The organism is Streptomyces sp. NPDC012935 (assembly GCF_042900345.1).
Taxonomy (GTDB): Bacteria; Actinomycetota; Actinomycetes; order Streptomycetales; family Streptomycetaceae; genus Streptomyces.
The window spans coordinates 113,988-169,774 of the sequence record NZ_JBIBBC010000009.1 but is presented as its reverse complement, the minus strand read 5'-3'; the positions used below and the strand labels follow the sequence as shown (position 1 = coordinate 169,774).

Sequence of the window (55,787 nt, the reverse complement as noted above, 5' to 3'; positions counted from 1 at the left end):
CGGCACCGGCACCGGACCACGCGCCCGCCCCCGCGCCCCCGTCGGCCTCCCCCAGCACCCGGCTCATGTCCCGCACCGCCTGCCAGGTCCCCCGCCAGGTCCCCGTCACCTTCGACGCACCCGTGCGGGGCAGGTACGGCACGTCGTACTCGGCGATGCGCCAGTCCGCGTCGGCGGCGCGGACGACCATCTGGAGGGGGTAGCCGCTGCGGCGGTCGGTGAGGGCGAGGGTGAGCAGGCGGTCGCGGCGGGCGGCGCGGAGGGGGCCCAGATCGTGCAGGCGCAGGCCGGTACGGCGGTGGAGGAGGCGGGTGAGGGCGAGGTTGCCGACGCGGGCGTGCAGCGGCCAGGTGCCACGGGATGCGGGACGGCGTCGGCCCAGGACCAGGTCTGCCTCGTCGGCCGCGACACGGCGCACGAAGGGCATCAGGTCACCCGGGTCCAGCGAGGCGTCGCAGTCGCAGAAGCAGACGATGTCGGCCGTGGCGGCGGTCAGCCCCGCGTGGCACGCGGCGCCGAAACCACGCCGCTCCTCGTGCACGACCGTCGCGCCGAGCTCGCGGGCGACAGCCGCCGAACCGTCCGTGGAACCGTTGTCCACGACGAGCGCCCGCCAGCCCGGCGGGATCCGCTCCAGGACCCAGGGCAGGGCCTCGGCCTCGTCGAGACAGGGAAGCACGACGTCGACGGAGGCCGTGCGGGGTTCATTCGCTGCTGCGGATGGGGTCGTCACGGCTTTCACCCTACGAGCCAGAAACGGGCATATCGGGCTAGGGCTCCTTACGAAACAAGGACGTCAGCCCCCGACGGCGGCACACATGCGCCGGGGGTGCGAGGCTGGCGGCATGGAGCAGCAACTGCCGTACCCGCAGGCCGGGGCCGGGCAAGGGGCCAGGGTTCTCGTCGTCGACGACGACCCCACCGTCGCCGAAGTCGTCTCGGGCTACCTCGACCGCGCCGGTTACGTCGTGGACCGCGCCGGGGACGGCCCCGACGCCCTCGCCCGGGCCGCCGCGCACTGGCCGGACCTCGTGGTCCTGGACCTGATGCTGCCCGGCATGGACGGGTTGGAGGTGTGCCGCCGGATGCGCGGCCAGGGGCCCGTGCCGGTCATCATGCTCACCGCCCGCGGCGACGAGGACGACCGCATCCTCGGCCTGGAGGTCGGCGCCGACGACTACGTCACCAAGCCCTTCAGCCCCCGCGAACTCGTCCTGCGCGTCGAGTCGGTGCTCCGCCGCACCCGCCCGGGCCCGGTCCGGCCGGAGGGCAGCTTGCGCGCGGCCGGCCTCTCGGTCGATCCGGCGGCCCGCCGGGCCACCAAGAACAACGCCGAACTCGCCCTCACCATCCGTGAGTTCGACCTTCTCGCATTCTTCCTGCGGCACCCCGGCCGGGTCTTCAGCCGCGAGGATCTGATGCGCGAGGTGTGGGGCTGGGACTTCGGCGACCTGTCGACCGTCACCGTCCATGTCCGCCGGCTGCGCGGCAAGGTGGAGGACGATCCGGCCAGGCCGCAGCTCATCCAGACCGTGTGGGGTGTCGGCTACCGCTTCGACGCGACCGGCACCGCCGCCCCGGGTCCCGCCCCCGCTCCCTCTCCGTCTCCCGCCGGGGAGGTGTGATCATGCGCGACACCCTTCTGATCGCCCTCTTCGCCTTCCTCGGCGCCGCCGCGGCCGGCGTGCTCGGCGCGTGCGTGCTCATGCTGGTCCGGCGCCGCTCGCTCATCGTGCACCTCGCCGTGGTCGCCGGCGTCGGCATCACCGCGATGCTCGCGGGCACGCTCGCCGTCGCCCAGGCGATGTTCCTGAACGGGCACGACCTGTCCGTCGTCACGACCGTGGTCGCCATGGCCGCCGTGGTCTCCCTGGCCACCGCCCTGCTGCTCGGCCGCTGGGTCGCCGCCCGCAGCCACGCCCTCGCGCTCGCCGCCCGGTCCTTCGGCGACGGCGGCGACTTCACCTCGCCCGACGGTGTCGCCACCGCCGAACTCGCCGAGCTGAGCCGCGAGTTGGAGGCCACCAGCGCCAAGCTCGCCGAGTCCCGAGAGCGGGAGCGGGCGCTGGAGTCCTCCCGGCGTGAGCTCGTGGCCTGGATCTCGCACGATCTGCGTACCCCGCTGGCCGGCCTGCGTGCGATGGCGGAGGCACTGGAGGACGGGGTCGCCGTCGATCCCGACCGCTATCTCAAACAGATCCGGATGGAGGTCGAGCGGCTCAACGGCATGGTGGGCGACCTCTTCGAACTGTCCCGTATCCACGCGGGGACGCTGGCGCTGAGCACGAGCCGGATCTCCCTGTACGACTTGGTGGGCGACGCGCTCGCGGGCGCCGACCCGCTGGCCCGCGAGTGCGGCGTACGGCTGGTCGGTGAGCGGATCGAACCGGTGCCGGTCGAGGTGGACGGCAAGGAGATGAGCCGGGTGCTGGGCAATCTGCTGGTGAACGCCATCCGCCGGACGCCGGCCGACGGCACCGTGGCCCTCGCGGCCGTGCGCTCGGCAGAGGGTGTGGTCCTGTCCGTCACGGACGGCTGCGGCGGCATTCCCGACGAGGACCTGCCGCGCGTCTTCGACACCGGGTGGCGCGGCACCCATGCGCGTACCCCGCCGGCGGGGGCGGGGCTGGGCCTCGCCATCGTGCGGGGCATCGTGGAGGCGCACGCCGGACGGGCCTCGGTGCGGAACGTCCCCGGGGGGTGCCGCTTCGAGGTGGTGCTGCCCGCTGCCGCTTCTTGAGAGGCGGGCAGCACCACCAGTCCGAGGGAGCCTACGCCCCTCGCATTCCGGCCACCGCGAACTCCCGCATCCCGTCGGCGAACCCCACCTCGGCCTTCCAGTCCAACTCCGCGCGCAGCCGCGCCGAGTCGGCGGTGATGTGCCGTACGTCGCCCAGCCGGTACTCCCCGGTCACGACCGGCTCGGGGCCGCCGTACGCCTGTGCGAGCACGTGGGCCATCTCGCCGACGGTGTGCGGGTCGCCGCTGCCGGTGTTGTACGCCGTGAGCGCACCCGGGAGAGCTGCCGAACCCGCCTCCAGCGCGGCCAGGTTGGCGGCTGCCACGTCCCGGACGTGGACGAAGTCCCGCCGCTGGCGGCCGTCCTCGAAGACGCGGGGCGCCTCGTCGCGGGCGAGCGCCGAGCGGAAGAAGGAGGCGACCCCGGCGTAGGGGGTGTCGCGGGGCATGCCCGGTCCGTAGACGTTGTGGTAGCGCAGGGACACCGCCGTGCCGCCCGTCGCGCGGGCCCATGCCGCGGCCAGGTGTTCCTGGGCGAGCTTCGTCGTCGCGTACACGTTGCGCGGGTCGACCGGGGCGTCCTCCGCGACCAGCCCGGGGGCGAGGTCGGCGCCGCACTGCGGGCAGGACGGCTCGAACCGGCCCGCGTCGAGATCGGCCACGGCACGCGGGCCCGGACGTACGACGCCGTGCCGCTCGCACTCGTAGCGTCCCTCGCCGTACACCACCATCGAACCGGCCAGCACCAGTCGGCGTACGCCCGCGTCGGCCATGGCGGTCAGCAGTACGGCCGTGCCCAGGTCGTTGCGGGAGACGTACTCCGTGGCGTCGGCGAAGCCGGCCCCGAGGCCGACCATCGCGGCCTGGTGGCACACGGCGTCGACGCCGGTCAGGGCGTGGCGGACGGCGTAGGGGTTGCGCACGTCCGACTCGGGGTCGAGGCGGACGTCGTACACGACGGGTTCGTGCCCGTGCGCCTTGAGTGCATCGACGACGTGGGACCCGATGAAACCGGCACCGCCGGTGACCAGTACGCGCATGCGCTCACGCTAGGGCCGAGGGGGCCGTTTCGGCCGTCCGGCGCCGGTCATGTCACGGGTCCGTAAGACCTGCCTCCGGCCTCCCGTCCACCACGAGCGGAACCGTCACCGTGAACACCGTCTGCCCGGGCTCGCCGCTCAGCTCGATGCGCCCGCCGTGGGCCTGGACCAGGGACTGCGCCACCGCCAGTCCGAGCCCGCTGCCGCCCCGGTCGCGGCTGCGGGCCTTGTCGACCCGGTAGAAGCGGTCGAAGACGCGTATCCGGTCGGCGGGCGGGATGCCGGGGCCGGCGTCGGTGATCCGGACGACGGCGGTGGTCTGCGTCACCGAGACCGCGACGGACACAGGCGTCCCGGCCGGCGTGTGGATCGCCGCGTTGGCGAGGAGGTTGTCCAGGACCTGGCGGATGCGCTGGGGGTCGAGGCGGAGTTTCAGGGAGCCGGGGCCGGGGGCGACCGTGAGGGGGTGGTCGGCGTGGGTGACGCGGAAGGCGTCCGCCGCCTGTTCGACCAGGTCCACCAGGTCCGCGTCCTGCATCCGCAGCGGCGTCTCCACCTCGGCGGCGTCCAGGCGGGCGAGCAGCAGCAGGTCGTCGAGGAGGAAGCCCATGCGGGCGGCCTCGGCGCGCAGCCGGGCCAGGTGCCGCTCCCGCTCCTCGGGGGCGTTGGCCGCGGCGTACTGGAAGAGGTCGGCGTAGCCCCGTACCGACATCAGAGGCGTCCGGAGTTCGTGCGAGGCATCAGCCACGAAGCGGCGCAGGCGCTGCTCCGCCTCCGCGCGCACCGCGAGGGAGTCGTCGATGTGCTCCAGCATGGTGTTGAACGCGGTGCGCAGCTCCTCCACCTCGGGCCCTCCGCCCCGCCGGTCGTGCCGTACGGGCAGCTGGGCCGAGTCGGTGAGGTCGTGCGAGGTGATGTCGCGGGCGGTGTGCGCCATGTCGCTCAGTGGCTTCAGACCGCGCCGCAGCATCCCGCGCCCGAACACCACGAGGGCCAGCAGCGCGAGCCCGAACGTGACCGCCTGGATGGTGATCAGCTGGCCCACGGTGTCCTCGATGTCCTCCATGGGCGCGGCGCTGACCAGTACCACGCCGGGCTCGACCTCGCAGGCCCGCAGCCGGTACTCGCCCTTGCCCTTCAGGTGCTCGGTGCGCAGGATCTCCGTGTGCGCGCCGGTCTGCGCCTCGGCCAGCGAGGTGAAGTCGTCGACGTCCTGCGGCAGGTCGGCGGGGTCCTCGGGCCTGCGCAGCACGGGCTTGCCGTCCGACACGTCGTACACGGCGTAGAACCAGCTGTAGTACTTCTTGCCCGAGAGCGTGCCGTAGTCCGCGATGCTCTTGGACTGGGCGATCTGGCCCTGCGCGAGCTGGGTGTCGAGCTGGGCCGACAGGTAGTCCCGCATGTATGTCGTCAGGGCCGTGCCCACGACGCCGAACACGAACAGCGCCAGCACCCCGAGCCCCAGCGCCAGCCGGGTGCCGAGCCGCATCCCGCGATACGCCCGCCGCAGCCGCCCCGTCACTCGGCCGCCTGCCGGATCACGTAGCCGAAGCCGCGGACGGTGTGGATCAGCGGCCCCCTGCCGTCGTCGGACTCGTCGAGCTTGCGGCGCAGCCGGCTGACGACCAGCTCGACGACGTTCGAGCGGCCGCCGAAGCCGTACTCCCACACGTGGTCGAGGATCTGCGCCTTGGTGAGCACGGTCGGCGACTTGCGCATGAGGTAGCGCAGCACCTCGTACTCGGTCGGCGTGAGTGTGAGCTGTTTGTCGCCGCGGCGGACCTCGCGGGTGTCCTCGTCCATCGTCAGGTCCGCCACCCGAAGGACGGAACGCTGGAAGCCGGGGCCGGCGCTGCGCCGCAGGACGGTGCGCAGCCGGGCCATGAGCTCCTCCACGGCGAACGGTTTGACCAGGTAGTCGTCGCCGCCGCGGGTCAGGCCGGCCACCCGGTCGGCCACCCCGTCGCGGGCCGTCAGGAACACCACGGGCACCATTTTCCCGGCGCCGCGCAGCCGGTCCAGGACGCCGAAGCCGTCCACGTCGGGCAGCATCAGGTCCAGGACCACGATGTCCGGGTGGAACTCGGCGGCCAGTCGCAGCGCCTCCTCGCCGGAGTTCGCGGTGACCGCGTCCCAGCCCTCGTAGCGGGCGACCGTCGCGACGAGGTCGGCGATGGGCGGGTCGTCGTCCACGACCAGCAGGCGTACTTTCTCCACCCGTTCATACTGCGGCACCCGGCACCGTTCCCATGAGCCGGGTGTGGGCCCGGGACCACATCGATAACCAGTTGAAAGAAGTACGACAGCTTTTCGACAGCACTCGCCGGACAAGCTCGGTATCCACAGACGAGATCAAGGAGCTGTCGCACGTGACGACCGTCCAATCGCCCCCTGCGCCCCCCACGGCGATACGCCCCAGGGTCGTCGCCCGCACGGGTCTGTACGCCGTGCTGGCCGCGAACGTGGCCGTGGTGCTCTACTTCTTCTCCGCCGCCGGCTTCGCCTCCAACGCGCTCATCGTGCTCGGCCGCCTCACCGGCCTGTGCGGTGCGCTGCTCATGGCCTTCCAGCTGCTGCTGGTGGCCCGGCTGCCGTGGCTCGACCGCCGCATCGGCATGGACCGGCTGACCTCCTGGCACCGCTGGACCGGCTTCAGCGTCCTGTGGGCCCTCCTGGCGCACGCGGTGTTCATCACCTTCGGCTACGCCGAGTCGTCCTCCCTGGACCCGGTGAACCAGCTGATCGACCTCGCCGAGACGGTCGAGGGCGTGCTGCGCGCCGTCGTCGCGCTGGGGATCATCATCGTGATCGGTGCCGTCTCGGCCCGGTTCGCACGGCGCCGGCTGGCGTACGAGACGTGGCACTTCATCCACCTGTACACCTACGTCGCGGTGGTCCTGGCCTTCACGCACCAGGTCGCGGTCGGTACGTCCTTCACCTCCTCGTCCGCCGCCACGGCGTACTGGTACGCGGTGTGGGGCGTGGCGCTCGGCGCGGTGTTCGTCGGCCGGCTGGTGCTGCCGCTGTGGCGGAACTGGCGCCACCAGTTCCGGGTGTCGGCCGTGGTCCCCGAGTCCGACAACGTCGTCTCCGTCTACATCACCGGCCGTGACCTGGACCGGCTGCCCGCGCGGGCCGGCCAGTTCTTCCTGTGGCGGTTCCTGACGAAGGACCGCTGGTGGCAGGCGAACCCGTTCTCCCTGTCGGCCGCTCCCGACGGCAACCAGTTGCGGCTCACGGCCAAGGCGGCCGGCGACGGCTCGGCGTCCCTGAGGCACCTCAAGGTCGGCACGCGCGTGTTCGCCGAGGGCCCGTACGGCGCGTTCACCGCGATGCACCGCACCCGGCCGGAGGCGGTGCTGGTCGCGGGCGGCGTCGGTGTCACCCCGATCCGGGCGCTGCTGGAGGAGCTGCACGGCCACGCGGTCGTGATCTACCGGGTCGGCTCGGACCGGGACGCGGTCCTGTACGGCGAGCTGGCTGAACTCGCCCACGCCAAGGGCGCCGAACTGCACCTGGTCACCGGCCCGGTCACGCCGGACCGGCTGGCCCCTGCGGAGCTGGAGCGGCTGGTCCCCGACATCGCGGACAGGGACGTCTTCCTGTGCGGCCCGCCGCCCATGATGAACGCGGTGATCGGGAGCCTGCGCGAGCTGGGCGTGCCCAAGGAGCAGGTCCACTTCGAGCGATTCAGCCTGGCCGGCTGAGGGACGGGAAGACATCGTGAAGCGAGCAATACCTGTCCTGGTCCTCAGCATCGCGGGCCTGATCCCGGTCTGGCGTTACGAGCCGTCGCTCGGCGCGGCCAGCACGGAGGCCGCCGCGCCGGCCGCCACGCCCTCGGATTCGTCCTCCGCCGCGTCGGGCTCGGATTCGGGTTCCGGCAGCACGGTCGTCAGGGGCACGACGGTTCAGACCGAGAAGGGCCCCGTGCAGGTCCAGGTGACCTTCCAGGGCACCAGGATCACGGCTGTGAAGATGCTCCAGCAGCCCAATCACCCGCAGACGACGGCCGCGGTGCCGAAGCTCATCTCCGAGACCCTCGAAGCCCAGAGCACGGACATCGACACCGTCTCCGGGGCGACCATCACCAGCGACGGCTACAAGGAATCCCTCCAGGCCGCCATCGACGCGAACGCGAAGTCGGCGTCCACCTCCTCCCCGTCGGCGTCCGCGTCCGCCGCCTCGCGGTCCCAGACGGTCGACGGCTCGACGGTGAACACCGACAAGGGTCCCGTGCAGGTCCAGGTGACCTTCGACGGCGACAGGATCGCGTCGGTGAAGATGCTCCAGCAGCCGAACCACCCGCAGACGACGGCCGCGGTGCCGAAGCTCATCTCCGAGACCCTCGAAGCCCAGAGCACGGACATCGACACCGTCTCCGGGGCCACCATCACCAGCGACGGCTACAAGGAATCCCTCCAGGCCGCCATCGACGCGAAGGGCTGATCGTGCAGCGAGTCGAACACGTCATGGGGTTCCCCGTCTCACTGCGGGTCGACGACGAGCACGTCGGTGAGGAGGCGGCCGATGCCGTGTTCGCGTGGCTGCGTGAGGTCGACGCCCGGTTCAGTCCGTTCAGGGCCGACAGCGAGGTCTGCCGGCTGGACCGGGGGGAGGTCGCCCGGGGTGAGATCAGCGCGGACCTCGCCGAGGTGCTGGGGCTGTGCGAGGAGTACCGGGTCGCCACCGGCGGCGCCTTCGACGTACGGCTGCCCGGGCGCGGGCTCGATCCGTGCGCGGTCGTGAAGGGCTGGTCCGTGCAGCGGGCCGCCGAGCTGCTGAAGGCGGCGGGGGCTCGGCGCTTCGTGCTCAACGCCGGTGGTGACGTGGTCGCCGCGGGCGGACCCTGGCGGGTGGGGATACGGCACCCCGAGCAGGCCGACAAGGTGTGCACGGTCGCCGAGCTGACGGACGGTGCCGTCGCGACGTCCGCTCGCTACGAGCGCGGCGACCACATCATCGACGGGCGTACCGGGCGCGCGGCGACGGGTCTGCTGTCTCTCTCCGTCGTGGCTGCCTCCCTGACCGTGGCGGACACCGTGGCGACCGCCGCGTTCGCGATGGGCGCCGACGGTGTCGCGTGGGCCGCCGCCCGGCCGGGCTGCGAGGTGTTCGCGGTGGACGCCGGGCGGCAGGTCTTCCGCACGGAGGGCTTTCCGGTGGCACCGGCGGCGGCCCAGGCGGCCTAGGGCCTGTTGCGAACGGGACCGCCCCTGCGCCGCCGGAGCACCAGCAGCACCGCCGAGCTGCCGAAGAGGACGGCGGTGATCAGCAGCCAGCGGGCCAGGAAGGTGTCCGTGGACATGCCCGTGACGCCGGCGTAGCGGTCCGCCACCCGGCTGGTGATCAGCGGGAACCACACCAGCAGGAGCAGCAGGGACAACGCGGCCGGGACGCGGACGTACGGCATCCAGCTCCGGCGGTCGGCAGCCTCGAAACCCCGTAGCAGCGCCCGGTCCGCCGCCCCGTACAGCGGCACCAGCACCAGGTCGTGCAGGATCGCCGCGCCGACGAACCACAGCACGATCTCGAACCACTCCCCGTCCAGCAGTCGCAAGCCCGCGTATCCGGCGAGCGCGAACGAGCAGGCGAGCAGCAGGATCTGGAGGGGGCTGCCCAGGGCGGGCCTCGGCAGGCGCACAAGCCGGCCCGTCGGTCGACGCGTCAGTCGGTGCATCACAGGTCTCCGAACGTCATCCGCGCCACCCACTTGGTGTTCAGCACACCGGGCGCGGCGGGCACGATGATCCGTGCCGGGTAGCCGTGGTCGGGGGTCAGGTCCTCGCCGTTGACGAAGAGGGCGAGCAGGGAGCGGGAGTCGGCGACCTGGTTGGCCCGCAGGGCGGCCCGGCGGAAGGCGCCGCGCTGCTGGAGCGACTCCACCAGGACGTCTGGCGGGTCCTGGTCGTGGCCGACCAGCGCCGCGAGGTCCCGCAGCCGTACGCCGCGCCACCACTGGTCGGACGTCGACCAGCCCTCCACGCAGGCGATCGGCAACGCCGCGCTGTACAGCGGCATGTCGAGCAGGTCGGCACGGCTGAGGCGGACCGTCCGGCCGGCCCGGCCCTCGACGACCAGCCGCCACGCCTCGTCGCTCGTGTCGGCCTCGCGGATCCCCGCGTAGGCGGCGGTCTTGTTGATCTGGAAGCCACCCGGGCCGCTGCCCGGCTCGGCACCGCCGTGCGGGGCGAGGAGGGCGGTCCGGCGCAGGAAACCGTCGAAGTTCTGTCCGACGGTCGTGGCGAACAGCAGCAGCGAACCCCCGCCGACGAACCAGAGGGCACCGCGCCGCGAGACGGTCGGCTCGGCGGGACTCGGCGCGATCAGCTCCCTGTCCTCCTCCCCCGTCCCCTCCTCAGGCCCCTCGTCCTTCTTCTCCCGCATGCGGCGCAGGTTCCGCAGCGCGGTCGGGGTCTTCAGCACGGCGTGCACGACGAACGCGCCGATGAACACCCACGCCCCGTAGAAGTGCAGGGTGTAGAAGGAGCCGGGGAAGAGGTAGTCGAGCTGGACGTTGAGCACGCCCGTCACGAACTCGAACAGCGCGCCCCCGACCAGGAGCAGCAGCGAGATCCGCTCCAGCGCGTGCGCGAGTGACCGTGCCGGCGGCAGTGTGAAGAGCTTCGGCAGGACCGACCACAGCTTGGCCAGGAGCACGGGGATCAGGGTGATGCCGAGTGTGACGTGGACGCCCTGGTTGAGGCGGTACAGCCAGTGCGGGCTGGTCGGCCAGGAGAAGAGGTAGAAGCCGAGGATCCCCTTGTCCGGGGTCTTGTCGTTCACCGGCGACAGGTTCGGGTTGTAGGCGGCGTAGGACACCAGCCCCGTCACGAACAGCACCGTGATCCCGCCGAGCAGCACGATGCCCAGCACCGAGGTGAGCCCCGGGCCGCGCAGCGGGCTGCGCCAGAAGGCGGGAGAGAAGGGAGACAGGGGGGAGTTCGGAGACCGTGCCATGTCCCGACCGTAGGCCTGACCAGGGCCTCTAAGGCCGTCGCGAACCATGACGAAACTCTGACGTCCGCGCCTGTCACGCGTCCGGTGGACCCGGTGCGTCCTAGCGTGCAGAGGTGACCAGCGATCTCCTGTCCGACACCCGCCTCGACGCGCTCCCCGACGCCCGTAGGGACCTGCGCCGTGATCTGTACGCGGCCGGGGCCGCGGCGCTCCTGTTCGGCCTCGCCGCCCTGGTCGGCACCGCGATCGAGCACCGCGACGGCACCCTGTTCGTCAACTGGCCACCGCTCCTGGCGGACTGGGGTCCGCACGTCGGTCCGGGCACCCCGGCCGCGATCGCCGTCGCGGCCGCCGTGGTAGCGTACGGCCCTGTCCTGGCCGCCCGACTGTCGTGGCGCCGCCTGCTGCTCGCCGTCTGGGGCGCGGGCCTGGCCTGGACCTTCTCGCTCGCGCTCGTCGACGGCTGGCAGCGCGGCATCGCCCGCCGGCTGACGACCCGCTACGAGTATCTCCAGGTCATCGACCGCTTCCAGGACATCCCCGCGGCACTGCGGGACTTCACCCGGCACATCCTGCTCGGCTCACCGGAGCACTGGCCCGCGCACGTCGCCGGGCATCCCCCGGCAGCCACCCTCACCTTCGTCCAGCTGGACCGGATCGGCCTGGGCGGCGGCGCGTGGGCCGGGGTCTGGTGCATCACCGTCGGCGCCACGGCCGCCCTCGGCATCCTCGTCACCGTGCGCGCACTCGCCGACGAGAAGCTCGCCCGCCGTGCCGCGCCCTTCCTGGTGCTGGCGCCGGGCGCGGTGTGGATGGGCACCTCCGCCGACGGCTACTTCGCGGCTGTCGCGGCCTGGGCGGTGGCGTTGCTCGCGCTGGCGGTGACGGGACATCGGCCGCGCCGGACCGGCCTGGCCTCGGGTCTGCTGTTCGGCCTGACGGTCTGTTTGTCGTACGGCCTGACGCTACTCGTCGTGATCGCGGCGGCCGTGCTGTTCCTGGGCTCGGAGCGCGTCCGCCCGCTGCCCTTCGCGCTCGCGGGGTTCGCGGTGGTCCCGGTGGTGTTCACCGCGCTGGGCTTCTACTGGTGGGAGGCCTACGACCTGCTGGTCACCCGCTACAACCAGGGCGCCGGCGGCACCCGGCCGCAGGCCTACTGGGTGTGGGCGAACCTCGCCTGCCAGGTGCTGGTGGTGGGCCTGGCGACGGCGGCGGGGCTGCGGCGGACCGCGGTGGTGATCGTCCGTCAGAGAGGTACGGCCGCATTCCGCCTCGGCTTGCTGGTGCTCGGCGCGCTCGTCGCGATGCTGGCGGCCGATCTGTCCGGGATGAGCAAGGCGGAGACGGAGCGGATCTGGCTGCCGTTCGCGCTGTGGCTGCTGCCGGCCTGCGCCTTCCTGAGGGGGCCGCGGGCCTGGCTCGCGGGACAGGCGGTGCTGGCCCTGCTCGTCAACCACCTGCTGCTGACGGGTTGGTGACCACGCGAAGTCAAGGTAGGTTAGGCTTACCTAAGTACAGGCCACCGGCTCGAAAGGTTCCCATGCCTGCTGCCACCTGCCCTGAGCCGACGCCCGCCGAGCGTGCCCGCTCGGTGCTGGCGGCGGCCGGCTCGCTGACCGTCACCACGCAGGGCCACCGCATCGAACTGATCGGCCTGCACACCGTCGACGCCGCCGCGCGGCTGCTCCTGCACAACCCGCCGGACGGCCACCTCGCCGCCGAACTGGCCGTGGCGCCGCACGGCGATCTCGCCGCGCTCGTGGAGTTCACCGACGTCGCCGCCGTCGCCGTACGCGAACGGGTGCGCTCCCGCCTGACGCTGGGCGGCTGGCTCAGCGCGCTCGGGCCGAAGGCCCTGGTGTTCCATCCGGCCCGTGCCGTGCTCACCGAGGACGACGGCACGACCATCATCGGCCTCGACGAGCTGACCCTCGCCTCCCCCGACCCCCTGGCCACGCACGAGGCGGAGATGCTGGGCCGGCTGGACGCGGCCCACGCCGACACCGTCGCCCCGCTCGCCCGGCTGCTGCCGGCCCGGGAGCAGCTCGGCGCGACCGGTCTGCGGCCGCTGCGGCTGGACCGGCACGGCCTGGTCCTCCGGCTGGAGACAGCGGGCTCCCACCGCGACGTCCGCCTGTCCTTCACGACCCCGGCCACCCACCCCGGCGATGCGGTGCGCCAGATCCACACGCTGCTCGCCCGGGCCACCGCCCGCCCGCGCCGCCGGCACCTGCCGACCAGGTCGTAGGCGCGGGCGCCACCCCATGCTGCCGATCTCCGGGCCCCTCGCAGAGGCCTTCCCGTCACCTCCGCGACGGTGCCCGGAGGTCGGCTCTCACAGCCGGCTCCCCGACTCCAGCCGCTCCGTCGTCCGCATGAGCGAGCGTGTGAACGGATGCCGGGGCTCCGTCAGAATCCGCTGCGTCGAACCCTGTTCGACCAGTTCACCCGCGTCCAGCACGGCGATGCGGTGAGCCAGCCGTGCCGTCTCCAGGTCGTGGGTGATGAGGACGAGGGACAGTTCGTCGCCCTCGGCCACCAGGCCGGCCAGGACATCGAGGATGCCCCGCCGGGTGACCGTGTCCAGGCCGGAGGTGACCTCGTCGCAGATCAGTACCCGGGGGCGGGCGAGCAGGGCCCGGGCCAGGGCGGCGCGCTGGAGTTCGCCGCCGGAGAGTTCGCCGGGGCGGCGGCGGGCCAGGATCTCCGGCAGGCCGAGGCGGTTCAGGGTGGCGGATGCCTCCTGCACCGCCGTCCGTTCGTCGGCGCCGCGCAGCCGCACCGCCGTGCGCGCCACCTGGTGCAGCACGGGCCGGTACTCGTCGAAGGCGGCGCGGGCGTCCTGGAAGACGTACTGCACGGCGGCGAGTTGGGCGCGGCTGCGGTGCCGCAGGCTGCGCGGGAGCCGGGTGCCGTCGAGCAGGATCTGTCCGTCCTGGTCCCGGTGCAGGCCTGCCAGGCAGCGGGCGAGCGTGGTCTTGCCGCTGCCGGAACGGCCGACCACCGCGAGGCACTCGCCGGGGTGGAGGGCGAGGTGCGGGGTGCGCAGCACGACGGTCCTGCGGTCGTGTGCGGCCGTCAAGTCCCTTACTTCCAAGACCGGTTGAGCCGCATCCGCGCTCGTGCCGTCCTGCCGGATCGCACGCTGTCCGTCCAGCAGCCGGCGGGTCCACTCGTGCCGCGGTGCCGCCCACAGCCGCTCCGCCGGCCCCGACTCGACGACCCGGCCCGCACGCATGACGAGGACCTCGTCGGCGAGGGCACGCACCACGTCGAGGTCGTGGCTGAGCAGGACGACCGCGATGCCCCGTGCCGCGACCGCCGCCAGCTGCTCGACGATACGGCTCTTGGTCAACGCGTCCTGGCCGGTGGTGGGTTCGTCGGCGACGACGACGCGGGAGCCGAGCAGCAGGGCCTGGGCGAGGACGACGCGTTGCTGCTGGCCGCCGGAGAGCTGGTGCGGGTAGCGCGACAACAGCTCTTCCGCGTCCGGGAGTTGGGCGTCGGAGAGGGCTTGCAGCACCAGTTCCCGGGCCGTCTCGCGGCGTTCGGCGCGGGGCAGGTGGCGGACCTGGGGGCGGGCCAGGTCGTCGAGGAGGGCGCTGACGCGACGGGCCGGGTTGAGGACGGCGGCGGGGTGCTGGGGGACGTAACCCACCGGGCCGTCCCCGGGCCGCCGCACCTCACCCGTGACCATCGCGCCGGGCGGGTACTCGCCCAGCAACGCCAGCCCGGTCGTGGTCTTCCCGCTGCCCGAGGCGCCGACCAGCGCGGTCACTTTCCCGGGCAGCACGGCCAGGTGTACGCCGTCGACGATCGCGCGGCCGTCTATCTCGACGCGGAGATCGCGGATCTCGGCGACCGCCGCATGCTCTGCCCGACTCACCGGCGTGGTCCCTTCTGCTCGGGTGCGGTCGTCTCAGGCACGGCTTTGTCCGGCGCGGTCTTCTTCGGCGCGGTCTTCTCCAGCGCGGCGTCGAAGAGCAGGTTGGTGCCCATCGTCAGGGCCACGATCAGCAGCGCGGGCACCACCACGGCCCAGGGCTGGACCAGCAGTCCGGTGCGGTTGCGGTCCACCATGACGGCCCAGTCGGCGGCATCCGGGGCGACGCCGACCCCGAGGAACGCGGCCGTCGACACCAGGTACAGGACACCGGTCAGGCGGATCCCGGCGTCGGCGGCGAGGGTGCGCAGCGCCGAACGGCCGACATAGCCGACGGCGATCCGCCACCAGGTCTCCCCCTGCATGCGCAGCGCCTCGACGGCGGGGCGCGCGGCCGCCTCCCCTGCCGCCGACCGCACGATCCTGGCCGCGTCGGGCACGTTCACCAGCGCCACGAGCAGCGCGAGTCCGGTCGTTCCCGGCGACAGCACGGAGGCCACGAGCAGGATCAGCAGCAGCGACGGCACGGCGAGCAGCACGTCCAGCGGCCGCATCAGCAGTTCCTCCAGCCCGCGCAGGCGGGTGAGGGCGCTGATGAGCGCGACCGGGACGGCGACGAGATAGGCGAGCGCGGTCGCGGCCAGGGCGGTGAGGACGACGGTACGGCCACCCAGCAGGACCTGTCGCCAGACGTCACGGCCCACGAAGTCGGTGCCGAGCCAGTGGTTGTCGCCGAGGGTGAAGGAGGTGGCGCGGGGGCCGGGGTCACCGGTGAACAGCGGCCCGAGGAGGGCGAGGACCAGAGGGACGGTGACGATGGCGAGGCCGAACGCGAAACGGCGACGGCGACCGACGGGCGGCGTCACGCGGCCACCCCCGCGCGGGGCGTGAGCCGGTGGGCCACCAGGTCGGCACCGAGGTTGAGCAAGACCGTCAGCACTCCGAACACCACGGCCAGCCCCTGCACCACAGGCACGTCCCGTTCGGCCACGGCATTGAGCAGGACCGTGCCCAGACCCGGGATGACGAAGAGGGCCTCCACCACGATCACCCCGCACAGCAACCAGTCGATGGTGCGGGCGAGTTGCTGCGCGGCCGGGGCGAGGGCGTTCGGTAGGGCGTGGGCGTAGCGGACGCGGGCGCCGGGGACGCCGTAGCGGCGGGCGTGGACGGCGTAGGGGGAGGCGAGGGCGTCGACCATGCCGGCCCGGACCAGGCGGGACAGGGAGCACACCGGGCGGGACAGCAGGACCAGCACCGGCAGCACGAGCGCCGCCGGATGGGCGAGCAGGTCGGTGCCGTAGCCGACAGCCGTCGGCGGCAACCAGGCCAGCTTGAGCGCGAGGACCGTCACCAGCAGGACCCCGAGGGCGAACTCGGGTACCGCGTACACGGCCAGCGTCACCGAGCTGACCAGCCGGTCGACGAGCCGTCCCTCGTGGCGGGCGGCGAGCACGCCGAGACCGAAACCGAGAGGGAGGAGGAGGGTCAGCGTGAGCGCGGCCAGCAGCAGCGTCGGGCCGAAGCCGTCGGCGAGGTACTCGGTGACCGGGCGGCCGGAGGTCAGGGACGTGCCGAGGTCACCGTGCACCAGGCCCGTCGCCCAGTCGGCCAGCCGCTCGTACGCCGGCCGGTCCAGGTCCAGCGCCTCGCGGATCGCGGCGATGCGCGCGGGGTCCGGCTGGTCGCCCGCCAGGGCCACGGCCGCGTCGCCCGGCAGCGCCTCGGTGAGCGCGAAGACCAGCAGCACGACGGCCACGGTCTGGACTCCGCCGAGCAGGAGGCGCCGGGCGACGAAAGTGCCGCGACGGGTTGTCGTGCCGCTGCTGCGCCGTCGTGGCTGGTCGCGCAGTTCCCCGCGCCCCTTGGCGGCGCCGCCGAACCGTGTCCGGCTTGGCTCGGCCCGCTTGGTCCTCACGCCAGCCACACCTTGTCGAAGCGCGCCCAGTCGAGCGTGTTGGCGGGGGCCTTGGTCTCAACTCCCTTCACCGTGCGAGCGGTTGCGATGATCCAGTCGGCGAAGCCCCAGATGAGGAAGCCGCCCTCGGCGTACAGACGGCGCTGCATGCGCTCGTAGACGGCGGCCCGCTCAGCCTTGTCCCGGATGGACTGGGCCTGCTGGTAGAGGCCGTCGAAGTCCTTGTGCTGCCACTTGGTGGCGTTGGTGGTGGAGTCGGTGAGCAGCCGCTGGGAGATGTGGGACTCGATGGGCATGGGGCCGGAGCGGTAGCAGCACAGGGTGCCGCCGTCGAGGATGTCGCTCCAGTACGAGTCCTTGCTGCCCATCCTGACGTCGATCGTGACGCCCGCCTTCGCGGCCTGGTCGCGGAAGATGCCGGCCGCCTCGGTGAACCCGGCGGCGACGGCCGAGGTGTCCAGGGTGACCTTGAGCTTGTCGGCGCCGGCCTGCTTGAGCAGGGCCCGGGCCTTGTCGAGGTCCTGGGTGCGCTGCGGCAGATCGGCGGCGTAGTACTCGTATCCCTTGCCGAACAGGTCGTTGCCGATCTCGCCCGCGCCGGACAGCGCGCCGTCGACGAGTTCCTGGCGGTCGGCGATGAGGAAGAACGCCTCGCGGACCCGCTTGTCGTCGAAGGGCGCCCGGTCGGTCTTCATGCAGAAGGCCTGCATGGCACTGTTGCGCAGCCGCACGATCTCGATCTGGCCGCCGGCCTCGTGGGCGCGGGCGGTGGTCGGGTTGAGCTCGTGCGCGTACTCGACCTGACCGCCGAGGAGGGCGTTGACGCGGGCGGACTCCTCGTTGGCGACGACGAACTCGATCTCGTCGAGGAGCGGGGCGCCGTCCCAGTGGCCGTCGTAGCGGCGGAACACGGCCGAGCGGCCCGGCGCGAAGGAAACGAACCGGAAGGGACCCGAACCGATCGGCTTGTCGTCGAACTCGGTGGCGTCCTCCGGGACGATGTAGGCGCCGAACGCGGCCAGGATGTTGGGGAATTCGGCGGTGGGCCGCTTGAGCACGAACTCGATGCTCCGCGCGCCGGTCGCCCGGCTGGCGTCGAGGTCGATCGGCTCCAGGGACGCCTTCGCGCGGAACGCCTGCTGGGGATCGGCGATACGGCGGTAGCTGTAGAGGACGTCCTTGGCGGTGACGGGGCTGCCGTCGTGGAAGGTGGCCTCGCGGAGGGTGACCTGCCAGCGGTCGAGGGTCTTGTTGGCCTCCCACTTCTCGGCGAGGCGGGGCTGGGCGGAGAGGTCGGCGCCGTAGTCGGCGAGCTTGTCGAAGAGGGCCTTGGACCGGGCGACGTCGGCGAAGAGGTTGCCCAGGTGCGGGTCGAGGGTCTCGCTCGCGCCGCCTCCGGCGAACGCGGCGCGCAGCCGTCCGCCGCGCTTGGGGGTGCCGGAGGCGCCGGCCGCCTTGTCGTCGGTGCCGCCTGAGCAGCCGACGAGGGCGAGGGCGGCGGCGGCCGATGTGGCGGCGAGGAAGCCGCGGCGGTGCAGACCGGGAAAGCGTTCGTCGTACATGACTGTTCCTTCGTGTTCTTCGTGTCAGTTGGTGTGCAGACAGCTCAGTTGGTGTGCCGACGGCGCGCGACGACGTGCAGCCGGTCCGCGTCCGTGGCGGTCCCCGGCAACCGGCCGTCCCGCCAGGGCGGTTCGGTGCGGGGGCCGGGGCCGTCGTGCAGTTCGAGCACCTCGAAGCCGTGCGCGTCGAGGAAGTGGCGCAGCTCGTGCGGGAACAGCAGTCGCCATGCGGAGTGCTGTTCGACGGGCGCCGCGTCGACGCCGCCCTCATCGGCGGTCCATACGCGGGTACGGCACAGGAGTTGGGCCGTGCGGTCGACGGTCAGGGTGGTGGTCGACCGGTAGGCGACGCCCTGCCAGGTGAAGGCGTTGACGGACGGGGCGTCGAGGAGGTCCGTGCGGCCGAGGAAATAGGCGCCGTTACGCATTTCCGCGACCAGCAGACCGCCCGGTGCGAGGGAGTGACTGCAGGCGGCCAGGAAGCCGTCGAGCTGGTCGTTGGTGTGGCAGTACAGCAGGGAGCTGTCCAGACAGACGACCGCGTCGAAGGCAGCCCGGCCAAGGTCGAACCCGTGCAGGTCGGCCCGTACGTACGCCGGTCCCGGATGCCGGACCCGGGCGTACGCCAGCATCGCCTCGGAGAGGTCGGCACCGGTCACCGTACGACCGGCGGAGTGCAGGTGGGCGGCGTCGCGCCCGGTGCCACAGCCCATGTCGAGCACCCGCGGTCCGGCGCCGTGGCGGCGCAGGCAGTCCTCGGCCCAGCGCCCGGCGAGCCGGTCCGGATCGGGGAAGCGGGCCTCGTAGAGGGCGGGGTTGTCGGTGAGAAGGTTGCGGTTGTCGGCCGGGGTGCTGGGGGCGAGGGTGCTCTCGTCCTGCGGGCGGCCGCCGGGAACGGAGGCACCGTGCCCGGCCCCGTCGCCCCCGGAGTCACGACCTCCGCCTGCTGCGCCGTCAGCCACGCGCCGGCGCCTGCCGACCTGCTCGGGGGCGGCGACCTGGCCTGAACCTGCCCGCTCACCCGTCGCCGCGACGGCCACGCCCGGCTCGCTGACAGCCGCACCTTGCCCACGGCCGTCCGCTTGCTCACCGCCCGCCCGCCGCTGCACGTCCGCTCCCTCCGACCCGGGCCGCTCCACGTCAACTCCCCTCGCAGCGCTCACGCGTTGCTCCTCTCCTCGTCCCGCAGCGGAGCCGCCGCCGCGGGACTCGCCGGCAGTGCCCCACGCCGCTGCAGCCACGCCACCCCTCCGGCCGAGGCCAGCCCGAAGAGCGCGCAGCACACCCATGGCAGCCATGCACGGCCACCGCTCTCCCCCGCGTCCATGGCCCAGCCCACGACGGCGTTGCCCAGGGCCGCGGCGATGCCGGAGACGACGTAGAAGATCCCGAAGTACGTGCCGGTCAGCTCGGGGCGGCCGAAGCGCGGGATCAGCTCCATCACGAAGGGCGAGGCGACCATGACGCCGAGGTAGAGCAGGAGCGCGCCGAGCAGCACGGGTATCGCGTCGAGCCACCCGGCGGACGCCGTGCCCGCGACCAGAGCAGGTGGCAGGAAGGCCAGGCCCATCACCGCGACGCCGACGGCTATCCAACCCCCGCGGCTGCCCTGGGACTTGAGGCTTCGTGTGATCCTCAGCTGGAGTGCCAGGTTGGCCACCGTGCCGACGAGGAAGACGATGCCCGCCGCTCCGTCCCAGCCGGTGGCCTCGCGGGCGCCGTCGGGAAGCAGCAGGTAGAGCTGGTTCTCCAGGGTGAACATGCCGATCATGGCGAGGGCGAAGGCCAGGAAGGCCCGGTTGCCGAGCACCTCGCGCCAGTCGCCGAGGACGCCGGTCCCGGTGGGCTCGACCTTGCGTGCCGGAAGGACGAGAGCCTGGGCGACAGTGAGCACCGCGAAGATCCCGGCGGCGGTCAGCGCGGATGTGCGGAAGTCGACCAGGAGCAGGGCGCTGCCCAGCAGCGGGCCGATCAGCGCACCTGTCGTCGCGAAGACGTTGAACAACGCGAACGCCTCCGCCTTCCGTTCCCCCGCCTCCTGCGCGACGTACGCCCGCACGGCCGGGTTGAACAGCGCCCCCGCGAGCCCGCTCAGCACCGACGCGGCGAGCAGCACCGGCAGCCCGTCCCCCAGCGCGAACAACGCGAACCCGACGGTCCGCAGGGCGCACCCGGCGATGATGACGCCCCGCGCCCCCAGCCGGTCGGCTGCCGAGCCGCCGATGATGAACAGGCCCTGCTGGCTGAGGTTGCGCACGCCGAGCACGACACCGACGACGGCCGCCGACATGCCCAGGTTCTGGCCGAGGTGCGTGGCGAGGTAGGGGATGAGGAGGTAGAAGCCGATGTTGACGCCGAGCTGGTTGACGAGGAGCAGCTGCACGGCGAGCGGGAAGCGCCGCATCTCATGCCACGTCTTCATGCGCCGTCACCTCCTCGACTCCCAGGCCGGGACGGGTACTTGCCCGCACGAAGCCGTCCGCGCCGCCGATCCCGCGCCACGGGTCACGGGCGAGCAGCAGATGCCCGTCGAGGTCGGTCCAGCGGGCGCGGTCGGCCAGGTGGACGGCCGGCGCCAGGCCGAGGGTGCTGGCGGTGAGGCAGCCGAGCATCAGGTCGGTCCCGCTGCCCTCGATCGCCTCGGCGATCCGCAGGGCCGCATGGACGCCCCCGCACTTGGCGAGCTTGACGTTGACGCCGTGGACGCGCCCGGCCAGGCGCCGCACGTCGGCCAGTGACACGGCGTCCTCGTCGGCGATGACGGGCAGCGGCGACTTCTCGGCGAGGGCGCCCAGTGCGTCCGGGTCGCCGGGCGCGAGGGGCTGCTCCACGGCCTCGACGCCGAGGTCGGCGAAACGGGGCAGCAGGGCCGCCGCCCGTGCCGGGCTCCAGGCACCGTTGGGGTCGAGGAGCAGCCGGGCCCGGGGAGCGGCGTCGCGGATGACCCGTACGCGTTCGATGTCGTCCTCGGGGTCGGGGGTGCCCGCCTTGACCTTGACGATCTTGAAACCGCTCGCGGCCAGCCGGCGGGCCTCGGCGGCCGCGCGGATCGGCGAGGTGATGCCGATGGTGCGCGCGGTGGCCGCCACGGGAGGTGCCGTCGTACCGAGCAGGCTGTGGACGGGGACGCCCGCGCGCTTGCCGGCCAGGTCGAGGAGCGCGGACTCGACGGCGGCCGTGACAGCGGGCGGAACGCCACCGGAGGGCAGAGCCTGAAGCGCGCTCTCGGGATCGGCGAACCGTTCCAGGTCGACTGCTGAGATCAGCCGTACGAGCGTCTCGGCGTCCAGCCCGTAGTACACGCTGCTGACGGCCTCGCCGTACCCGGTCACTCCTTCGTGCTCGACGCCCAGCCAGACGGCGTCGCGGGCGGTCATGGTGGAGCGGGAGATGCGCAGCGGCTCGGCGAGTTCGAGACGTACGGTGCGCAGGTGCGCCTTCACGGTGTCCTTCCCAGAGAGAGCGGATCGGCCACCCGCGCGCACCGCGCCCATCCGCTCGCCTCGGCGGCGTACGGGTGCGGTATCTCCACGGGTCGGCCGGCCGCGCCGGCGAGGTCGAGGCCGTGGGCGGCGATGAAGTCGTCGTCGTAGACGGTGCCGAGATAGCGGTGCGGCCCGTCGGGGAACACCGTGGCGACGACCGCCCCCGGGTGCACGCAGGCCGCCCACGCGGCGACCCGCGCGACGGCGCCGGTGCTCCAGCCGCCGCTGACGAAGCTGCCCCGGGCGAGCCGGCGGCAGCTGTCCACGGCCTCGGCGGGGCCGATCCAGTGGACCTCGTCGAAGGCGTCGTAGGCGACGTTGCGCGGGTGGATGCTGCTGCCGAGGCCGCGCATCAGGCGGGGCCGGGCGGGCTGGCCGAAGATCGTGGAGCCGGTGGCGTCGACGCCGATGAGCCGCAGCGCGGGCCAGTGCCGGCGCAGCGGGCCGATGATGCCGGCGCTGTGGCCGCCCGTGCCGACGCTGCACACCAGGATGTCCAGGTGGTCGAGCTGGGCGGAGAGCTCCGCGGCCAGGGAGGCGTAACCGGCCGTGTTGTCGGGGTTGTTGTACTGGTCGGGCCAGTAGGCGCCGGGGAGGTCGGCGAGCAGTTCGCGCAGCCGGCCGAGCCGGGCCGCCTGCCAGCCGCCCTGCGGCGCGGGGCGGTCCACGATCTCCAGGCGGACGCCGTGCGAACGCAGCAACTGCCGTATGGACGGCTCGAGTTCGCTGTCGCCGACCAGGACGACGGGATGGCCGAGCGCCTGCCCCGCGAAGGCGAGTCCGATGCCGAGTGTGCCGGAGGTGGACTCCACCACCGGGGCGCCGGGACGCAGTTCCCCGCGCTCCCGCGCGCCGAGCAGCATCGACACGGCGGCTCGCGCCTTCATGCCGCCCGCCGCGAGCCCTTCGAGCTTGGCCCAGAATCCGGGGTGGGCGTGCGGCAGGTCGGCGCCGACCCGGACGACGGGCGTGCGGCCGAGCAGGGCGAGCAACTCGGGGCGGGCGGTGGGATGTACGGCTGTGGCGGTGGTGGGGGTCATCGCTCACCGCCGGGACAGCCATGGCGATCGGCGACCTCGGTGGACCTGTACCGATGGACGATCCCGGGGCCGCCGTCGAGCCAGAAGAAGGGGTACGGCTCCGCGCACACCGCGCTCACGCCGTGCCCCAGGAAGCGGGGCAGCACCGCGCTGCCGGTCTGCGCGAACATCACCAGCTGCTTGCCGTGCCGCAGCGCGTGCTGCCGTAGCGGTTCGAAGGTGCCGTTGCCCAGGGTCATCCCGGACACCAGCAGCGCGTCGCAGCTCCCGGCCGCGGTGAGCGCGTCGGCGACGACCGGCTCGCCCCACTCCGTGGCGCCGCCCTTGAGGTCGCACGGGACATAGCCGAACCCACGCGAACGCAGCGCCGCCAGCAGGGAGTTGACCACCCCGACCACCAGCACCGTACTTCCGGCCGGCAGGTCGAGCAGCTCGATCACGGCCCTCGCCCGCGCCGTGGACTTCTCCAGCGACGACCCGGCGGGCAGGGCGACGGGCCGCGCCCCGTGGTCCGGGGTGTGCGGGGTGATGTGCATCAGGTAGGCGTCGAGGGCGGCCACCCGCACGGCAGGCACCGGATGATCGAGGAGCCGGGCCACGTCGGCGCCGACGCAGTCGTCGAGCGCGCCGTCGGGCAGTTCGCCGGGCTCGACGGCGCATGACCCGACGGCCTCGGCGAGCCGGAGGCTGAGCACCTCGTTGCGGTAGCCGGTGCCGCGCCCGTCGTGCCGTACGGCCTGCCGGGTGGTGAAGGCGACGGCGATCCGCTGCGTGCCGGGATCGGGGCCGAGGGCGCCCGCGCGGACGTGTGCGACCAGGTCTTCGTACGTCCGGCAGTGCGACGCCGGCGAGGCGTTGACGGCGGTCACCGGATCACCAGCCCCGCGCGCAGTCCGGTCAGCAGCCCTTCGACGCGGTCGCGGGCGCCGGGCCCGTCGGGGTCGGCGGCCATGACGTGGCCCAGGTACTCGTTGTTGCTGCCGGCCGCCGTCACCACCTTGCCGGGGTCGGCGAGCTGCACCTCCAACACGTCCGGCAGATCGATCAGTTGCCGTCCGTCGAGCGCCTCCAGCGTGCCCGCGCGCTCCGGGACGAGGAAGCCGATGGCGGCGCTGCACAGCCCCGTGTCCGTGCGCCTGAGGTCCGGCCTGCGGCCGAGGGCGACGTCCACGAAGGCCGCGGCGAGGTCGATGCCGGTGACGTGGCGGACGAGCTCGGTGATGCGGTTGCCGGCGGGCCGGGGGTTGACCTCGACCACGCGCGGCCCGGCGGAGGTCAGCTTGATCTCGGTGTGCGCCACGACCCCGTCCGTCAGCCCGAGCGCCTTGAGCGCGCCGAGCGTGGTCTGCTCGGCGGCCTCGATGTCGGCGAGCGACAGGGCGGCGGGGAACATGTGGCCGGTCTCGACGAAGGCGGGCGGTGCGCCGATGCTCTTGTCGGTGACGCCGACCATGTGCACGGCGCCCGCATACGACACGGTCTCGACGCTCACCTCGGGGCCGTCGAGCAGCTCTTCGAGGAGGACGGCGCGGGTGCGCAGCTGACCGCGGGCGTTGACCGGGAAGTCGGCCAACGCCCCTACGGCATCGGCGAGTTGATCCTCATCGTCCACGCGACGCACGAACATGCCCGCACACAGGTCGACCGGCTTGACGACCAGTGGATAGCCGATCTCCTTCGCGGCCCGCGCGAGATCGGCCCACTCCTCGTGCACGGCGAACCGGGGTCCCGGCAGCCCCGCGTCGGCGAGGACGTGACGGGTGGCGTCCTTGCGGCAGGCGTTCTCCACCGCCTCGGGACCGGGGCCGGGCAGACCGAGGCGCCCGGCGATCCGCGCCACCGTCGGCAGGTAGTAGTCGCAGGAGGTGATCACCCCGTCGAAGCCCAGCACCGAGTGCAGCCGCTCCACCTCGGGCAGCAGGGCGTCGAGGTCATTGGTGTCGGTCGTGATCACATTGCGCGCGCCGAGCAGCGGATGGGCCGCCCCCTCGGGCGCCGAGCGCAGGTAGTGATGCAGGTCACGAGTGAGGAAGGTGAACTCGTGCCCGCCCTCACGGATGGCGCGTGGCAGCAGTCTGCTCATCGATCCGACCCAGCTCTCGACCACCAGCAGATGAGCCACAACTCCCCTTTTCATGACGTGAATTCAGACGGCAGGGCAGCCCGGACCGCCCCTCGACGGGAGGGGTGCCGGACTTGACTGGCACACGCTATCGATAATCATTTTCATTTGCTACCCCGTTCTTACCCCGCTTCGGAGAATCGGAGAGACCTTGACCGTCCTGCCCCGCCCCACCGCCCTGCTGTGCGCCCTAGTGGCCGCGGCAGCCCTGCTCCCCACGACCGGGCACGACCGGGCTACGGCCGCGCCGGCCGCCCTCACCTTCGGCGCCTGCCCGGACTCCGTGCCGGCGCCCCCCGCACCCGACCGCGTGGAATGCGGCCGCCTCACCGTCCCGCTCGACCGCAAGAACCCGTCCGGCCCGGGCATCGAGATCGCCGTCTCCCGCGTGCCCGCCTCCGGCACACCCGCCGAGCGGCGCGGCATCCTGCTGGTGAACCCGGGTGGTCCGGGCGGCTCCGGGCTCCCCTACGCGGTGACCAAGCGCGCCAAACTCCCCGCGAGCGTGCGGCGTTCGTACGACGTCATCGGCTTCGACCCGCGCGGCGTGGGCCACAGCGCGCCGGCCGGCTGCGGCGCGATGGGCGGCCTGTTCTCCGCTCCCGGGGCCGACCCGGTGCCGACGACCCCGCAGGCCGAACGGTCGTACCTCACGTCACTGCGCCACCTGGCCGACGACTGCGCGACGAGCGCCGGCGCACGGATGCTGCCGTACCTGTCCACCGAGCAGACGGCGTACGACATGGATGCGATCCGCGCCGCGCTCGGTGAGCCGCGGACGAGCTTCCTCGGAGTCTCGTACGGCACCTACCTCGGCGCGGCGTACGCGGCGCGCTTTCCGCACCGGGTGGGCCGCATGGTGCTGGACAGCGTGGTCGGCCCCTGGGACTGGTACGACTTCGACGTGATCCAGAGCCGGGCGATGCTGCGGGCCCGCGACACGTTCTTCGCCTGGACCGCCGCGCATGCCGAACGTTTCGGGCTGGGTGGCGACGCGGGCGCCGTACGGCGCTCGTATCTGCGTGTACGCCACGGCCTGGCCGCGCGCCCGGTCGGCGGCTTCGGCCCGGCGGAGTTCGACCGGGCCGTCTACCGCGCCCTCGGCCGCACCGAACGCTGGACGGGCCTCGCCGACGGGCTACACGGCTACCTGACGGCCGGGAGCGTGGCAGGCCTGCGTCCCGCATCCGCCTTCGACAGCCCGCAGTCGCGCAACTACGAGGCGGCCAACCGGATCGTGAAGTGTGCGGACGGACCGGCGCCGACGCCCCGCAGGGTCGTGGCGGACGTGCGGCGCATACGACGTGCCGACCCGCAGCCGGTCCTGACCGGCCTGGAAGCGGCTGCCTGCGCGTACTGGCACCACCGCCCCGTGCGGCGCACCCAACTGGGCAGTCCGGCCGCCCCTCCCGTGCTGCTGGTCGCCTCCGCGCACGACCCGGTGACCCCGATCGAGGGCGCCCGGCAACTGCGCGAACTGCTGCCCGGCTCCCGGCTGGTGACGCTCGACGACGACTACTCGCACGGGGTGTTCGCCAGCCGGGGCAATGCCTGTGTGGACGGGGCGGTGGCGGGCTATCTCGTCCACGGGGAGGTGCCTGCGGCGGACGTGCGCTGCCCCGGACCGGGACTGCCGGTCGCGGCAGCGGCTGCTCCGTCCGGATGAGCTCCCCGTTGGGCGTGTTCCTCGTCCCCAGCGCCCGGTGAGCCGGGCGACGAGGAACAGGTCGGAGACCTCGCAGACCAGGGCGCGATCGCGGAGCGGGCGGAGCTGGACGGGGGCCGGTGGCGTGGCGGTTGGCGTTGGTGACCAGTTCACCGGCGAGCAGTGCGGTGGTGAACGCCGGGTCGTCGAGACCCTGGGCGGCGAGCCGTTCGGTGACCACGACACGCGCGTGGTTGACCACGGCCGGGTCGCTGGGCAGGTCCCACTGCGCCACACCCGGTCGGGGCCCGGCGTGTGGGCGCGGGCGGGTGCGGAGCCACCCGGAACCACCCGAGCGCACACCGCCACCCGGCCTGCGGCCCGTCGGAGGCTTCGAGGCCATATCACCGTAGACCTGCCGGATACCCGGCACGATTGCACCTTTCCGGCACCCGGATGCGGTGACGGGACGCACGGAACACCGGTGACCGGGACGCGCGGAACACCGTGGCATCGGGCCACCGCAGCGGGAGCCGACCGTGGCGGAGCGAGGAATACTTGGCCGCATGCGGTACCCGCGGTGCGTGGCCCGTCTCGGAGCCGGGCTGGTGCTGGTGCTCGTGACCGCCGTCGGCTGCACCGGTGACGGCGGTGACGGCGACGAGCCGGCGCCTACGGCTGCCCCGGCGTCGCCCGGAGCGGGTAGCGGCAGCCCGAGCGCGACGCCCACTCCCTCCCCCACCCCCGCCGACCCCGTCTCCCTCCCGGCCCTGATCCAGCGCGAGCACCGCGGCGCCGACCTCCGCCTCGGTGCCGTACGCGTACGCACCGACTCCTACACGCAGTACGCCGTCACGTACCGGTCCAACGGCCTGAAGATCTCCGGCATCATGAACGTCCCCACCGGCAAGGGCCCCTTCCCGGCGCTGGTCCTGGCGCACGGCTACATCGACCCGGACGTCTACACGACCGGCCAGGGCATGCCCCGGGAGCAGGACCTCCTCGCCCGCAACGGCTATGTCGTCCTGCACACCGACTACCGCAACCACGCAGGCTCCGACAACGACCCCGACAACGACGTGAACCTGCGTCTCGGCTACACCGAGGACGTCATCGCCGCCGTCCACGCGCTGCGCTCCGCGGCGCGGCCGGACGTCGACGACGACCGGATCGGCCTGATGGGGCGGTCGATGGGCGGTGGGGTCGTGTACAACACGCTGGTGGTGGCGCCCGGTCTCGTCGACGCCGCCGTCGTGTTCGCGCCGGTCAGCTCGCGCCCCGAGCAGAACATCGACCACTTCCAGCGCCCCGAGGGCGACCCGCTCGTCGCCGAGATCGAGGCCGCGCACGGCACCCCGGAGGAGAACCCCGAGTTCTGGCGGCAGGTCTCGCCGCTCACCTACGTCGACCGGGTCACCGAGCCGCTGCTGATCCACCACGGCACCGCCGACGACACCTGCCCCCTGGCGTGGACGAGGACGACCGTCGCGGCGTTCGAGGCGGCGGGCAAGAACGTGGAGCTGCGGACGTACCGGGGTGAGGGGCACACGTTCGGGCCACGGTGGCCGGACTCCATGGAGGCCACCATGAACTACTTCGAGCGCCACCTGCGCTGAGCCCCGCGACGGCCCCGCTCGTGCCGCGGCCAGTGTGACGCATCACGCACAGCCGGCCCCAAAGTTTTTCGCGCGGCGGTGATTGTTTCGCGCGTCCCGTCCGTACCTCCTGGAGTAGCAGCCGTTCATCTCTGGAGGCACGATGCCCGTCTCGCGCCGCATGGTAGGAACCGTCTTCGTGGGAGGCGCCCTCGTCCTGACCCTCTCCGCCCTCGCCTACCCGGCCATGCTGGGCGTGGAGACCACCTCCGCCAACCAGGACCGCATCATCGCCAACACGCAGTACGGGCCGCTGACCGAGGCCGACCGGGACTTCGTGGTCAAGGTCCGCGCGGCCGGCCTGTGGGAGCACCCGCTGGGCCTGATGGCGATGCAGCGGGGCACGACCCCGGAGATGAAAGAGGCCGGCGAGCACCTGGTCGTCGGACACGCCCGGCTCGACCTCGCCTGCCGCAAGCTCGCGTCCGAGTTGAACATCACGCTGCCCAACCAGGCCAGCCCGCAGCAGCAGCAGTTCGTGGCGACGGTGGATTCCAAGACGGGCAAGGAGTTCGACGCCACGGGTGTGGCGATCATGCGGGTGACGCACGGGCAGATCTTCCCGGCGATCGCGAAGATCCGCGGCACCACGCAGAACAGCTTGGTCCGTCAGCTGGCCGACCTGGCGAACGACACCGTGCTCGACCACATGACCGTCCTGGAGAAGACGGGGATGGTCAACTTCGACGCCAACAACTTCCAGCAGACCTCACCGCCGAAGCTCCCGAAGGACCAGATGACGCCGCCCGCGCCCCAGCCGGGCTCGCCGGTCCTCACGCTGGCGATCCCGAAGGGCCTGGAGGACCTGAACACCGCGTCCCCGTCGGCGCTGCCCAGCGCGGACGTCAAGTAACACCTGCTGCTGCGCCCCGGAGTTCCTCCGGGGCGCTGTCATGTGCACCGGGCGCCTCGTCGGCGACTGTCACGCGTTCCGGGTCGCCGTACCAGCCGGCCCGTCAGCCCGTCTTCCGCCCCCACGGCGTGTCCAGCCGCTCCCACTCCGCGCCCCACTCGTCCAGCCGACGCCGCTCCAGTCCCAGCCGTACCACCCAGGCCGACCCCAGCACGATGCCTGCGGTGGCCGCCCCGGCCAGGATGCCTCCGGCGACCGAGTGCAGCAGCATCTCGCTCTCGGAGAGGGGCTCGTTGGCGATGACGCCGTTGCGGTCCGTCCACACCTCGACCTTGCTGCCCGCCTGCGTCTTGGGCGGTACCCGCGCCTCGTCCGTGTGGGTCGTGCCGTCCGCGTCGGTCCAGCGGACGGTGGTCCACACGAGATGGTCGGTGGTGACCCGCGACGCCCCCGGATCCTCCGCGTCCATGACGACTACGGCGGTCACCTTGCGGCTCTCGGCCCTTTGCTGCTCCGCGGAGGCCACGACGGCGTCCGCCGCGGCGATGCCCGCGAACAGGGCAGCGCCCAGCGCGAACAGCCACCCGCACAGCACGACCCAGGCCTCGATGACGTCGCTGCGCCGCCTCAGCGGGCTGCGCCGCCACCGCCACAGCCGCACCCTCGGACATCCGCACGCAGCCATGCCGACACCCCCTTGAGCACCGACAGCACTCCTCCAGTGTGCGCCCGGGTGCCGTCGGGCGCGCGTGCTCCGGCACCGGATCACGGACACCTCGGCGCGGGCGGCGCAGGCGGCATCCCCGGTCGCGTCGCTCGCCCGCCGACGTCGCTTCGGCTGCCGGACACCACGGCGTCATGCCGGACGGGCACGTTTCCCACGTCCCCTCCTGCCTCGCCCTCAAGCCGTCCGCCCGCGTCCGCGCGGGTGTGACGCGGAAGGACGACCGCGCCGTGTCCTCTCTCCCGCTCAGCGATCTCCCCGGACCGCTGCCCGCCTGCCCCGCTACCGCCGCCACCGCCCGCTCCGCACGTCCCCGCTCCGGCTTCTCCCCCGCGCGCCTGGTGCGCCACCTGCTGACGCTGCTCCCGCTCCTGCTGATCGGGGCGTGGGCGGTGACCGATTGGCACACCGTCCAGGACGGCGCCCTCCGGCTCGCCTCCGCCGACCCCTGGTGGCTGCTGAGCGGCTTCTTCTTCACGTGCATGGGCTGGGTGACCGCCTCGGTCGTCCGCCAAGGGTCCATACCGGAACGCCTGCCGCCGGGCCTGCTGGTCGCGTCGCAGTTCGCCGCCGGCGCCGCCAACCACGTGCTTCCGGCCAGCATCGGCGCCCACGCCGTCACCCTGCGTTTCCTGCAGTACTGCGGCATACCGCTGGCCAGGGCCACCGCCTCACTCGCCCTGTACTCGCTGGTCAAGCCGATCGCGAAGACGGTGGTCCTGCTCGGTTTCCTCGTGGCCTTCCCCGAGCTGCTGCACCTGGGCGAACTCGTCCCGGACGGGCGGACGCTGGTCCTGGTGGCCGGAGGTGTGACGGCCGCCCTCGTCACGGCGGGCGTGCTCGTCACCACCGTGCGACCGCTGCGCCGCCCCCTCCTCGGCTTCGTCCGCACCGCCCTGACCGACGCGCGGATCCTGCACACCCGGCCCAGCCGCGTCCTCGCCCTCTGGGGCGGCGCCGCCGCCACCCCGCTGCTCCAGGCAAGCGTGATCGCCTCGGTCGGCTTCGCGCTGGGCCTGCCGCTGTCGTGGACGCAGGTGACCCTCGCTCTCCTCCTCGCCAGCACGGCGGTCGGCGCGGTCCCCGCACCGGGCGGCATCGGTCCCGTGGACGCGGCCCTGGTGTTCACGATGGTCACCTTCGGCGCCCCGATGAGCCTGGCCGCGGCCACCGTCATCGGTTACCGCGTCCTGACGGTCTGGATACCTCTGCTGCCGGGCGCCCTGGTGCTCTCCGTCATGGTCCAGCGCAAGCTCCTCTGAGCGGGCCGCCGGGGGGGGCGCCCGCCGCCCAGCATCGCCGGAGCCCATTGAATAGACGCGACGACTAGTCTAGTCTCATGAGTAGACGCAACGGTAAGTCTCGTCTCTGACCCGTGTGCGTCTCCTGTTCACAACCGCTCATGAGAGGCCACACCCGTGGGGAATCCGACCGTCCGCGCCATGGACCGGACCAGCGCACCAGAGAGGGTGAAGGGCGGCGGGATCGCCGTGTTCAGCGTGGCCTTCGCCTTATGGATCACCATGGCGGGCACCACGGCGCCGACCCCCCTCTATCCGCTCTACGGCGACGAGTTCGGCTTCACCCCCTTCACCGTCACCGTGGTCTTCGCCGTCTACGCGCTCGGCGTCGTCCTCGGGCTGCTGGTATTCGGGCGGCTCTCGGACCAGGTGGGACGCCGCCCCGTGCTGATCGCGGCCACCTTGCTGTCCGTGTGCGCCGCAGCCGTCTTCCTGATCGCCGAGAACCTCGGGGCCATGGTCGTCGCCCGCGTGATCTCGGGCTTCTCGGCGGCCCTGGTGACCGGCGCAGCCACCGCCTCCCTCGCCGAACGGCTCGGGCCGGACGCCCGCGTGAAGCCCGCCACGGTCGCGCTGTTCGCCAACATGGGCGGCCTGGCCTGCGGCACGCTGCTGGCCGGCATCCTGGCCGACGTCGCCCCCTCCCCACTGCGCACGCCCTGGGTCGTCATGCTCGCGCTGGCCGCCATCGGCATGCTCGGGGTCATGGTGAACGGGGAGAGCTCCGCCCACCGGTCCGGCTTCTCGCTCCAGTTCCAGCCGCTGCACGTGCCGAGCGAGATCCGCTCGGACTTCCTGCGCTCCGCGATGGCGGCCGGTTCCGGCTTCGCGGTGCTCGGCGTCCTGACGGCCGTGACCGGTCTCTTCCTCGGCACGGTGCTGCACGAGACCAGCCACGCGCTGACCGGCCTCGTGGTCTTCGTCGCCTTCGCCTGCACCGCCTTCGGACAGCTCCTGGTGCGCACCCTCAAGCCGGCCACCGCCCTGCCCGCGTCCTGCCTGGGCCTGATCATCGCCGCGGGCCTGATCGCCGCCTCGATGGCCACCGGCACCCTGGCCCCCCTGCTCGTCGGCGCCGCCGTCAACGGACTGGCGACCGGCATCGCCGTCGGCCACGGCATCGGCAGCATCACCACGCGCAGCGCTCCTCAGCACCGCGGCGCCTCGGTGTCCACGTTCTTCGCCATCCTGTACTCGATGCTCGCCGTGCCCGCGATCGGCGTGGGCGTCCTCATCCGCGAGACCAGCCTGCGGCCCGCCGGTGAGACGTTCAGCGCGGTGGTCGCGGCGCTCTCCCTCGGCGTACTGCTCAGCCTGGTGCGCACCGGCCGCAAGACCGCCTGAGTCCGGTCCCCCGCACAGCGGTTCACCCCGGGACCCTGTGCCAGAATCTCCCCACACGCACGACTCGAAAGGTTGACGGGACCATCAGCGCCACGCGGAAGCCAAAGCCGGCCTGCGAACAGAACCCGGTCATCAGCCGAACCGGCCCACGCCGCAGCGAGAGCGTCCGGCTCGCGGTACTGCACGCCGCCGACGATCTCCTCGTCGAGCGGGGGTTCACCGGCCTGACCATCGAGGGCATCGCCCAGCGCGCCGGTGTGGCCAAGCAGACGATCTACCGCTGGTGGAAGTCGAAGGTCGACATCCTTCTGGACACCCTCATCGACGACGCCCGCGAGGCCCTCGAGTGGCGGACGGACGAGTCCGCGAGCGTTGAGGAGACCCTCGTGTCCCATCTGCGGCGCGTGGCCGACTTCTTCGAGGAGCCGGCGGGCCAGGTACTCCAGGCCCTGCTCGGCCAGGCCCAACTGGAGAGCGACACGGCCGTGTCGCTGCGGGAAGGCTTCCTGAAGGAGCAACGCGAGCGCGACGTGAGCGGCCTGCGCGAGCTCCTCGCCCGCGACCACGAACTGGTCGTGGACGAACGGACCCTCGATCACCTGGTGGACCTTCTGCTCGGCCCGCTGTACTACCGCGTGCTCGTGTTCGGCGCAGCCATCGACCAGGAGCTCGTGGACTCCACGGCCCGGCTCGTCCTGACCCTCGCCCGCGAGTCGTCGTCCGCGTCCCCCTGACGGACCGTTGCACATGTGTGGCCCCCGGCGTCTGCCGCCGGGGGCCACTCTCACATACGTCACTCAGTGCAGGCTGATGCAACCGTTTCTGATTCCCGAGATGACGGCCTCGGTACGTGAAGCGGCGCCAAGTTTGATGAAGATCGAGTGCAGATGAACCTTCACGGTGCGCTCGGAAATTCCGAGCACCCTCCCTACCATCCTGTTGGAGTATCCCTCCTTGATTCCGTCAAGGACCTGGCACTCGCGCGGTGTGAGCATCGAAGCCGACCTCGGCACTAACCCCTCGGACCCCGGACGGGATACGCGAGACATGTGTTCCCCCTGTCATGCAATGGTCATCAGTCACCCAGGCAACGATTGCGCGTTGCGCAATAATTATATGGCCGAGATTCAATCATGGCATCAAACGTGGGTTACCTCACACTTGAAGTTGTATCTTGAAATTCTTAGTGGTGAGGCACTTCCATTCGGTGAAAGTGCATGTTGCACACAACGCACTGGATTAATAACCGGGCGGTCAATAGAGTGAAGCCCGGAGGTGAGCCGATGCTCATTCACCGCGAATGGCGAAACAATCACTTACTCTATCTGGCGGGCTGCCTCGTCTTCTCCGCAGGCGCCTATCTCTTCATCCACTCGGATCTGGGCACCGACCCCCTCGACGTGTTCGCGCTCGGCCTGCTGGAGCACGTGCCCGTCACGGTGGGCCTCTCCCAGGCCACGGTGGCCGCGATCTGCCTGGCCGTCGTGGCGGCCTGGACCCGGACCCGGCCCCTGCTGTCCCCCCTGTTCACCTTCTTCTTCTGCGGCAGCGTCATCGACCTGCTGCGCTGGTCGGACCCGGCTCGCGACCTGCCGATTCCCTCCCCTGGAGTCCTCGCGGGCGCGGTCCTGCTCTGCGCGTACGGCTCGGCCCTCATCATCATGAGCGGCTTCGGCATCCGGGCCATCGATCTGCTGGCCCTCACCATGACCAGTAAATGGCGCTGGCCCTTCTGGACGACGAAAGGGCTCATCGAGGCGTCTCTCATGACCCTCGGATTCCTTATGGGCGGACCACTCGGAATCGGGACGATCTGTTTTCTGGTGGGGGTCGATCTGCTTATCCAGCCCCTCATCAGAGTCAATTCGAAGGTGATCCGGAGCAATATTCCTGATGCCCTCGGAAGCCCCTTCAAGGAAGTACGGACATGACCTCCTCACTTTTCTCGCCACGCATTCAGGACGTAGTGAACCGCATTGCGTCCGAGCAACTGCGGATCGACGAGAAAGAGCAGCCGAAACTGCTCGAAAAGATAAAGCAGCGCGAGATTCCCTGGACTCCTGAGGAACTCGTGGCCGCGTGTGCCGGCGGCTACTACGCCGCCCCGGCGGCCATCGGCCGGATGCTCTACACCTGTGTCCGCGCCATGCGTCCGCAGACCGTCTTCGAGTTCGGCACCTCGTACGGATTCACGGCCATCCATATCGCGGCGGCCCTGCGCGACAATGGATCGGGAAAGCTGTACACCGTGGACCTGCACGCGGGAAAGTGTCTGGCGGCCCGGGACAATCTCACGTCCGCCGGACTCGACGAATACGCCGAAGTCGTCACCGGTGAGGCGGTGGCCGTGGTCTCTTCGTTCTCCCGTCCGATCGACTTCCTCTATCTGGACGGGTGGGTGGATTTCTATCTCGACGTCGTCCGCGCCGCCGAACCCCGGCTCCGGGCAGGTGCCCTGGTGCACGCGGACGACACCGAGAAGTTCGCGGCCGGGGCCCGCCCCTATCTCGACCATGTCCGCGATCCCGCCAACGGCTATGTCTCCGTCGGCATCACCGACGGCCAGGGCCTCGAACTCTCCACCTACACGGGCCCGTCCGAACGGGCCCTCTCATGACCGCCGCCCCGCCGGCCGACCCCGTGCAGTCCACGGCCGCGCGGGGCGGTGCACTTCCCGGTTCGCGCGCGGCCGCCGCCGCCCTCGGGATGTGCGTCATGCTGGTGTTCGGCTTGGGCGCGAGTGTGAACCTGGCGGTCGGCCGGCTGGCCACCAGCGCGCTGCACCCGACGCCGACCCAGGTGCTGTGGATCGTCGACAGCTATCTCATCGTCTTCGGCTGTCTGCTGATCCCGAGCGGCGCCCTGGGAGACCGCTTCGGCCGCAAGGGGGCCCTGCTCGCCGGCCTGGCCCTGATGGTCGTGGGGTCCCTCGGATCCGCCGTCTCCCCCACCGTGCCCCTCCTGCTCGCGGCACGAGCGGTGACCGGTGCCGGTGCCGCCCTCGTCCTGCCCAACAGCCTCCCGCTGCTGATCGGTTGCTACGCACCCGACAAACGCGGCCATGCCGTGGCGCTGTGGACCGCGCTGAGCGGCGGCGGCGGTGTCGCGGGCAATGTCGTGGGCGGTGCCGTTCTCCAGTACTTCGACTGGCAGGCCCTGTTCGCGGTCGCCGCTCCCTTGGCCGTGTTCGGTCTCGCGGTGGCCGCGAGGTCCCTGCCCCGGGTCGAACGCCATCACCACCCCGTCGACACGGGCGGGGTGCTCCTCCTCGTCGTCACGGTCTTCTGCGTGCTGTTCGGCATCATCGAGGGCGCGGAACTCGGCTGGGCCTCGCCCGCCGTACTCCTTGCCCTCGCCGCCGGAGCGTCGTTCCTCCTGCTCTTCTGCCGTCACGAACTCCGTCGCGCGGAGCCCATGCTGGACCCCCGGGTGTTCCGCCGTCCCGGCATGCGCGCGGGCACCCTCGGCATCGTCGTCTCGTTCATCGCGATGTACTCGGTGTTCTATCTCAACGGCCAGTACCTGATGAACGTGAAGGACTACCCGGCCGCGCTGGCAGGCCTGGGCACGGCACCCCTGGCCGTCGTGATCTTCCTCGTCTCGCCGCGTGCCGCCCGGCTGGCCGACCGGCACGGACCCCGCCCCGTCGTCGCCTGCGGACTGCTGCTCGTGGTCGCCGGACTGGGGCTGTTCTCCCTGTGCGGGCCGGGCACGCCCTATGTGCTGTACGCCGGGTGCATCATCGTGGTCGGTGTCGGCTCGGGGCTGTCCAATCCGCCGTTGTCCAACGCCGTCGTCACCTCCGTGCCCGCGCGGCAGGCCGGGGTCGGCTCGGGCGTCAACAGCTTCAGCCGGGAGATCGGCGGAGCGCTCGGATTCGCCGTCTTCGGCACGCTGCTCAACATCCGGTTCGCCGACGCCCTCCCCGCCCGGCTGCGGCATCTGACGGACGACTCGGCCGGCGGGCAGGCCCTGGGGACCACTCTGCGCGGGGCGCGGCAGCTCGGCTCCGACGACGGCGCGCGGCTCGCCGCTCAGGTGCGCGAGGCGTTCAGCACCGGTATGGCCGATTCGTTGCGGGTGATCGGCGTCGTGCTGCTGCTGGCGGCGCTGCTGGTCGTCCACTGGCTGCGTCCGCACGAGGCACAGCGGAACTCTTCTCGGGAGAAGCATTGAGCGCCACCGGCATCGAAGACTCCGGCCACGACCGGGAGTGGGCCGACGGGCTGGCGGGCGCCTGCGGGCCGGCCGTGGACATGCGGCTGCTGCCGGCCCTGGACGCCCTGCTCCAGGAGGGGAGCGTCACCGGAGCGGCCGAGCGGCTCGCGCTGTCCCCGCCCGCCATGAGCCGCGCCCTGTCCAAGATCCGCCGCGCCCTCGGCGACCCCGTCCTGGTCCGTGCCGGGCGTGGTCTGGTGCCCACGCCCAGGGCACTGGAACTCCAGCCGAAGGTACGGGCGTTGATGCGTGAGGCGGAGTCACTGCTCACGCCGAGCAGGCAGGAGGACCTCACCCGGGTCGACAGGACGCTGACCATCGTCGCGGACGAGGCCTACGCGGCGGTTCTGGCGCCGGTGCTGCTGAACCGGGCGAGCGCCCAGGTGCCGCTCGCCCGGTTCACCTTCACCGTGCAGAACTCCCACGGCAGCGCGCCGCTGCGGGAGGGCGCCGTGGACATCGAGGTCGGCATCATCGACGAGCCCAGTCCCGAACTGCGGATCGAGCCGCTGTTCGACGACCGGTTCGTAGGAGTGGCACGAGCCGGTCATCCGCTCCTCGACGACGTGGTGACGGCGGAGGCGTTCGCGTCGGTGCGGCACATCAGCGTCTCCCGCAAGGGCCGTATGACGGGCCCGATCGATGCCGCCCTGCACGCCCGCGGCCTGAGCCGGGACGTCGTCGCCGCGGTGCCGAGCTACGGCGAGGCGCTGCTGATGATCCCCGCCGGCGACTTCGTGACGGCGATGCCCCGCTCGCTGGCCGGCAGCGCGCGCTGGGCCGTGGGCGTCGAGGTGTTCGACCTCCCGGTCGACACGGAGCCCATCAGCATCTGCCAGGCGTGGCATCCCCGGCATGACACCGAGCCGGTGCATCTGTGGCTCCGGCAGGCCGTACGGGCGGCGCTCACCCGGCAGACTCCCGGGGGTCCCGTCGTCCGGGGCGGCTCAGGAGATCCCGGCGAGCGAGCGGCGGACCGGACCGTCGAGCAGCAGACCGACCACTGAGGCCGACGGCGGCGCACCCGGCGCGTCCGACGGACCACCGGGCCCGACGACGGCGCCGAGGAGCAGCCGGGCCGCGAGTGCGGGTGCGATGTCGCTGCGTACGTCACCCTGGGCGGCGGCGAGCTCCAGCAGCTCCGTCAGTCGCCGGATCACCGCGTCACGGCAGACGGCATCGGGGTCTTCACTGCCGGTCCACGGGTGCGGTGTCCAGAAAAGCGCGTGTCCCGCGGGGTCGCCCGACGCCGCGTCTGCCAGTCCGCGCAGCAGTGCGGCGAGGGTCTGTACGGGCCGGCCGTGCGGCGGCGCGCTCGCCGCGAGCAACGCCCGCACGGTGGTGCGAGCCGGCGCCGTCACCGCGTGCAGCAGCTCCGCCTTGTTCTTCACATGGCGGTACAACGCGCCCTTGGTCACGCCGAGACGGTCGGCGAGGTCGCTCATGCTCGTCGCGTCGTAGCCACGCTCGTGGAACAGCGCCGTCGCGGCCGCGAGGAGGAGCTCACGACCGCGACGACGAGGCAGGGGCGGCGCCGCCCCCGGGGGTGCGCTCACCGTGCCGACCGCCCCCGGCACAACTGGAGCAGGGCCTCGGCGAGTCCGGCGCCGCCCTCGCCCAGTTCCTCGGCGTACCGGCCCCGTATGGCGTGCTCGCGCCCGGCGTCCAGGTTCGTGCCGCCACGACCGGTGCGCAGGCGCTGGATCTCCCGGGAAGTGCGCAGCCGTTCCTTGAGCGTGCCGATGAGAAAGCGGTCCAGGTCGTCGATCTGCTCCCGCAGCTGTGCGATGTCCTCGGGTGCGGGCTGCGGGGGGCGGGGCGCCCCGGTGGTGGTCTCGTCGGCTGCCTCGGCGGGCATCGTCCTGCTCCCTTCGTACGAGTCGTAGACGTGGCACAAGTCGTTGGGGTGGCTGAGGTCGTGGGAGTGGCACGGGTCGTGGGGCCGGGACGGGTCGTGGGGCCGGGACGGGTCGTGGGGCCGGGACGGGTCCTGCGCCGCCGTGTACGACCCCAGGGTTCTCAGCCCCGGTACGCGCAGCCGGAGCAGTCCGATGGCGCGCGCGGTGGGCGGCTCGTCAGGTCGGCCCGGGCAGTCGGCGAAGAGGAGCGCCCCCCTCCCGCCGTCGCGCACGGCGTACAGGCACACGGCCCGCAGAAAGGGGTGGCGCCGCAGGTCGGCCAGGAGCCCGTCGACGTCCTGCGGCCGCCCGTCGAGCCGCCCGATCATTGAGGTGCGGTCGGCGGGCGCGAGGGCGGGCAGGCCGCGCCCGCCGGGGCGCGCGCACAGCAGGAACCGGGTGGTGGCACCCGCGGTGTCCTGTATCCCGGAGGCGGCGACCCGCAGACCGTAGGGGGCGGCGGTGAACTCTCCGGCCACCGCGGCGTCGCACTCCCCGTCCCGGACCAGGCGCGCCGCCTCTGCGTTGGACGCCGCGGGCAGCCGGCGTGCCCGTGGCACCCGGCCGCTGAGCCAGCCGCCGACCTGCCGCAGCGCGTGCGGGTGCCCGCTCACCGTACGGATCCGGGCGAGTGGCGTTCCGGGCCGGACCAGCAGGGCGAACTCGATGCCCAGCACGACCTCGCGCAGCACGCTCGGCGCGGGCGACTCGGCGAGCGCACGCAGCGTCTCCGGGACCATCCCCGCCACGGTGTTGTGCACGGGAAGCATGGCGGCGTCGGCGTCTGCCCGGACCACCAGCGCCAGGGCCTGCGAGGCCGAGGCGACCGGTGTCAGCCGGGCACCCTCGGCCTCGGGAAGCGAGCGCAACGCCCGCTCCGTGAAGGTGCCGCGCGGCCCCAGATAGGCGAACCGCCATTGCGGGCGCGGAGGTCGGTCCATGGCGGGCCGCGCCCGTGGATCGTGTACCCGTGAGTCCTGTACCGGCGGTGTCATGTCACACGGCCGCGAGAGCCGCGTCCATGGTGCTCGCCACGGCGCTCTTCGCGCGCCGAAGCTCCTTCTCCTCCAGCAGTCCCGGGGCGAAGGCGGCGGCGTCGATGGTCACACTGGCGGCGACCCTTCCGGCCTGCTCCACCTCCACCGTCGTACGGACCGTGAGCCTGCTGGGCTCCGAGAGGTCGGACTCGTCCACCGTCAGCCGCAGCGTGGCCCCGACAGGGAACAGGAAGTTGGAGAACGAGGTGTTCATGGAGTTGAGGACGATGTAGTAGCGCTGCTGCGGCCAGCGCGAGGTGAAGTAGTGCTCGATCACCGTGAGGAACATCTGGCGGGCGGCCTCGACGGCCACCATGCCCTGCACATGGACCCGGTCCTGCACGTCGACGAGGAGTTCGTTGTGGTCGTGCAGGCGCAGCCCGGCCTCGTACGTGCCCTCGTCGACCTGGCGGAGTCCGGCGACGAGGACGTTGTCCTCGCGGGCCTTGTGCAGCTCCTGGCGGCGGGCCGGCCGCTCGGCGGAGTGCACCAGGACGATCCGGTCGTCCAGGTTCCGGCGGGTGATCGCGTCCTTGAGATAGGAGAGTTCGAACTCCCCTATCCCCTGGCCGGTGACTACATGCACCGGGCCTTCCACGGTGTCCAGGTCACCGGCGTCGAGCGCGTGGGTGAGGGCCGTGAGCGTCTCGGCCCCGACGGCCTCGGCGAAATCGCGGAACCGGTCGCCGACGACGAGGCGGGAAGTAGCCGTGCTGGTCATGAACGTGCCTCCTGGCTCTGGGTGGGAAACCGCGGCCGGTGGGGCCGCGGGAGTCGTTCGGGGGGACCGGGCATTCGCCTCAGCGGGCCCGGTAGGCGTGCAGGGTCACGTGCTCGGGCTCGCCCGAGTGGCCGGGGGCCTCGTCGGGCGCCCGCTCGGTCGCGGGCTCGGCCGGGTGCAGGCCGGTCAGGCAGCGCTGGGCCAGCTTCTGGTACTGGAGGGTTCCGTTGCCCTTCCAGGCGATCTCGTCGGCCGTGAGTTCGCGCAGCACCTTGGCCGGGCTGCCGGCCACCAGGTGCCGTTCCGGTACCTGGAAGCGGGACTTGACGAAGCTCGCGGCGCCGACGAAGGCCTGCCGCCCCACGACCACTCCGTCCATCAGGACGGACTTCATGCCGATGAGGCTGTCGCGCCCCACCCGGCAGCCGTGCAGCACGCTGCCGTGACCGACGTGGCCGTCCTCCTCGACCACCGTGTCCGCACCGGGGAAGCAGTGCAGCACACAGCCGTCCTGCACATTGGAGCCCGCGCGCAGTTCGATGCGCCCGAAGTCGCCGCGCAGGCTGGCGAGCGGGCCCACGTAGCACCCGGGCCCGACGTCGACCGAGCCGATCAGTACGGCGTCCGGGTGGACGAACGCCGTGGGGTGGACGGCGGGGACGTTGCCTTCGAAGGAGTAGATCCGTGCCATGGTCATTCTCACCGTTCGTCGATGGTCGCCGGAGTCGCTCACACCGGCGTCGGCGCCGAGCGCAGCGGCCCGAGGGCGTCGTGGCCGTGGATCCAGGCGAGGTCGTCGGGCAGCCGCGTGAGCCGCTCGTTGCGGGCCCGGGCCTCGGCGCCGTCGGGCAGTTGGAAGCAGGTGGCGTTCTTGCGGGAGCCCGCCTGGAGCAGCCGGGTGCGCGGCCGGCGCAGTTGCTCGTACGACCGCAGGGCCGTCGCGACCTCGTCGGCGCCGGCCCGGCCGAGGAAGTGCGCGAGCACCACCGCGTCCTCCAGCGACTGGTTCGCGCCCTGGCCGTGATGGGGCAGCATCGCGTGGGCCGCGTCGCCGAGCAGGGTGACCCGGCCCGAGCTCCACACACGTCGGGGTTCGCGGTCGTACAGCGCCCAGCGGCCGGGCCGTTCGCACGCGGCGAGGATCTCGGTGACGAACGGGTGCCAGCCGTCGAAGGCGGCGAGCAGGTCGGCGCCCTCGCCCTCGGTGGACCAGGACTCGATCGTCCACTCCGTGTCGGGGACGACGGCGAGGAAGTTCAGCGCCGCGCCGTCGGCCACCGGGTAGGCGATGAAGTGCCGGCCGGGTCCGAGCCACAGCCAGAGCACCCGCTCGGCGAGTTCGGGGATGTGCCCGAGCCGGTCCATGGGGACGAGGGCGCGGTATCCGCTGGTGCCGGAGAACACGGCCTCGTCCGGCCCGAAGACGCTGTCGCGCACGGCGGAGTGGATTCCGTCGGCGCCGACGACCGCGTCGGCCTCGGTCTCGGTGCCGTCGGCGAAGCGGAGGACGGCACCGGCGCCGGTCTGCACCACCTCGGTGCAGCGCGCACCGAGCCGGACACGGTCCGCTCCCAGCTCGGCGAGCAGGGCCTGCTGCACGGCCGCCCGTTCGACGGTCCAGAACGGCGCCTTGAACCTCTCCTCGTACATTCCGGTCAGGGTGTGCGTCACCATCGACCGCCCGGTGCGCCAGTGCCGGAAGTCGGCACGCACGGGCTCCACGGCCGCCGCGGCCAGCCGTCCCGCGACACCGAGGTCCCTCAGGGCGCGGTGGCCGTTGGCGCCGATGGCGATGCCGGCGCCGTGGTGGGGGGCCAGTTCACGGGCCTGCTCGTGGACGACGACCTCGATGCCCTGGCGCCGTAGTCCGATGGCGACGGCCAGGCCGCCGATGCCACCGCCGACGACGGCCACGTACGGGCGTTTGGGCGCCATGGCGCCTCCTCCTGATTCTGTGTGCGGGCTGTTCGGTGTGCGGGCCGCACGCTGCTGTGCGCGGGGCCGCACGCGGTCACCGGGCCGGCGAGATTCCCGTGAAGGTGCCCCGGTGGAAGACCAGGGGCTCGTGGTCGCGGCCGACGGCGCCGAGCACCCGCCCGACGACGAGCACGTGGTCGCCGAGGGGCTGGGTGAGGTGCAGGGCGCATTCGAGCGTTCCGGGCCCGTCCGGCAGGACCAGGCAGCCGGTGTGCGGTCCGACGGTCCAGTCCGCGGCGTCCTCCACGGCCGGGCGCCGGGCGGCGGGTGTGGTCAGGACACCGACCAGGGACCGCGCCCGGTTGCCGAGGAACGACACGGCCCACTGTCCCGACGTGCGCACCCGCTCCAGAAACGTGGAGTCGTCGCGCAGGTACATGGACACCAGTGGCGGATCGAGGGACACCGAGGTGAACGAGTTCACCGCGATGGCGTCGTGCCGGACGCCGGACGGGGTGTCGAACCGGGTGGACACCGCGCACACGCCGGTCACGAACTGCCCGAGCACACTGCGCAGTTGCGTGGCGTCCGGCAGGGCGCGGCTGCTCACCGCCCGGCCTCGGTGGGGGTCCCGCCGCCGATCACGGTCGTGTCCTTGGGGTTGATCAGGTCGGGAACGGTCCAGCCGTTCTCGTCGTACTCCGACAGGCACCGCTCGACGAGTCGCTTGTAGTCCTCGAACTTCCCCGACGCCTGCTGGGCGTGCAGTGCCTCGAAGCGGATCTGCTCGTGGTTGCCGGCGTAGTTCATCTCGTACAGCTCCCAGCGGGCACCGAACTCGGTGCCGACCGCGTCCCACGCCAGCTTCATCAGCTTGACGCGGTCGACCGCCTCCACGCCGAGGCCGCGGACGTACTTGTCGAGGTAGGGCCGGACCTCGGGGTTGGACCAGTCGGCAGCGTGGGAGTTGTTGTAGATCAGGGCGCTGCCGAGGTCCCGCATGAAGATCTCGCGGACCTTGGGGAAGATCGAGGAGGACAGGACGCGGAACGCCAGCGCGGTCTCACCGTTGGGGGTGACGGTGCCGTCGGGCCACTTGGTCGGGTTCTCGGCCATGGAGTCCACCAGCGCCCAGAACATGTTGCGATAGGCGAGCACCTCACCGAGCCGGCTCTGCACTCCGCGAAACTCGGACGTGCCCGTCGTCTCCAGGCACTTGGCCAGCAGGCCGGTGAGGAAGTCCATCTTCACGGCGAAGCGGACGCAGGCGTGGAACATGGCCCGGTAGAAGAATCCGGAGCCGTAGAAGAAGTTGTTCGCCTTGTCGACGTCGTAGCAGAAGACGTTCTCCCAGGGAATCAGCACCTGGTCGAAGACGAGAATACCGTCGTTCTCGTCCAGGCGGCTGCTCAGGGGCTGGTCGAAGGGGCTGCTGACGGTAGCCGCCGCGAATTCGTACGACGGCCGCGAGATGACCTTCAGCCCGGGGCTGTTCGTCGGCACGATGAAGTACGCGGAGAATTCCTTCGCGCCCTTCGGTATGACGCCGTAGCTGCCGATGAAGATGTGCTGGGTGAGCGCGGCTCCGGTGCCGACGACCTTGGCGCCGGACACGACGAGGCCGGCGTCGGTCTCCCGGTCGACGGTCAGCATGACGTCCTTGAGCTCGGTGAGCCCCCGGTTGCGGTCGATCGGCGGGTTGACGATCCCGTGACCGATGAACAGCACGTTCTCCTGGGCCTTGCGGTACCAGGTGGCGGCGTTGTCCTCGAAGGGCGCGTAGTGCTCCCGGTTCGACCCCAGCGTGGACAGGAACGCGGCCTTGAAGTCCGGGGTCCGGCCCAGCCAGCCGTACGTCATACGGGCCCACTCCGTCATGGCCCGCGCGGAGGCGCGCAGATCGCCGGTGGTGTAGGGGGCCTTGAAGTAGGGGTGCGTGAAACCGCCGTTGCCGGTGTCGGTGGGGACGACCAGCGCGCTGTTGCGCTCGGGGTCGTGCAGCGCGTCGTACAGCCGGGCCACCATCCGGGAGTTGTTGCGGAAGGCCGGGTGGCTGGTGACGTCCGCCACCCGCTCGCCGTAGATCCGCACCTCGCGGCCGTCGCGGAGGCTCTCCAGATACTCGTCTCCGGTCTGTGGGCGGGAGACGGATCCGGACGGGTTCACGGTGTTGCTCATGCGGGATCACCTTTCGAGCGGACTTTTGCGCCTGCCGAAATGCTCCAGGAGCGCGACCTGCGCCGACAGTCGGCCACTGGGGCTAGTACTCGGGTAGTAGATCCGCCCTTCTAGCCACAACGACGCACTGCCCGCCGGTACTTCGCGCATGACAGGCTGCGCCCACCACCTGCCCCCACCGTGCCGTCGTCAGCGGAAGGCGTTGAGGTTGTCGCCGTGAAATCCGTGGAAGCCATAGAGAACCCCGTAGCGAAAGCAAAAACGAAGCCCGTGCCGAACGCGGTACCGAATACCGTGCCGAATCCGGTACCTGATCCCGTGCCGAATCCGGTACCTGATGCCGCAGCGAATTCCGCGGCCGGTCCCGAACCCATTCGCGGAGCGAATGCGTCGGCGAATCCCGGGGCGGCACCAGAGGCATGGCGCGCCCTCCCCGCTGCCCAGCAGCCCGACTGGCCCGATCCCGCCGCGCTGCACGCCACCCTCTCGTCCCTTTCCTGCGCACCGCCCCTGGTGTTCGCGCGCGAATGCGACGCGCTGCTCGACCGGCTCGGCGAAGTGGCCCTCGGCAGGGCCTTCCTGCTCCAGGGCGGCGACTGCGCGGAGACGCTGGACTCGGTGAGCGCCGAGTCCGTGCGCGGCAAGCTGGAAGTCCTGCTCCAGATGGCCGCAGTGCTGACGTACGCGGCCGGGGTGCCCGTGGTCAAGGTCGGCCGTATCGCCGGCCAGTACGCCAAGCCCCGTTCGCGGCCCACCGAGACGCGCGACGGCGTGACCCTGCCCTCGTACCGGGGCGACGCGGTCAACGGGCTGGAGTTCACCGCCGAGGCCCGCACCCCCGATCCGGACCGGCTGCGGCGCGTGTACCACGCGTCCGCGGCGACGCTGAACCTGCTGCGCGCACTGACCGCCGGAGGGCACGCGGACCTCGACCGGGTGCACGAGTGGAACCGCGACTTCGTCGCCCTGTCCGGCGCGGGACGCCGGTACGAGCGGCTGGCGGACGAGATCGACGCCGCGCTCGCCTTCATCCGGGCCTGCGGGATGAGCACCTCGACGCTGCGCACCACGGAGGTGTTCGCCAGCCACGAGGCCCTGCTGCTCGACTACGAGTCGGCCCTCGTGCGCACGGACCCCGACACCGGGCGACGCTACGCCCTGTCCGGGCACATGCTCTGGATCGGCGAGCGCACCCGCCAACTCGACGGCGCGCACGTGGCGTTCGCCGCCGGTGTCCACAATCCCCTCGGCGTCAAGCTCGGCCCGGACGCCGCCGTCGACGACGTACTGCGGCTGCTGGACCGCCTCGATCCGCAGCGCACGCCCGGCCGGCTGACGCTGGTCGCCCGGATGGGACGCGGCCTGGTGCGCGACCGGTTGCCCGTGCTGGTCGAGGCGGTACGCGCGCAGGGCGCCCAAGTGGTCTGGGCGTGCGACCCCATGCACGGCAACACCTGCACCGCGCCGAGCGGCCACAAGACGCGGCGCTTCGACGACGTCCTGGACGAGGTCACCGGATTCCTGGAGGTGCACCGCGCGCTGGGCACCCATCCCGGCGGCGTCCATGTGGAGCTGACGGGCGAGGACGTCACCGAGTGTCTGGGTGGCAGCAGGGAGGTCCTCTCCGACGATCTGCACCTGCGGTACGAGACGGCCTGTGATCCCCGGCTGAACCGGGCGCAGTCGATGGACCTGGCCTTCCGGATCGCCGAGTGGCACAGCGCCGAGAAGCGCCGGCTGAGCCACCCCCACCAGGAGCCCGTCCTTGCCCGCCCGTCGGGCACGTCCCGGCCCGCCGAGTTCCGATCCGGAGGACAGTCACTGTGCGGTACTTCGAGCACTTCCCCGCAGGCGCCACCCACGAGTTGGGGGCCACGCGGCTGACCAGCGAGGACATCATCGGCTACGCGCGCACCTGGGACCCCATGCCGTTCCACCTGGACCCGGAGGCGGCCCGGCGCTCTGCCTTCGGGGGCCTGGTGGCCAGCGGCTGGCACACCGGTGCCGTGATCATGGGGCAGTTCGTGCGCACCCTGCTCGCGGACTCCGCCTGCCAGGGGTCCTACGGCATGGACGAGGTCAGGTTCCTCGGCCCGGTACGCCCCGGCGACGAACTGCGCGGCCGGGCCACCGTGGAGGAGGCCACACCACATCCCAGGCGTCCGGGCACGGGCACGATCCGCTTCCTCGTCGAGGCGGACAACCAGGAGGGCGCGACGGTGTACCGGATGCGCACGCGGCTGCTGTTCGCCTGCGGACAGCGGGCCGACGCCGCGCAGGACGCGGTGTCCCTGCGGAGCTGAGGACCGGCGCCGCAACCAGACTCCCGCTTCTCCCCGAGCCTCCCCCGCCCGGGGAGAAGCGGGCCCCTCCCCTGCTTCCCTCCCCTGCGTCCCTCCCCTGCTTCCCTCCACGGCTTCGGCTTTGACTATACGCACCGTTGCGTCTAGTCTAGCTCGCACCGATCGACGATCGAGGAGAGCCGCCATAGACGCACCACGCCGCACCAGGAACGGACCGAGGCGCAGTGAGGCCGCCCGCGTCGCCGTCCTGCGAGCCGCCGACGACCTGCTGGTCGACAGCGGGTTCCAGGCCGTCACGGTCGGTTCGATCGCCGAGCGGGCGGGCGTCTCCAAGCAGACGATCTACCGCTGGTGGAGATCGAAGATCGACATCCTGCTGGACGTCCTGGAGGAGGACCTGCCGGACGACGTCACGTCCCCGCCGCCCGGGACGGAATCCGCGCAGGAAGTCCTGACGGGGCATGTGACGCATCTGAACCGGGTCTTCACACGGTCCGACACGGGCCGCGTCCTGTTCGTGCTCATCGGCCACGCCCTCCAGGACGCGACGACCGCGTCCGCGCTCCGGAACCAAGTGCTGGACCGCCGACGCGGCCACGCGCGCGCACGGCTCCGGAACGCCCTGGCCTGCGAGGCGCCCGGCGCCGTGCACCGGCAGGAGGCGAACCGGCTCCTGGACCTGCTGGCCGGTCCCGTCTTCTACCGGGCCTTCATGACGGGTCGGCCGACGGACCCGCTGTTCGCCGAGCGTCTGGCCGCCACCGTCCTGACCTGCCGGCAGGGCACCCCGCCCGACGGGGCGCCGACCGCCGGCCCCACCCGCTGAAAGGCTGTCCCCGTATGTTCCGCGCACGCCGAACCCCTTACACCGCCACGGTGGAGGCGGTCACCCCGATCGCCCCGCGGATGACGCGCATCACCCTGGGAGGGCCCGGGATGTCGGCCTTCCGGTGCGACGAACCGACGCAGTGGGTGAAGCTGTTCGTCACCGACCCGCTCGACGGCCGGACGGTCGGCCGCGCCTACACCGTCCGCCATCAGTCCCCGTCGGAGCCACGGATGGATGTCGACGTCGTCCTGCACGGAAAGGGCCCCGCCGCGCGCTGGGCCGAGGCCGTCCTCCCCGGCCAGGAGGTCTCGTTCGGCGGCCCCAAGGGGTCCTTCCGCCCCGCCCCGGGCGCCGACTTCTACCTCCTCGCGGGTGACGAGAGCGCCCAGCCCGCGGTGCTCACCATCGCCGAGAACCTGCCGCCCGGCACCCGCGGCGCCATCTACCTGGAGGTCACCGGCCCCGAGGCCGAGATCCCGGTGCCCCGGCGGGCCGACCTGGACGTCATCTGGGTCCACCGGGAGGCCGGCCAGTTCAAGGGCGAGGCCCTGCGGGACGCCGTACTCAAGGCCGCCGTTCCGCAGCAGGGCGTCGCCGCGTGGGCGGCCGGCGAGTCCGGAGCCGTACGGGAGATCCGCCGCCACCTCACGGAGAACCTCGGCCTGGACCGTCAGCACGCCTACGCCAAGGGCTACTGGAAGCTGGACGAGGCGGACCACCGCGATCCCCTGGCCTCGGACTGACGACGGGCAACCGGCATTCGGCAACCGGAACTCCCACGCGGCGCGCCGACCTACTCCTCCCCCACCCGCACCACCGCCACCGTGATGTTGTCGGGCCCGCCCGCCTCGATGGCGGCCTTCCACAGCTCGAAGGCGGCCCGGCCGTCGTCGTGCTCGCGCAGCACCTCGCTCAGTACGTCCGTCGGCACCGGGTCCGTGAGTCCGTCCGAGCAGATGAGGTAGCGCTCGCCGGGGGACAGGGGCGCGGTCGTGACATGGGGATGGACGGCTCGGTAGGCGGGCGAGCCGCCCAGGCACTGGGTGACCAGTGAGGTGCTCTGACCGGCCGGGTGGGGAGGGCTGTCGTCGACGCTCACCTGGCGCAGTCCGTCGCTTTCGGCCGCGTAGACCTGGCTGTCGCCGACGTTGAACACCAGCAGCGAGTCGGGCTGCACGACGACCCCGGCGATCGTCGTCCCCATGGCCTCCAGGTCGCCCCCCTCGTCCCCGCCGGCCGCCTGGTACACGGCGAGGTTGCAGGCGTTCAGGGCGTCTCGGACGGCGACCTCGCTGGTCATGGCGGGTCCGAGCGACGCGATCCGGCGGGCGACCAGCGCGCTGGCCACATCGCCGCCGGGATGCCCGCCGAGCCCGTCGGCGACGGCCACGACAAGGGGCGTGCCGAGCGGGAAGACCAGGGTCTGCGGATTCTCGGTCACCGTGGCGCACAGCGTCCACGGCCCGACGACGAGGCTGTCCTCGTTGCGCTCGCGCAGCAGTCCGGGATGGCTGATCGCACTCACAGCGACGTACGGCATGCAGCGCCACCGCCTTCCGTACCGGACTCACCGAACTGACCGCCGGGGCCGGACGTCCCCTTCGAGTCTAGGAACTCCGGCATCCGGCGTGCCAGCGCAGCGGGGCGCCGCCCGGGCGGCGCCCCGCCCGCGTCAGTCCTCGTCCGCCGTCAGCCGCAGCGAGATGCTGTTGATGCAGTACCGCTGATCGGTCGGGGTCGCGTAGCCCTCGCCCTCGAAGACGTGCCCGAGATGCGACCCGCACCGCGCGCACCGCACCTCGGTGCGCACCATCCCGTGCGAGCGGTCCTGGATCAGCTCCACCGCGTCGGTGTCCTTCGGGTCGTAGAAGGACGGCCAGCCGCAGTGCGACTCGAACTTCGTGGTGGAGGTGAAGAGTTCGGCCCCGCACGCCCGGCAGGAGTAGACGCCCGTCTTCTTGGTGTCGGTGTACTCACCGGTGAAGGCGGGCTCCGTGGCGGCCTCGCGCAGGACGGCGTACTCGGCCGGGGTCAGCTCCGCGCGCCACTGCTCGTCCGGCTTTTCGATGTCGTACGACATGAGTCCTTGCCCCTCACTTCGACAGGCGGTCCAGAATGACCGGGCCCAGGTCCGTGACATCGCCCGCGCCCATGGTGAGAACGAGATCACCGGGCTTCGACATTCCCGCGATCCGCGAGGCCACCTCGCCCTTGTCGTGCACCGGCGTCACCTCGGCGCCCGCCGCCCGGGCCGCCTCGATGATCAGCTCGCTGGTGACACCGGGAATCGGGTCCTCGCGGGCCGGGTAGATGTCCAGGACCAGCGAGGAGTCCGCGAGGGCGAGGGCCTCGCCCATCTCCTTGCCGAGCTCCTGCGTGCGGGAGAACAGGTGGGGCTGGTAGACGACCAGGATCCGGGCGTCCCCGGCGGCCGCGCGCATCGCCTCCAGGTCGGCCGTCATCTCGGTCGGGTGGTGCGCGTAGGAGTCGATGACCTGGACGCCCGCGACCTCGCCCTTCAGCTGCAGCCGCCGCTTGACGCCCGTGTAGGCCGCCAGCGCCGGGGCCAGCTCGGCGGCCGGGATGCCGAGCGCCGCGCCGGCGGTCAGAGCGGCCACGGCGTTGAGCGCGTAGTGGCGGCCGGGAACCGAGACCGCGAAGGTGAGCTCCTGGCCGTCCAGGACGACGGTGACCTGGCTCTTCAGCCCCTGCGCCAGCACGGACAGCACCCGTACGTCGGCGTCCTGCGACTCGCCGTACGTCACCACCCGCACATCCCGTGCCGAGACCCGCCGAGTCAGCTCCCGCGCCCCGTCCTGGTCGGCCGAGATCACCAGCGTGCCGCCCTCAGTGATGCGGTCCGCGAACGTCTCGAAGGACTCGTAGATCTCGTCCATCGACGCGTAGTTCGCATGGTGGTCGAGCTCGACGTTCAGGACGATCGCGACGTCGGGCGCGTACTTGTGGAAGCTGCGGTCCGATTCGTCCGCCTCGGCGACGAAGATGTCGCCGTCGCCGTGCAGGGCGTTCGAGCCGGGGGCGTCGAGGTCACCGCCGATGGCGTACGACGGCCGCAGCCCGAGCTCGCTCAGGGAGACCGCGAGCATCGACGTCGTGGTCGTCTTGCCGTGCGTACCGGCGACGGCGATCGGGCGCAGCCCGTCCATCAGCGAGGCGAGCGCGTCGGACCGGTGCACCACCGGAACGCCCAGCTCGGCGGCGCGGGCCAGCTCGGGGTTGTCCTGCCGGATCGCCGACGACACGACGACACAGCTGGCGTCGTCGGCGAGGTGCTCCGCCGCGTGCCCGATGTGCACGGTCGCACCGAGCGCCCGCAGCGCCTCGGCGGTCGCGGACTCCTTGGCATCGCTGCCGGCCACCTTGGCCCCACGCTGCGCGAGAATCTTCGCGATCCCCGACATCCCGGCCCCGCCGATGCCGATGAAGTGCGGTCGGTCCATGGCGTGGGGAATGCCGGGTGCCATGCGTGTTCTCCCAGGAGTGCGATACGACGGTGAGGCCCCAGCCTATTGGGTGGAGCTGCGGACCTCGCGCACCGTGGCCCGCCGGGGGCGCGGGGAGCTGCGCGGCAAGCCGCGTACCACCCGCAGCCGGCAGAACCCAGCACCCCCTACGGCGGCCCTCCGCCGAAACCCCCTACACCTTGCTGTGTGAGAACAGCTTCAGCACCGGCACCCCCACCTTGTGCCGAGCCCTGGACGCCCAGTCCCGGTGGAAGAACTCCTCCACATAGTGGGGGTCGGTCAGCACGATCACCTCGTCCGCCCCGACCTCGTCCACCACTGCTCTGAGCGCGTCCAGCGGATGGTCCTCCAGAAGCCGCCCCTCGGCCGCCGCCCCGGCCGTTCGCAGCGCCGTGAGCGAGACCTCCAGTGCCCGCTCCCCCGTGCTCAGCGCCTCCTGCCCCTCCGGCGTGTTCCCTTCCCGGACCGCTTCGTCCAGTTCGCCGAGCGCGATGTCGTCGATGGCGCGCAGCAACCTGTCGGCCTGCTCGCCCCGCGGCTGGAGCAGCACATGGAACGAGACCTGCTCGTCCCCGTGCAAGGTGGTGACGAACTCCACGTCGGCGGACGTCAGGGCCTTCTCGATCATCAAAACGCTTGTGAACACCGGGCGCCCCTTCTGCGGAAACCATCCTGCCCCGTGCCGGCACGGGGACTGCGAGTTTTAGTGTGCCCGTCGGAAGCCAAACGGAACGGTGGATTCCGCCGTTTCAGGTGCACGGCAGTCATAGAACCCATTTCCGAACCGAACTAACGTCACGTCCGTCGGTAGCGGCTGAACAGGAAGCCGTTCTCCTCGAGCAGGGACACCAGCTCGAACCGTTTCGGAACCGGCACCGACGGCCCGCCGGCGATTCGCTGGGCGTCTCCCGCGGTGAGCATCGGAGAGATCGTCAGACAGAGCTCGTCGAGCACTCCGGAGGCCACCAGCTGCCCGAGCATCCGTGGCCCGCCCTCGGTCAGCAGGCGGGTGTGGCCGAGGTCGGCGAGGGCCTGGACGGCGCGCACGGGGTCCACGCCGACGCCGTCACCGGCGATCACCACCTGGGCGCCCGCCTTCTCCGCAGCCGCGACGCGGTCGGGGGCCGCGGCAGCACCCGTGAGGATGAGGGTCGGCACCAAGGGCGAGGTGAAGAGCGGAAGGCTGTAGTCGAGCTCCAGGCCGGCGCTCACCACCGCGATGGCCGGCGCGGGCCCCTGCCCGGCCGCCTCGCGGGACTGAGCGAACTCCGCACGCGCGCGTGCCGGACGGTACCCCTCGAGGCGTACCGTTTCAGCGCCGACGAGCACGACGTCCGCCAGTGCCCGCAGCGTGCCGAAGATCCGCATGTCGGTCGCTGTGGAGATGGGCTGCGAACGCCCGTCGTGCTGGGCCGCCCCGTCCAGCGTGGACACCATGTTGGCCCGCAACCAGGGCTGCCGCCCGCCGGGACCCGGTTCGGGATAGGCATACGCGGCGGCAAGCTCGGCGAGGCTCCACTCACGATCGACGAGATCACCACCGGGGAACCCGGCGCCCGGACCACCCCCGGCCGCGCCGGAAGCGGTTCCACCCCCCTCGAGGCCTCCCGCGCCACCTTCATCAGGCACCCCGCCAGGAGCACCGCTCCCTGCGTCCGCGCCGGATCTCCCGCCCCCGGTACCCCGATCGGGTGCCCCGGCCACCGACCCGCCGGGCCCTCGGTCAAGGCCCCCCGCCACCGAACCACCGGCTCCGGTCTCGACGCCGGCAGGCCCGGCCCCGGCCCCACCGGCCACAGGCCCACCTCCGGCGGCCCCAGCCCCGTCGCCCCCGGCCGAACCGCCGGAGGCCCTCGCTGTTGTCTCATCGGTCACAGGGAACAGGCGTCGCATGTCATGGAGTGTGGCACGGCGCTTAGCATGGTGACCCGTGTCGTCCTCCCCCGCCGCCTCCGGGCCGAGCCCCATAGCCGAAGCGAGCCCGCTGTCCCTGTGCGCCCGTGAGCCGCACGTGCCCGCGGACCGGCTGGTCGCCGAGATGGTGCCGCCGCCCCGCTTCGACTCGGTCCGCTTCAGCACGTACATCCCGGACCCGAACCAGCCCAGCCAGACCGAGGCGGTCGGCGTCCTGGAGACCTTCGCGGCCGGGCTCGGCGGTGCGCACGCGAGCGGCGCCGGCAAGGCCAGGCGCGGCTTCCTCGGGTTCGGCAGGCCCAAGGCGCCCAAGACCCCGGCGGGTCCCCGCGGCGTCTATCTCGACGGCGGTTACGGCGTCGGCAAGACCCACCTGCTGGCCTCCCTCTGGCACGCCACCCCGGCCGAGCCGTCCCTCAAGGCCTTCGGCACCTTCGTGGAGCTGACGAACCTCGTCGGCGCCCTCGGTTTCCAGCAGACGGTGCAGACCCTGTCCGGTCACCGCCTGCTGTGCATCGACGAGTTCGAGCTCGACGACCCGGGCGACACCGTCCTGGTCTCCACGCTGCTCGGCAAGCTGGTGGACGCGGGCGTCGCGCTCGCCGCCACCTCCAACACCCTCCCCGGCAAGCTGGGCGAGGGCCGCTTCGCGGCGGCCGATTTCCTGCGCGAGATCCAGGGCCTGTCGGCCCACTTCCGCGCCCTGCGCATCGACGGCGAGGACTACCGCCACCGCGGCCTGCCCGAAGCGCCCGCGCCGTACTCCGACGAGCAGGTGACAAAGGCGGCGTATGCCACCGAGGGCGCCTCGCTCGACGACTTCCCGCATCTGCTGGAGCATCTCGCCCGCGTCCACCCCAGCCGCTACGGCGCGCTGACGGACGGCCTGAAGGCGGTGTGCCTCACCGACGTCCAGCCGATTCCCGACCAGTCGACGGCCCTGCGCCTCGTCGTGCTCGCGGACCGGCTCTACGACCGTGAAGTCCCGGTGCTGGCCTCCGGACTGCCGTTCGACCAGCTGTTCAGCGAGGACATGCTCAAGGGCGGCTACCGCAAGAAGTACTTCCGCGCGATCTCGCGACTCACCGCGCTGGCCCGCGACGCCAAGGGCCTGGTAACCCAGTAACTCGCCCTGGTCAAGGGGTGGTTCAAGCCAAGCCACCCTCGCATTTCAGGCTCTCTTCAGCTCGAAACGTTAAGTTAACCCTGCAAACAACGTTGCCGGGTTAACGTGTTTCTTGACCAACGGTTGACCAAGTGTTGGCACGTGCATGAGGCGTGGACTGAGTGGAGGGGGGCGCATGTTCCGAGGTACGACGGTCCGGACCCCGATTTCGATCCTCGCCGCGGTCCTGCTCGCCCTCCAGTTCTTCGCACCCGGCGCGGCCTTCGCACACGCATACACAGCGAGTCAGGCAGAGGCCAAGGCCCAACCCGGAACCAAGCTCTCCGGGAAGGCGCTGCGCGACGAAACCCTCACGTCACGCCACTGCGTCCCGTCCGGTGACGGGGACCCGACCGGTCCACTGCGCACCCGTGACCAGCTGCGCTTCGCCGACTCCGGGCCGCAGGCGCCCGACCGACCGTTGCTCGCCCGGGACTCCGCGTCCGCGCACCAGCCGGCCGAAGCCGGCGCCGCGCACGAGCGCACGTCGAGATCCTCGACGTCCCACACTCCGGCGGGGCTTCAGATCTTCCGCTGCTGAGCAGCAGTAGCAGTCCCCCCACCCCTGTCATGTAAACCCCGACGCGCCACTGAGGCGCGCCAGGAGGAGTCACCACATGCAGCCCCTCATCGACAACGCCCGTATGTTCGGACAGCGCCCTGAGGAGTTCGCCAGGCTCGCCGAAGGGCAGTCTCCGCAGGTCCTGTTCATCACCTGCTCCGATTCCCGGGTCGTACCGGCCCTGATCACGGGCGCCCGCCCCGGCGAGCTCTTCGAGCTGCGCACCGCGGGCAACATCGTCCCGCCGTATGCCTCCGAGCACCCCACCAGCGAGGCGGCCACCATCGAGTACGCCGTGGAGGTCCTCGGCGTCAGCGACATCGTGGTCTGCGGCCACTCCCACTGCGGTGCCGTCGGCGCACTCGTGCGCGGCGACGACCTGGATGCCGTACCGGCCGTGCGCGACTGGCTCTCGCAGGCCACCCCGCGCCCGACCGGCGCCGCCGAGGACCCGGAGGTCGCCGAAGGCGTCCAGGCCCATGTGCTGACGCAGTTGCTGCGGCTGCGCTCGTACCCGTTCATCGAGGAGAAGCTGAAGGAGCGTCAACTCACCTTGCACGCCTGGTACTACGAGGTGCACAAGGGCGCCGTGCGCGCCCACAGCAACGAGACCGACGCGTTCGAGGCGCTGTGACCGCCATGATGACCAAATTCCCCCACCTGCGGCAGGACTTCGCCGCCTCGCTGGTCGTCTTCCTGGTCGCGCTGCCGCTGTGTGTCGGCGTGGCCGTCGCCTCCGGAGTGCCGGCCGAGCTCGGGCTCGTCACCGGCATCGTGGGCGGCATCGTCACCGGCCTGATGCGCGGCAGCAGCCTTCAGGTCTCCGGACCCGCCGCCGGTCTGACCGTGCTGGTCTTCGAGGCCGTCCAAAAGTTCGGGCTGCCGGTCCTCGGTGTGCTGGTGCTCGCCACCGGCGCGCTCCAGCTCCTCATGGGCGCCCTGCGGCTGGGGCGCTGGTTCCGGGCCATCTCGGTCTCCGTCGTCGAGGGCATGCTGGCCGGAATCGGCCTTGTGCTCATCGCCGGACAGCTCTACTCGGTCGCGGACGCCAAGGCGCCCGCCTCCGGCCTGGAGAAAATAGCCGGGCTGCCCGGCACGCTCGCCGACGCTCTCGGCGACACCGGGGCACTGGCCTCGATCGGTCTGGGCGCCGGCACCATCGCCGTCCTGGTGCTGTGGAAGCGGCTGCCGGCCAAGGTGCGCACGATCCCCGGTCCGCTCGCCGCGGTCGGCCTGGCGACGCTGGTCGCTGCCGTGTTCTCCCTGCCCGTCGCCACCGTCGAGGTCAA

54 protein-coding genes and 1 pseudogene (2 of these 55 cut by a window edge) are annotated in these 55,787 nt (G+C 71.9%); 25 read left to right on the top strand and 30 right to left on the bottom strand.

Going from position 1 to position 55,787, the window contains the following annotated elements:
• A protein-coding gene (locus ACFY5C_RS22930; protein WP_389446947.1) for a glycosyltransferase family 2 protein crosses the window boundary here: on the bottom strand, nt 1-742 show its 5' portion. It extends 68 nt beyond the left edge of the window; the window shows 742 of its 810 coding nt (coding positions 1-742); the start codon lies at nt 740-742; its stop codon lies beyond the left edge, outside the window.
• A 103-nt stretch (nt 743-845) separates the two neighbouring features.
• Between ACFY5C_RS22930 and ACFY5C_RS22925 the strand changes: the two genes are divergently transcribed.
• Nucleotides 846-1,625 (top strand): response regulator transcription factor, encoded by a 780-nt coding sequence (locus ACFY5C_RS22925; protein ID WP_389446945.1) that lies wholly within the window; start codon nt 846-848, stop codon nt 1,623-1,625.
• Nucleotides 1,626-1,627: 2 nt separating this feature from the next.
• On the top strand, nt 1,628-2,740 hold the full coding sequence (locus tag ACFY5C_RS22920; RefSeq protein WP_389446943.1) for a sensor histidine kinase: 1,113 nt from the start codon (nt 1,628-1,630) through the stop codon (nt 2,738-2,740).
• A gap of 31 nt (nt 2,741-2,771) precedes the next feature.
• Here the strand turns inward: ACFY5C_RS22920 and ACFY5C_RS22915 are convergent, their stop codons facing one another.
• Genes ACFY5C_RS22915 through ACFY5C_RS22905 form a run of 3 tightly spaced genes read right to left on the bottom strand, consistent with a single transcriptional unit; the run spans nt 2,772 to nt 5,996 of the window.
• Nucleotides 2,772-3,779: an NAD-dependent epimerase/dehydratase family protein gene (locus ACFY5C_RS22915; RefSeq protein ID WP_389446941.1), complete on the bottom strand. Its 1,008-nt coding sequence runs from the start codon at nt 3,777-3,779 to the stop codon at nt 2,772-2,774.
• Between the two features lie 52 nt (nt 3,780-3,831).
• Nucleotides 3,832-5,301, bottom strand: a complete 1,470-nt coding sequence (locus ACFY5C_RS22910) for a sensor histidine kinase (protein ID WP_389446939.1) — start codon at nt 5,299-5,301, stop codon at nt 3,832-3,834.
• On the bottom strand, nt 5,298-5,996 hold the full coding sequence (locus tag ACFY5C_RS22905) for a response regulator transcription factor (protein ID WP_328422005.1): 699 nt from the start codon (nt 5,994-5,996) through the stop codon (nt 5,298-5,300). Before ACFY5C_RS22905 ends, ACFY5C_RS22910 begins: the two co-directional genes overlap by 4 nt.
• Nucleotides 5,997-6,148: 152 nt before the next feature.
• Between ACFY5C_RS22905 and ACFY5C_RS22900 the strand changes: the two genes are divergently transcribed.
• The 3 genes from ACFY5C_RS22900 to ACFY5C_RS22890 are packed head-to-tail and all read left to right on the top strand — an operon-like array spanning nt 6,149 to nt 8,971.
• Nucleotides 6,149-7,486 carry a ferric reductase-like transmembrane domain-containing protein gene (locus ACFY5C_RS22900; RefSeq protein WP_389446937.1) on the top strand — a complete coding sequence of 446 codons (1,338 nt, stop codon included), beginning with the start codon at nt 6,149-6,151 and terminating at the stop codon, nt 7,484-7,486.
• Nucleotides 7,487-7,502: 16 nt separating this feature from the next.
• On the top strand, nt 7,503-8,228 hold the full coding sequence (locus ACFY5C_RS22895; protein ID WP_389446935.1) for an FMN-binding protein: 726 nt from the start codon (nt 7,503-7,505) through the stop codon (nt 8,226-8,228).
• A 23-nt stretch (nt 8,229-8,251) separates the two neighbouring features.
• Entirely contained in the window at nt 8,252-8,971 is a 720-nt protein-coding gene (locus tag ACFY5C_RS22890) for an FAD:protein FMN transferase (RefSeq protein WP_389447198.1), read from the top strand.
• Here ACFY5C_RS22890 and ACFY5C_RS22885 read toward each other — a convergent pair.
• Nucleotides 8,968-9,459, bottom strand: coding sequence for a hypothetical protein (locus ACFY5C_RS22885; protein ID WP_389446933.1), 492 nt, complete (start codon nt 9,457-9,459; stop codon nt 8,968-8,970). The two genes, ACFY5C_RS22890 and ACFY5C_RS22885, sit on opposite strands and share 4 nt — an antisense overlap.
• Nucleotides 9,459-10,739, bottom strand: coding sequence for a molybdopterin-dependent oxidoreductase (locus tag ACFY5C_RS22880; protein WP_389446931.1), 1,281 nt, complete (start codon nt 10,737-10,739; stop codon nt 9,459-9,461). The genes ACFY5C_RS22885 and ACFY5C_RS22880 overlap by 1 nt, the downstream gene beginning before the upstream one ends.
• 113 nt (nt 10,740-10,852) lie before the next feature.
• Here ACFY5C_RS22880 and ACFY5C_RS22875 point away from each other — a divergent pair, with 113 nt between their 5' ends.
• Nucleotides 10,853-12,217: a hypothetical protein gene (locus tag ACFY5C_RS22875; RefSeq protein ID WP_389446930.1), complete on the top strand. Its 1,365-nt coding sequence runs from the start codon at nt 10,853-10,855 to the stop codon at nt 12,215-12,217.
• 62 nt (nt 12,218-12,279) lie between these two features.
• On the top strand, nt 12,280-12,987 hold the full coding sequence (locus tag ACFY5C_RS22870) for a DUF2470 domain-containing protein (protein ID WP_389446928.1): 708 nt from the start codon (nt 12,280-12,282) through the stop codon (nt 12,985-12,987).
• Between the two features lie 87 nt (nt 12,988-13,074).
• Here ACFY5C_RS22870 and ACFY5C_RS22865 read toward each other — a convergent pair whose 3' ends face one another.
• From ACFY5C_RS22865 to ACFY5C_RS22820, 10 genes and pseudogenes are all read right to left on the bottom strand, one after another.
• Nucleotides 13,075-14,625, bottom strand: a complete 1,551-nt coding sequence (locus ACFY5C_RS22865) for an ABC transporter ATP-binding protein (RefSeq protein ID WP_389446926.1) — start codon at nt 14,623-14,625, stop codon at nt 13,075-13,077.
• The gene (locus ACFY5C_RS22860) at nt 14,622-15,488 is read right to left on the bottom strand and encodes an ABC transporter permease (RefSeq protein ID WP_389446924.1); all 867 of its coding nucleotides are present in this window, start codon (nt 15,486-15,488) and stop codon (nt 14,622-14,624) included. The genes ACFY5C_RS22865 and ACFY5C_RS22860 overlap by 4 nt, the downstream gene beginning before the upstream one ends.
• Entirely contained in the window at nt 15,485-16,474 is a 990-nt protein-coding gene (locus ACFY5C_RS22855) for an ABC transporter permease (RefSeq protein WP_389447197.1), read from the bottom strand. The genes ACFY5C_RS22860 and ACFY5C_RS22855 overlap by 4 nt, the downstream gene beginning before the upstream one ends.
• A 62-nt stretch (nt 16,475-16,536) precedes the next feature.
• Nucleotides 16,537-18,102: an ABC transporter substrate-binding protein gene (locus ACFY5C_RS22850; protein ID WP_389446922.1), complete on the bottom strand. Its 1,566-nt coding sequence runs from the start codon at nt 18,100-18,102 to the stop codon at nt 16,537-16,539.
• A gap of 44 nt (nt 18,103-18,146) precedes the next feature.
• Nucleotides 18,147-18,935, bottom strand: a pseudogene (locus tag ACFY5C_RS22845) (class I SAM-dependent DNA methyltransferase); the annotation flags it as partial.
• A gap of 326 nt (nt 18,936-19,261) precedes the next feature.
• A complete protein-coding gene (locus ACFY5C_RS22840) occupies nt 19,262-20,524 on the bottom strand; it encodes an MFS transporter (protein WP_389446920.1) in 1,263 nt (420 codons plus the stop codon).
• The gene (locus tag ACFY5C_RS22835; RefSeq protein ID WP_389446918.1) at nt 20,508-21,545 is read right to left on the bottom strand and encodes a dipeptide epimerase; all 1,038 of its coding nucleotides are present in this window, start codon (nt 21,543-21,545) and stop codon (nt 20,508-20,510) included. The genes ACFY5C_RS22840 and ACFY5C_RS22835 overlap by 17 nt, the downstream gene beginning before the upstream one ends.
• A complete protein-coding gene (locus ACFY5C_RS22830) occupies nt 21,542-22,627 on the bottom strand; it encodes a PLP-dependent cysteine synthase family protein (RefSeq protein ID WP_389446917.1) in 1,086 nt (361 codons plus the stop codon). Before ACFY5C_RS22830 ends, ACFY5C_RS22835 begins: the two co-directional genes overlap by 4 nt.
• Nucleotides 22,624-23,496, bottom strand: coding sequence for a Rossmann-like domain-containing protein (locus ACFY5C_RS22825; protein WP_389446915.1), 873 nt, complete (start codon nt 23,494-23,496; stop codon nt 22,624-22,626). Before ACFY5C_RS22825 ends, ACFY5C_RS22830 begins: the two co-directional genes overlap by 4 nt.
• Nucleotides 23,493-24,749, bottom strand: a complete 1,257-nt coding sequence (locus ACFY5C_RS22820; protein ID WP_389447195.1) for an ATP-grasp domain-containing protein — start codon at nt 24,747-24,749, stop codon at nt 23,493-23,495. The genes ACFY5C_RS22825 and ACFY5C_RS22820 overlap by 4 nt, the downstream gene beginning before the upstream one ends.
• 151 nt (nt 24,750-24,900) lie before the next feature.
• On the opposite strand from ACFY5C_RS22820, the gene ACFY5C_RS22815 reads away from it, so the two are divergent.
• From ACFY5C_RS22815 to ACFY5C_RS22805, 3 genes are all read left to right on the top strand, one after another.
• Nucleotides 24,901-26,415, top strand: coding sequence for an alpha/beta hydrolase (locus ACFY5C_RS22815; RefSeq protein ID WP_389446913.1), 1,515 nt, complete (start codon nt 24,901-24,903; stop codon nt 26,413-26,415).
• A 545-nt stretch (nt 26,416-26,960) separates the two neighbouring features.
• Nucleotides 26,961-28,010: an alpha/beta hydrolase family protein gene (locus tag ACFY5C_RS22810; protein ID WP_389446911.1), complete on the top strand. Its 1,050-nt coding sequence runs from the start codon at nt 26,961-26,963 to the stop codon at nt 28,008-28,010.
• A gap of 142 nt (nt 28,011-28,152) precedes the next feature.
• Nucleotides 28,153-28,902 carry a DUF4142 domain-containing protein gene (locus ACFY5C_RS22805; RefSeq protein ID WP_389446909.1) on the top strand — a complete coding sequence of 250 codons (750 nt, stop codon included), beginning with the start codon at nt 28,153-28,155 and terminating at the stop codon, nt 28,900-28,902.
• A 103-nt stretch (nt 28,903-29,005) separates the two neighbouring features.
• Here ACFY5C_RS22805 and ACFY5C_RS22800 read toward each other — a convergent pair whose 3' ends face one another.
• Nucleotides 29,006-29,587, bottom strand: a complete 582-nt coding sequence (locus ACFY5C_RS22800; protein WP_389446907.1) for a hypothetical protein — start codon at nt 29,585-29,587, stop codon at nt 29,006-29,008.
• 269 nt (nt 29,588-29,856) lie between these two features.
• Between ACFY5C_RS22800 and ACFY5C_RS22795 the strand changes: the two genes are divergently transcribed.
• From ACFY5C_RS22795 to ACFY5C_RS22785, 3 genes are all read left to right on the top strand, one after another.
• Entirely contained in the window at nt 29,857-30,888 is a 1,032-nt protein-coding gene (locus tag ACFY5C_RS22795) for a YbhN family protein (RefSeq protein WP_389447193.1), read from the top strand.
• 180 nt (nt 30,889-31,068) lie between these two features.
• Nucleotides 31,069-32,271 (top strand): MFS transporter, encoded by a 1,203-nt coding sequence (locus ACFY5C_RS22790; protein WP_389446905.1) that lies wholly within the window; start codon nt 31,069-31,071, stop codon nt 32,269-32,271.
• Between the two features lie 131 nt (nt 32,272-32,402).
• Nucleotides 32,403-33,005: a TetR/AcrR family transcriptional regulator gene (locus tag ACFY5C_RS22785; RefSeq protein ID WP_389447191.1), complete on the top strand. Its 603-nt coding sequence runs from the start codon at nt 32,403-32,405 to the stop codon at nt 33,003-33,005.
• Between the two features lie 63 nt (nt 33,006-33,068).
• Here ACFY5C_RS22785 and ACFY5C_RS22780 read toward each other — a convergent pair whose 3' ends face one another.
• The gene (locus tag ACFY5C_RS22780; RefSeq protein ID WP_389446903.1) at nt 33,069-33,266 is read right to left on the bottom strand and encodes a response regulator transcription factor; all 198 of its coding nucleotides are present in this window, start codon (nt 33,264-33,266) and stop codon (nt 33,069-33,071) included.
• Between the two features lie 288 nt (nt 33,267-33,554).
• Here ACFY5C_RS22780 and ACFY5C_RS22775 point away from each other — a divergent pair, with 288 nt between their 5' ends.
• The 4 genes from ACFY5C_RS22775 to ACFY5C_RS22760 are packed head-to-tail and all read left to right on the top strand — an operon-like array spanning nt 33,555 to nt 37,496.
• Nucleotides 33,555-34,202 carry a YitT family protein gene (locus ACFY5C_RS22775; RefSeq protein ID WP_389446901.1) on the top strand — a complete coding sequence of 216 codons (648 nt, stop codon included), beginning with the start codon at nt 33,555-33,557 and terminating at the stop codon, nt 34,200-34,202.
• Nucleotides 34,199-34,888, top strand: a complete 690-nt coding sequence (locus ACFY5C_RS22770; protein ID WP_389446899.1) for an O-methyltransferase — start codon at nt 34,199-34,201, stop codon at nt 34,886-34,888. Before ACFY5C_RS22775 ends, ACFY5C_RS22770 begins: the two co-directional genes overlap by 4 nt.
• Nucleotides 34,885-36,447, top strand: a complete 1,563-nt coding sequence (locus tag ACFY5C_RS22765) for an MFS transporter (protein WP_389446897.1) — start codon at nt 34,885-34,887, stop codon at nt 36,445-36,447. The genes ACFY5C_RS22770 and ACFY5C_RS22765 overlap by 4 nt, the downstream gene beginning before the upstream one ends.
• Nucleotides 36,444-37,496: a LysR family transcriptional regulator gene (locus ACFY5C_RS22760; RefSeq protein WP_389446895.1), complete on the top strand. Its 1,053-nt coding sequence runs from the start codon at nt 36,444-36,446 to the stop codon at nt 37,494-37,496. Before ACFY5C_RS22765 ends, ACFY5C_RS22760 begins: the two co-directional genes overlap by 4 nt.
• On the opposite strand, the gene ACFY5C_RS22755 is transcribed toward ACFY5C_RS22760, so the two are convergent.
• From ACFY5C_RS22755 to ACFY5C_RS22725, 7 genes are all read right to left on the bottom strand, one after another.
• On the bottom strand, nt 37,437-38,045 hold the full coding sequence (locus tag ACFY5C_RS22755; RefSeq protein WP_389446893.1) for a TetR family transcriptional regulator: 609 nt from the start codon (nt 38,043-38,045) through the stop codon (nt 37,437-37,439). The genes ACFY5C_RS22760 and ACFY5C_RS22755 overlap by 60 nt on opposite strands.
• Nucleotides 38,042-39,328, bottom strand: a complete 1,287-nt coding sequence (locus ACFY5C_RS22750) for a chorismate mutase (protein ID WP_389446891.1) — start codon at nt 39,326-39,328, stop codon at nt 38,042-38,044. Before ACFY5C_RS22750 ends, ACFY5C_RS22755 begins: the two co-directional genes overlap by 4 nt.
• A gap of 55 nt (nt 39,329-39,383) precedes the next feature.
• Nucleotides 39,384-40,145, bottom strand: a complete 762-nt coding sequence (locus ACFY5C_RS22745; protein WP_389446889.1) for an AfsA-related hotdog domain-containing protein — start codon at nt 40,143-40,145, stop codon at nt 39,384-39,386.
• 79 nt (nt 40,146-40,224) lie between these two features.
• On the bottom strand, nt 40,225-40,836 hold the full coding sequence (locus tag ACFY5C_RS22740; RefSeq protein ID WP_389446887.1) for a gamma carbonic anhydrase family protein: 612 nt from the start codon (nt 40,834-40,836) through the stop codon (nt 40,225-40,227).
• Between the two features lie 38 nt (nt 40,837-40,874).
• Nucleotides 40,875-42,080 (bottom strand): FAD-dependent monooxygenase, encoded by a 1,206-nt coding sequence (locus tag ACFY5C_RS22735; RefSeq protein ID WP_389446885.1) that lies wholly within the window; start codon nt 42,078-42,080, stop codon nt 40,875-40,877.
• A 76-nt stretch (nt 42,081-42,156) separates the two neighbouring features.
• The gene (locus ACFY5C_RS22730) at nt 42,157-42,672 is read right to left on the bottom strand and encodes a flavin reductase family protein (RefSeq protein ID WP_383623143.1); all 516 of its coding nucleotides are present in this window, start codon (nt 42,670-42,672) and stop codon (nt 42,157-42,159) included.
• Complete coding sequence (locus tag ACFY5C_RS22725) at nt 42,669-44,240, bottom strand: 4-hydroxyphenylacetate 3-hydroxylase N-terminal domain-containing protein (RefSeq protein ID WP_389446883.1); 1,572 nt, start codon at nt 44,238-44,240, stop codon at nt 42,669-42,671. Before ACFY5C_RS22725 ends, ACFY5C_RS22730 begins: the two co-directional genes overlap by 4 nt.
• A 372-nt stretch (nt 44,241-44,612) precedes the next feature.
• Between ACFY5C_RS22725 and ACFY5C_RS22720 the strand changes: the two genes are divergently transcribed.
• The 4 genes from ACFY5C_RS22720 (at nt 44,613) to ACFY5C_RS22705 (ending at nt 48,115) form a co-directional block, all read left to right on the top strand.
• Nucleotides 44,613-46,124 (top strand): class II 3-deoxy-7-phosphoheptulonate synthase, encoded by a 1,512-nt coding sequence (locus ACFY5C_RS22720; protein ID WP_389447190.1) that lies wholly within the window; start codon nt 44,613-44,615, stop codon nt 46,122-46,124.
• Nucleotides 46,064-46,543 (top strand): MaoC family dehydratase, encoded by a 480-nt coding sequence (locus tag ACFY5C_RS22715; RefSeq protein ID WP_389446881.1) that lies wholly within the window; start codon nt 46,064-46,066, stop codon nt 46,541-46,543. Before ACFY5C_RS22720 ends, ACFY5C_RS22715 begins: the two co-directional genes overlap by 61 nt.
• A gap of 121 nt (nt 46,544-46,664) precedes the next feature.
• On the top strand, nt 46,665-47,369 hold the full coding sequence (locus ACFY5C_RS22710) for a TetR/AcrR family transcriptional regulator (protein WP_389446879.1): 705 nt from the start codon (nt 46,665-46,667) through the stop codon (nt 47,367-47,369).
• A 14-nt stretch (nt 47,370-47,383) separates the two neighbouring features.
• Nucleotides 47,384-48,115, top strand: a complete 732-nt coding sequence (locus ACFY5C_RS22705) for a siderophore-interacting protein (RefSeq protein ID WP_389446877.1) — start codon at nt 47,384-47,386, stop codon at nt 48,113-48,115.
• A gap of 50 nt (nt 48,116-48,165) precedes the next feature.
• Here the strand turns inward: ACFY5C_RS22705 and ACFY5C_RS22700 are convergent, their stop codons facing one another.
• The 5 genes from ACFY5C_RS22700 to ACFY5C_RS22680 form a co-directional block, all read right to left on the bottom strand.
• Nucleotides 48,166-48,912: a PP2C family protein-serine/threonine phosphatase gene (locus ACFY5C_RS22700; protein ID WP_389446875.1), complete on the bottom strand. Its 747-nt coding sequence runs from the start codon at nt 48,910-48,912 to the stop codon at nt 48,166-48,168.
• A 132-nt stretch (nt 48,913-49,044) separates the two neighbouring features.
• Entirely contained in the window at nt 49,045-49,452 is a 408-nt protein-coding gene (msrB, locus tag ACFY5C_RS22695; RefSeq protein WP_389446873.1) for a peptide-methionine (R)-S-oxide reductase MsrB, read from the bottom strand.
• 13 nt (nt 49,453-49,465) lie between these two features.
• Nucleotides 49,466-50,857, bottom strand: coding sequence for a UDP-N-acetylmuramate--L-alanine ligase (murC, locus tag ACFY5C_RS22690; protein ID WP_389446871.1), 1,392 nt, complete (start codon nt 50,855-50,857; stop codon nt 49,466-49,468).
• 172 nt (nt 50,858-51,029) lie between these two features.
• Nucleotides 51,030-51,503: an indole-3-glycerol phosphate synthase gene (locus tag ACFY5C_RS22685; RefSeq protein WP_389446869.1), complete on the bottom strand. Its 474-nt coding sequence runs from the start codon at nt 51,501-51,503 to the stop codon at nt 51,030-51,032.
• A gap of 149 nt (nt 51,504-51,652) precedes the next feature.
• Nucleotides 51,653-52,486 (bottom strand): pyrimidine reductase family protein, encoded by an 834-nt coding sequence (locus tag ACFY5C_RS22680; RefSeq protein ID WP_389446867.1) that lies wholly within the window; start codon nt 52,484-52,486, stop codon nt 51,653-51,655.
• Between the two features lie 301 nt (nt 52,487-52,787).
• On the opposite strand from ACFY5C_RS22680, the gene zapE reads away from it, so the two are divergent.
• From zapE to ACFY5C_RS22660, 4 genes are all read left to right on the top strand, one after another.
• Nucleotides 52,788-53,897, top strand: a complete 1,110-nt coding sequence (gene zapE / locus ACFY5C_RS22675) for a cell division protein ZapE (protein ID WP_389446865.1) — start codon at nt 52,788-52,790, stop codon at nt 53,895-53,897.
• A 175-nt stretch (nt 53,898-54,072) separates the two neighbouring features.
• On the top strand, nt 54,073-54,477 hold the full coding sequence (locus ACFY5C_RS22670) for a hypothetical protein (protein WP_389446863.1): 405 nt from the start codon (nt 54,073-54,075) through the stop codon (nt 54,475-54,477).
• Between the two features lie 76 nt (nt 54,478-54,553).
• Nucleotides 54,554-55,132 carry a carbonic anhydrase gene (locus ACFY5C_RS22665; RefSeq protein WP_389446862.1) on the top strand — a complete coding sequence of 193 codons (579 nt, stop codon included), beginning with the start codon at nt 54,554-54,556 and terminating at the stop codon, nt 55,130-55,132.
• 5 nt (nt 55,133-55,137) lie between these two features.
• Nucleotides 55,138-55,787, top strand: the 5' end (the start) of a protein-coding gene (locus ACFY5C_RS22660) for a SulP family inorganic anion transporter (protein ID WP_389446861.1). 808 nt of this gene lie beyond the right edge of the window; 650 of the gene's 1,458 nt are visible here — the first part of the coding sequence; its start codon is at nt 55,138-55,140; the stop codon falls past the right edge of the window.

What these genes read in the sequence shown, in the direction of transcription:
- ACFY5C_RS22765 (WP_389446897.1), top strand. Translation starts at nt 34,885, where the DNA reads ATGACCGCCGCCCCGCCGGCCGACCCCGTGCAGTCCACGGCCGCGCGG.
- ACFY5C_RS22830 (WP_389446917.1), bottom strand. Translation starts at nt 22,627, where the DNA reads ATGACCCCCACCACCGCCACAGCCGTACATCCCACCGCCCGCCCCGAG.
- ACFY5C_RS22665 (WP_389446862.1), top strand. Translation starts at nt 54,554, where the DNA reads ATGCAGCCCCTCATCGACAACGCCCGTATGTTCGGACAGCGCCCTGAG.
- ACFY5C_RS22775 (WP_389446901.1), top strand. Translation starts at nt 33,555, where the DNA reads ATGCTCATTCACCGCGAATGGCGAAACAATCACTTACTCTATCTGGCG.
- ACFY5C_RS22850 (WP_389446922.1), bottom strand. Translation starts at nt 18,102, where the DNA reads ATGTACGACGAACGCTTTCCCGGTCTGCACCGCCGCGGCTTCCTCGCC.
- ACFY5C_RS22915 (WP_389446941.1), bottom strand. Translation starts at nt 3,779, where the DNA reads ATGCGCGTACTGGTCACCGGCGGTGCCGGTTTCATCGGGTCCCACGTC.
- ACFY5C_RS22805 (WP_389446909.1), top strand. Translation starts at nt 28,153, where the DNA reads ATGCCCGTCTCGCGCCGCATGGTAGGAACCGTCTTCGTGGGAGGCGCC.
- ACFY5C_RS22870 (WP_389446928.1), top strand. Translation starts at nt 12,280, where the DNA reads ATGCCTGCTGCCACCTGCCCTGAGCCGACGCCCGCCGAGCGTGCCCGC.
- ACFY5C_RS22770 (WP_389446899.1), top strand. Translation starts at nt 34,199, where the DNA reads ATGACCTCCTCACTTTTCTCGCCACGCATTCAGGACGTAGTGAACCGC.
- ACFY5C_RS22735 (WP_389446885.1), bottom strand. Translation starts at nt 42,080, where the DNA reads ATGGCGCCCAAACGCCCGTACGTGGCCGTCGTCGGCGGTGGCATCGGC.
- ACFY5C_RS22670 (WP_389446863.1), top strand. Translation starts at nt 54,073, where the DNA reads ATGTTCCGAGGTACGACGGTCCGGACCCCGATTTCGATCCTCGCCGCG.
- ACFY5C_RS22750 (WP_389446891.1), bottom strand. Translation starts at nt 39,328, where the DNA reads ATGGACCGACCTCCGCGCCCGCAATGGCGGTTCGCCTATCTGGGGCCG.
- ACFY5C_RS22925 (WP_389446945.1), top strand. Translation starts at nt 846, where the DNA reads ATGGAGCAGCAACTGCCGTACCCGCAGGCCGGGGCCGGGCAAGGGGCC.
- msrB (WP_389446873.1), bottom strand. Translation starts at nt 49,452, where the DNA reads ATGTCGTACGACATCGAAAAGCCGGACGAGCAGTGGCGCGCGGAGCTG.
- ACFY5C_RS22725 (WP_389446883.1), bottom strand. Translation starts at nt 44,240, where the DNA reads ATGAGCAACACCGTGAACCCGTCCGGATCCGTCTCCCGCCCACAGACC.
- ACFY5C_RS22790 (WP_389446905.1), top strand. Translation starts at nt 31,069, where the DNA reads ATGGACCGGACCAGCGCACCAGAGAGGGTGAAGGGCGGCGGGATCGCC.
- ACFY5C_RS22780 (WP_389446903.1), bottom strand. Translation starts at nt 33,266, where the DNA reads ATGCTCACACCGCGCGAGTGCCAGGTCCTTGACGGAATCAAGGAGGGA.
- ACFY5C_RS22840 (WP_389446920.1), bottom strand. Translation starts at nt 20,524, where the DNA reads ATGAAGACGTGGCATGAGATGCGGCGCTTCCCGCTCGCCGTGCAGCTG.
- ACFY5C_RS22880 (WP_389446931.1), bottom strand. Translation starts at nt 10,739, where the DNA reads ATGGCACGGTCTCCGAACTCCCCCCTGTCTCCCTTCTCTCCCGCCTTC.
- ACFY5C_RS22700 (WP_389446875.1), bottom strand. Translation starts at nt 48,912, where the DNA reads ATGCCGTACGTCGCTGTGAGTGCGATCAGCCATCCCGGACTGCTGCGC.
- ACFY5C_RS22800 (WP_389446907.1), bottom strand. Translation starts at nt 29,587, where the DNA reads ATGGCTGCGTGCGGATGTCCGAGGGTGCGGCTGTGGCGGTGGCGGCGC.
- ACFY5C_RS22740 (WP_389446887.1), bottom strand. Translation starts at nt 40,836, where the DNA reads ATGGCACGGATCTACTCCTTCGAAGGCAACGTCCCCGCCGTCCACCCC.
- murC (WP_389446871.1), bottom strand. Translation starts at nt 50,857, where the DNA reads ATGGCACCCGGCATTCCCCACGCCATGGACCGACCGCACTTCATCGGC.
- ACFY5C_RS22885 (WP_389446933.1), bottom strand. Translation starts at nt 9,459, where the DNA reads ATGCACCGACTGACGCGTCGACCGACGGGCCGGCTTGTGCGCCTGCCG.
- ACFY5C_RS22890 (WP_389447198.1), top strand. Translation starts at nt 8,252, where the DNA reads ATGGGGTTCCCCGTCTCACTGCGGGTCGACGACGAGCACGTCGGTGAG.
- ACFY5C_RS22705 (WP_389446877.1), top strand. Translation starts at nt 47,384, where the DNA reads ATGTTCCGCGCACGCCGAACCCCTTACACCGCCACGGTGGAGGCGGTC.
- ACFY5C_RS22920 (WP_389446943.1), top strand. Translation starts at nt 1,628, where the DNA reads ATGCGCGACACCCTTCTGATCGCCCTCTTCGCCTTCCTCGGCGCCGCC.
- ACFY5C_RS22745 (WP_389446889.1), bottom strand. Translation starts at nt 40,145, where the DNA reads ATGACCAGCACGGCTACTTCCCGCCTCGTCGTCGGCGACCGGTTCCGC.
- ACFY5C_RS22810 (WP_389446911.1), top strand. Translation starts at nt 26,961, where the DNA reads ATGCGGTACCCGCGGTGCGTGGCCCGTCTCGGAGCCGGGCTGGTGCTG.